At 54.1% G+C, this 57,289-nt stretch carries 57 protein-coding genes and 7 tRNA genes (1 of these 64 cut by a window edge); 46 read left to right on the top strand and 18 right to left on the bottom strand.

All coding sequences use genetic code 11. The features are described 5' to 3' along the window. Position 1 precedes the first annotated feature (1 nt). The 9 genes from nagD (at position 2) to L3068_RS06095 (ending at position 3,586) form a co-directional block, all read left to right on the top strand. A complete protein-coding gene (gene nagD, locus L3068_RS06135) occupies positions 2–754 on the top strand; it encodes a ribonucleotide monophosphatase NagD (protein WP_008501057.1) in 753 nt (250 codons plus the stop codon). A 248-nt stretch (positions 755–1,002) separates the two neighbouring features. Next, positions 1,003–2,667 (top strand): asparagine synthase B, encoded by a 1,665-nt coding sequence (asnB, locus tag L3068_RS06130; RefSeq protein WP_014883010.1) that lies wholly within the window; start codon positions 1,003–1,005, stop codon positions 2,665–2,667. Between the two features lie 224 nt (positions 2,668–2,891). Then, positions 2,892–2,968, top strand: a tRNA-Met gene (locus tag L3068_RS06125). 8 nt (positions 2,969–2,976) lie between these two features. Continuing rightward, positions 2,977–3,061 (top strand) — tRNA-Leu (locus L3068_RS06120). Between the two features lie 23 nt (positions 3,062–3,084). Further along, a tRNA-Gln gene (locus tag L3068_RS06115) sits at positions 3,085–3,159 on the top strand. Positions 3,160–3,191: 32 nt separating this feature from the next. Next, a tRNA-Gln gene (locus tag L3068_RS06110) sits at positions 3,192–3,266 on the top strand. Between the two features lie 17 nt (positions 3,267–3,283). After that, positions 3,284–3,360: transfer RNA gene (locus tag L3068_RS06105), tRNA-Met, on the top strand. A 40-nt stretch (positions 3,361–3,400) separates the two neighbouring features. Continuing rightward, a tRNA-Gln gene (locus L3068_RS06100) sits at positions 3,401–3,475 on the top strand. Between the two features lie 36 nt (positions 3,476–3,511). Further along, positions 3,512–3,586 (top strand) — tRNA-Gln (locus L3068_RS06095). A 116-nt stretch (positions 3,587–3,702) separates the two neighbouring features. On the opposite strand, the gene ubiF is transcribed toward L3068_RS06095, so the two are convergent. Next, positions 3,703–4,878 carry a 3-demethoxyubiquinol 3-hydroxylase gene (gene ubiF / locus L3068_RS06090; RefSeq protein WP_117580657.1) on the bottom strand — a complete coding sequence of 392 codons (1,176 nt, stop codon included), beginning with the start codon at positions 4,876–4,878 and terminating at the stop codon, positions 3,703–3,705. Between the two features lie 135 nt (positions 4,879–5,013). On the opposite strand from ubiF, the gene miaB reads away from it, so the two are divergent. The 10 genes from miaB to rihA all read left to right on the top strand — a co-directional run bounded on the left by miaB (position 5,014) and on the right by rihA (position 15,289). Further along, positions 5,014–6,438: a tRNA (N6-isopentenyl adenosine(37)-C2)-methylthiotransferase MiaB gene (gene miaB, locus L3068_RS06085; protein WP_014883008.1), complete on the top strand. Its 1,425-nt coding sequence runs from the start codon at positions 5,014–5,016 to the stop codon at positions 6,436–6,438. Positions 6,439–6,601: 163 nt separating this feature from the next. Beyond that, positions 6,602–7,648, top strand: coding sequence for a PhoH family protein (locus L3068_RS06080; RefSeq protein ID WP_014883007.1), 1,047 nt, complete (start codon positions 6,602–6,604; stop codon positions 7,646–7,648). Beyond that, positions 7,645–8,112: an rRNA maturation RNase YbeY gene (gene ybeY, locus L3068_RS06075; protein ID WP_008501052.1), complete on the top strand. Its 468-nt coding sequence runs from the start codon at positions 7,645–7,647 to the stop codon at positions 8,110–8,112. The genes L3068_RS06080 and ybeY overlap by 4 nt, the downstream gene beginning before the upstream one ends. Before the next feature lie 89 nt (positions 8,113–8,201). Further along, complete coding sequence (gene corC / locus L3068_RS06070) at positions 8,202–9,080, top strand: CNNM family magnesium/cobalt transport protein CorC (RefSeq protein WP_014883006.1); 879 nt, start codon at positions 8,202–8,204, stop codon at positions 9,078–9,080. 5 nt (positions 9,081–9,085) lie between these two features. Then, on the top strand, positions 9,086–10,624 hold the full coding sequence (gene lnt / locus L3068_RS06065) for an apolipoprotein N-acyltransferase (RefSeq protein ID WP_058689807.1): 1,539 nt from the start codon (positions 9,086–9,088) through the stop codon (positions 10,622–10,624). Positions 10,625–11,025: 401 nt separating this feature from the next. After that, positions 11,026–11,931: an amino acid ABC transporter substrate-binding protein gene (locus tag L3068_RS06060; protein WP_014883004.1), complete on the top strand. Its 906-nt coding sequence runs from the start codon at positions 11,026–11,028 to the stop codon at positions 11,929–11,931. Between the two features lie 156 nt (positions 11,932–12,087). Then, the gene (gene gltJ, locus L3068_RS06055) at positions 12,088–12,828 is read left to right on the top strand and encodes a glutamate/aspartate ABC transporter permease GltJ (protein WP_014883003.1); all 741 of its coding nucleotides are present in this window, start codon (positions 12,088–12,090) and stop codon (positions 12,826–12,828) included. Next, positions 12,828–13,502: a glutamate/aspartate ABC transporter permease GltK gene (gltK, locus tag L3068_RS06050; protein WP_032637193.1), complete on the top strand. Its 675-nt coding sequence runs from the start codon at positions 12,828–12,830 to the stop codon at positions 13,500–13,502. Before gltJ ends, gltK begins: the two co-directional genes overlap by 1 nt. Next, the gene (locus tag L3068_RS06045) at positions 13,502–14,227 is read left to right on the top strand and encodes an amino acid ABC transporter ATP-binding protein (protein WP_014883001.1); all 726 of its coding nucleotides are present in this window, start codon (positions 13,502–13,504) and stop codon (positions 14,225–14,227) included. Before gltK ends, L3068_RS06045 begins: the two co-directional genes overlap by 1 nt. A 120-nt stretch (positions 14,228–14,347) precedes the next feature. After that, entirely contained in the window at positions 14,348–15,289 is a 942-nt protein-coding gene (gene rihA / locus L3068_RS06040; RefSeq protein WP_117580659.1) for a pyrimidine-specific ribonucleoside hydrolase RihA, read from the top strand. 79 nt (positions 15,290–15,368) lie between these two features. Here rihA and L3068_RS06035 read toward each other — a convergent pair whose 3' ends face one another. Further along, positions 15,369–15,851, bottom strand: a complete 483-nt coding sequence (locus tag L3068_RS06035) for a zinc ribbon-containing protein (protein WP_014882999.1) — start codon at positions 15,849–15,851, stop codon at positions 15,369–15,371. 214 nt (positions 15,852–16,065) lie between these two features. Between L3068_RS06035 and leuS the strand changes: the two genes are divergently transcribed. From leuS to lipA, 14 genes are all read left to right on the top strand, one after another. Then, entirely contained in the window at positions 16,066–18,648 is a 2,583-nt protein-coding gene (gene leuS / locus L3068_RS06030; protein ID WP_023338167.1) for a leucine--tRNA ligase, read from the top strand. A 14-nt stretch (positions 18,649–18,662) separates the two neighbouring features. Next, complete coding sequence (gene lptE, locus L3068_RS06025) at positions 18,663–19,232, top strand: LPS assembly lipoprotein LptE (RefSeq protein WP_014882997.1); 570 nt, start codon at positions 18,663–18,665, stop codon at positions 19,230–19,232. Beyond that, entirely contained in the window at positions 19,232–20,263 is a 1,032-nt protein-coding gene (gene holA, locus L3068_RS06020) for a DNA polymerase III subunit delta (RefSeq protein ID WP_023332393.1), read from the top strand. Before lptE ends, holA begins: the two co-directional genes overlap by 1 nt. Then, complete coding sequence (nadD, locus tag L3068_RS06015) at positions 20,256–20,921, top strand: nicotinate-nucleotide adenylyltransferase (protein ID WP_032645220.1); 666 nt, start codon at positions 20,256–20,258, stop codon at positions 20,919–20,921. The genes holA and nadD overlap by 8 nt, the downstream gene beginning before the upstream one ends. Positions 20,922–21,189: 268 nt before the next feature. Beyond that, positions 21,190–21,507, top strand: a complete 318-nt coding sequence (gene rsfS, locus L3068_RS06010; protein ID WP_003858696.1) for a ribosome silencing factor — start codon at positions 21,190–21,192, stop codon at positions 21,505–21,507. Positions 21,508–21,510: 3 nt separating this feature from the next. Then, positions 21,511–21,978, top strand: a complete 468-nt coding sequence (gene rlmH, locus L3068_RS06005) for a 23S rRNA (pseudouridine(1915)-N(3))-methyltransferase RlmH (protein ID WP_003858701.1) — start codon at positions 21,511–21,513, stop codon at positions 21,976–21,978. A gap of 28 nt (positions 21,979–22,006) precedes the next feature. Further along, positions 22,007–23,908, top strand: a complete 1,902-nt coding sequence (gene mrdA / locus L3068_RS06000; protein WP_014882994.1) for a peptidoglycan DD-transpeptidase MrdA — start codon at positions 22,007–22,009, stop codon at positions 23,906–23,908. Between the two features lie 2 nt (positions 23,909–23,910). Then, complete coding sequence (gene mrdB / locus L3068_RS05995; RefSeq protein WP_014882993.1) at positions 23,911–25,023, top strand: peptidoglycan glycosyltransferase MrdB; 1,113 nt, start codon at positions 23,911–23,913, stop codon at positions 25,021–25,023. A 16-nt stretch (positions 25,024–25,039) separates the two neighbouring features. After that, positions 25,040–26,146, top strand: coding sequence for an endolytic peptidoglycan transglycosylase RlpA (gene rlpA / locus L3068_RS05990; protein ID WP_047344399.1), 1,107 nt, complete (start codon positions 25,040–25,042; stop codon positions 26,144–26,146). 139 nt (positions 26,147–26,285) lie between these two features. Then, the gene (gene dacA / locus L3068_RS05985) at positions 26,286–27,497 is read left to right on the top strand and encodes a D-alanyl-D-alanine carboxypeptidase DacA (protein ID WP_014882991.1); all 1,212 of its coding nucleotides are present in this window, start codon (positions 26,286–26,288) and stop codon (positions 27,495–27,497) included. A gap of 105 nt (positions 27,498–27,602) precedes the next feature. Beyond that, positions 27,603–27,866 carry a DUF493 family protein YbeD gene (gene ybeD, locus L3068_RS05980; RefSeq protein ID WP_003858718.1) on the top strand — a complete coding sequence of 88 codons (264 nt, stop codon included), beginning with the start codon at positions 27,603–27,605 and terminating at the stop codon, positions 27,864–27,866. 95 nt (positions 27,867–27,961) lie between these two features. Then, entirely contained in the window at positions 27,962–28,603 is a 642-nt protein-coding gene (lipB, locus tag L3068_RS05975; protein WP_014882990.1) for a lipoyl(octanoyl) transferase LipB, read from the top strand. Positions 28,604–28,894: 291 nt separating this feature from the next. Then, entirely contained in the window at positions 28,895–29,848 is a 954-nt protein-coding gene (locus L3068_RS05970) for a YbeF family transcriptional regulator (RefSeq protein WP_014882989.1), read from the top strand. Between the two features lie 207 nt (positions 29,849–30,055). Next, the gene (lipA, locus tag L3068_RS05965) at positions 30,056–31,021 is read left to right on the top strand and encodes a lipoyl synthase (protein WP_008501032.1); all 966 of its coding nucleotides are present in this window, start codon (positions 30,056–30,058) and stop codon (positions 31,019–31,021) included. Between the two features lie 81 nt (positions 31,022–31,102). On the opposite strand, the gene tatE is transcribed toward lipA, so the two are convergent. Beyond that, positions 31,103–31,303 (bottom strand): twin-arginine translocase subunit TatE, encoded by a 201-nt coding sequence (tatE, locus tag L3068_RS05960; RefSeq protein WP_014882988.1) that lies wholly within the window; start codon positions 31,301–31,303, stop codon positions 31,103–31,105. Positions 31,304–31,428: 125 nt separating this feature from the next. Continuing rightward, positions 31,429–32,217 (bottom strand): deaminated glutathione amidase, encoded by a 789-nt coding sequence (locus tag L3068_RS05955; RefSeq protein WP_014882987.1) that lies wholly within the window; start codon positions 32,215–32,217, stop codon positions 31,429–31,431. A gap of 67 nt (positions 32,218–32,284) precedes the next feature. Here L3068_RS05955 and crcB point away from each other — a divergent pair, with 67 nt between their 5' ends. Beyond that, positions 32,285–32,668, top strand: a complete 384-nt coding sequence (gene crcB / locus L3068_RS05950) for a fluoride efflux transporter CrcB (protein WP_014882986.1) — start codon at positions 32,285–32,287, stop codon at positions 32,666–32,668. Between the two features lie 219 nt (positions 32,669–32,887). Here the strand turns inward: crcB and cspE are convergent, their stop codons facing one another. Continuing rightward, the gene (cspE, locus tag L3068_RS05945; protein ID WP_002439184.1) at positions 32,888–33,097 is read right to left on the bottom strand and encodes a transcription antiterminator/RNA stability regulator CspE; all 210 of its coding nucleotides are present in this window, start codon (positions 33,095–33,097) and stop codon (positions 32,888–32,890) included. 190 nt (positions 33,098–33,287) lie between these two features. Next, positions 33,288–33,863: a lipid IV(A) palmitoyltransferase PagP gene (gene pagP / locus L3068_RS05940; protein ID WP_014882985.1), complete on the bottom strand. Its 576-nt coding sequence runs from the start codon at positions 33,861–33,863 to the stop codon at positions 33,288–33,290. Between the two features lie 432 nt (positions 33,864–34,295). On the opposite strand from pagP, the gene dcuC reads away from it, so the two are divergent. Together dcuC and rna are read left to right on the top strand one after the other, a co-directional pair. Next, the gene (gene dcuC, locus L3068_RS05935; protein ID WP_014882984.1) at positions 34,296–35,663 is read left to right on the top strand and encodes an anaerobic C4-dicarboxylate transporter DcuC; all 1,368 of its coding nucleotides are present in this window, start codon (positions 34,296–34,298) and stop codon (positions 35,661–35,663) included. A 94-nt stretch (positions 35,664–35,757) separates the two neighbouring features. After that, positions 35,758–36,567: a ribonuclease I gene (gene rna, locus L3068_RS05930; protein WP_032637201.1), complete on the top strand. Its 810-nt coding sequence runs from the start codon at positions 35,758–35,760 to the stop codon at positions 36,565–36,567. Here rna and L3068_RS05925 read toward each other — a convergent pair. Then, positions 36,561–37,178 (bottom strand): flavin reductase family protein, encoded by a 618-nt coding sequence (locus L3068_RS05925; RefSeq protein ID WP_023336911.1) that lies wholly within the window; start codon positions 37,176–37,178, stop codon positions 36,561–36,563. The two genes, rna and L3068_RS05925, sit on opposite strands and share 7 nt — an antisense overlap. A 269-nt stretch (positions 37,179–37,447) precedes the next feature. Between L3068_RS05925 and rnk the strand changes: the two genes are divergently transcribed. From rnk to uspG, 3 genes are all read left to right on the top strand, one after another. Beyond that, a complete protein-coding gene (gene rnk / locus L3068_RS05920) occupies positions 37,448–37,858 on the top strand; it encodes a nucleoside diphosphate kinase regulator (RefSeq protein WP_014882981.1) in 411 nt (136 codons plus the stop codon). Between the two features lie 139 nt (positions 37,859–37,997). Beyond that, a complete protein-coding gene (gene yldA, locus L3068_RS25310; protein ID WP_350028918.1) occupies positions 37,998–38,087 on the top strand; it encodes a small membrane protein YldA in 90 nt (29 codons plus the stop codon). 149 nt (positions 38,088–38,236) lie between these two features. Continuing rightward, positions 38,237–38,665 (top strand): universal stress protein UspG, encoded by a 429-nt coding sequence (uspG, locus tag L3068_RS05915; protein ID WP_014882980.1) that lies wholly within the window; start codon positions 38,237–38,239, stop codon positions 38,663–38,665. A gap of 39 nt (positions 38,666–38,704) precedes the next feature. Here the strand turns inward: uspG and L3068_RS05910 are convergent, their stop codons facing one another. The 6 genes from L3068_RS05910 to ahpC all read right to left on the bottom strand — a co-directional run bounded on the left by L3068_RS05910 (position 38,705) and on the right by ahpC (position 45,375). Next, complete coding sequence (locus L3068_RS05910) at positions 38,705–39,472, bottom strand: dimethyl sulfoxide reductase anchor subunit family protein (protein ID WP_023332383.1); 768 nt, start codon at positions 39,470–39,472, stop codon at positions 38,705–38,707. Continuing rightward, on the bottom strand, positions 39,472–40,029 hold the full coding sequence (locus L3068_RS05905; RefSeq protein ID WP_014882978.1) for a 4Fe-4S dicluster domain-containing protein: 558 nt from the start codon (positions 40,027–40,029) through the stop codon (positions 39,472–39,474). Before L3068_RS05905 ends, L3068_RS05910 begins: the two co-directional genes overlap by 1 nt. Beyond that, positions 40,026–42,302, bottom strand: a complete 2,277-nt coding sequence (locus L3068_RS05900; protein ID WP_100124972.1) for a molybdopterin-dependent oxidoreductase — start codon at positions 42,300–42,302, stop codon at positions 40,026–40,028. The genes L3068_RS05905 and L3068_RS05900 overlap by 4 nt, the downstream gene beginning before the upstream one ends. Continuing rightward, positions 42,299–42,874 carry a TorD/DmsD family molecular chaperone gene (locus L3068_RS05895; protein ID WP_032637205.1) on the bottom strand — a complete coding sequence of 192 codons (576 nt, stop codon included), beginning with the start codon at positions 42,872–42,874 and terminating at the stop codon, positions 42,299–42,301. The genes L3068_RS05900 and L3068_RS05895 overlap by 4 nt, the downstream gene beginning before the upstream one ends. Before the next feature lie 186 nt (positions 42,875–43,060). Further along, positions 43,061–44,626, bottom strand: a complete 1,566-nt coding sequence (ahpF, locus tag L3068_RS05890) for an alkyl hydroperoxide reductase subunit F (protein ID WP_047027579.1) — start codon at positions 44,624–44,626, stop codon at positions 43,061–43,063. 185 nt (positions 44,627–44,811) lie between these two features. Then, positions 44,812–45,375 (bottom strand): alkyl hydroperoxide reductase subunit C, encoded by a 564-nt coding sequence (gene ahpC, locus L3068_RS05885; RefSeq protein ID WP_014882974.1) that lies wholly within the window; start codon positions 45,373–45,375, stop codon positions 44,812–44,814. 616 nt (positions 45,376–45,991) lie between these two features. Here ahpC and citR point away from each other — a divergent pair. From citR to L3068_RS05870, 3 genes are all read left to right on the top strand, one after another. Continuing rightward, positions 45,992–46,894 (top strand): DNA-binding transcriptional repressor CitR, encoded by a 903-nt coding sequence (gene citR, locus L3068_RS05880; protein ID WP_063308508.1) that lies wholly within the window; start codon positions 45,992–45,994, stop codon positions 46,892–46,894. A gap of 167 nt (positions 46,895–47,061) precedes the next feature. Continuing rightward, positions 47,062–48,285, top strand: coding sequence for a phosphoadenosine phosphosulfate reductase (locus tag L3068_RS05875; protein WP_047344408.1), 1,224 nt, complete (start codon positions 47,062–47,064; stop codon positions 48,283–48,285). Next, on the top strand, positions 48,270–48,896 hold the full coding sequence (locus tag L3068_RS05870) for an IbrB-like domain-containing protein (protein ID WP_014882971.1): 627 nt from the start codon (positions 48,270–48,272) through the stop codon (positions 48,894–48,896). Before L3068_RS05875 ends, L3068_RS05870 begins: the two co-directional genes overlap by 16 nt. Here the strand turns inward: L3068_RS05870 and L3068_RS05865 are convergent, their stop codons facing one another. After that, positions 48,897–50,057: a pyridoxal phosphate-dependent aminotransferase gene (locus L3068_RS05865; RefSeq protein ID WP_014882970.1), complete on the bottom strand. Its 1,161-nt coding sequence runs from the start codon at positions 50,055–50,057 to the stop codon at positions 48,897–48,899. 121 nt (positions 50,058–50,178) lie between these two features. Here L3068_RS05865 and L3068_RS05860 point away from each other — a divergent pair, with 121 nt between their 5' ends. The 3 genes from L3068_RS05860 to L3068_RS05850 are packed head-to-tail and all read left to right on the top strand — an operon-like array spanning position 50,179 to position 52,018. After that, on the top strand, positions 50,179–50,793 hold the full coding sequence (locus tag L3068_RS05860; protein ID WP_014882969.1) for a methylthioribulose 1-phosphate dehydratase: 615 nt from the start codon (positions 50,179–50,181) through the stop codon (positions 50,791–50,793). Further along, on the top strand, positions 50,790–51,479 hold the full coding sequence (gene mtnC, locus L3068_RS05855; protein WP_014882968.1) for an acireductone synthase: 690 nt from the start codon (positions 50,790–50,792) through the stop codon (positions 51,477–51,479). Before L3068_RS05860 ends, mtnC begins: the two co-directional genes overlap by 4 nt. Continuing rightward, a complete protein-coding gene (locus tag L3068_RS05850; RefSeq protein WP_236904781.1) occupies positions 51,476–52,018 on the top strand; it encodes a 1,2-dihydroxy-3-keto-5-methylthiopentene dioxygenase in 543 nt (180 codons plus the stop codon). The genes mtnC and L3068_RS05850 overlap by 4 nt, the downstream gene beginning before the upstream one ends. Positions 52,019–52,070: 52 nt before the next feature. Here the strand turns inward: L3068_RS05850 and L3068_RS05845 are convergent, their stop codons facing one another. Together L3068_RS05845 and mtnA are read right to left on the bottom strand one after the other, a co-directional pair. Then, the gene (locus tag L3068_RS05845; protein WP_014882966.1) at positions 52,071–52,541 is read right to left on the bottom strand and encodes an SRPBCC family protein; all 471 of its coding nucleotides are present in this window, start codon (positions 52,539–52,541) and stop codon (positions 52,071–52,073) included. Positions 52,542–52,583: 42 nt separating this feature from the next. Further along, on the bottom strand, positions 52,584–53,600 hold the full coding sequence (gene mtnA / locus L3068_RS05840; protein ID WP_117580663.1) for an S-methyl-5-thioribose-1-phosphate isomerase: 1,017 nt from the start codon (positions 53,598–53,600) through the stop codon (positions 52,584–52,586). A 104-nt stretch (positions 53,601–53,704) separates the two neighbouring features. On the opposite strand from mtnA, the gene mtnK reads away from it, so the two are divergent. Next, a complete protein-coding gene (mtnK, locus tag L3068_RS05835; protein ID WP_032637211.1) occupies positions 53,705–54,904 on the top strand; it encodes an S-methyl-5-thioribose kinase in 1,200 nt (399 codons plus the stop codon). 61 nt (positions 54,905–54,965) lie between these two features. Here mtnK and L3068_RS05830 read toward each other — a convergent pair whose 3' ends face one another. Next, positions 54,966–56,207 carry an LVIVD repeat-containing protein gene (locus L3068_RS05830; protein ID WP_117580667.1) on the bottom strand — a complete coding sequence of 414 codons (1,242 nt, stop codon included), beginning with the start codon at positions 56,205–56,207 and terminating at the stop codon, positions 54,966–54,968. A gap of 83 nt (positions 56,208–56,290) precedes the next feature. After that, on the bottom strand, positions 56,291–57,289 hold the 3' portion of the coding sequence (locus L3068_RS05825) for a sugar ABC transporter substrate-binding protein (RefSeq protein ID WP_117580669.1). 66 nt of this gene lie beyond the right edge of the window; 999 of the gene's 1,065 nt are visible here — the last part of the coding sequence; its start codon lies off the right edge, out of view; the stop codon is at positions 56,291–56,293.

The raw sequence follows: 57,289 nt of genomic DNA, 5'->3' as shown, positions 1-57,289 counted from the left end.
CATGACCATTAAGAATGTAATTTGTGATATCGACGGCGTGCTGATGCACGACAACGTTGCCGTACCAGGTGCTGCGGAGTTTCTTCACCGCATCATCGACAAAGGAATGCCTCTGGTTCTTCTCACGAACTACCCTTCTCAGACCGGTCAGGATCTGGCAAACCGCTTTGCGACGGCGGGCGTCGACGTCCCGGACAGTGTGTTTTATACCTCGGCGATGGCAACGGCGGATTTTCTGAAACGTCAGGAAGGCAAAAAAGCGTACGTGGTCGGCGAAGGCGCGCTGATCCACGAGCTGTATAAAGCGGGCTTTACGATTACCGATGTCAATCCGGACTTCGTGATTGTGGGTGAAACGCGCTCCTATAACTGGGAGATGATGCATAAAGCCTCGTTCTTCGTTGCCAACGGCGCGCGCTTCATTGCCACCAACCCGGATACCCACGGTCGAGGTTTTTATCCGGCCTGTGGCGCGCTGTGTGCCGGTATTGAAAAAATCTCCGGGCGCAAGCCATTCTATGTCGGCAAACCAAGCCCGTGGATCATCCGCGCCGCGCTCAATAAAATGCAGGCCCACTCAGAAGAAACGGTTATTGTCGGCGATAACCTGCGTACGGATATTCTGGCCGGCTTCCAGGCGGGTCTGGAAACCATTCTGGTGCTGTCCGGCGTCTCGCAGCTTGATGACATTGATTCGATGCCGTTCCGACCAAGCTGGATTTACCCCTCCGTCGATGAAATTGACATTATCTGATACCAAACCACGCTCAGGGCGTGGTTTTTCATTTTTAGCCCTTACAAATAAAACCATATCTAACAAAAAGCGCCTTTTATTGCATAATCATCAATAAAAGTGTTCATGGCGTACTCTTTTTTCACTATTCCGCAATCACCATTGCACTATTTCCGTTTTCGCCCGTAAATCTCTTGCGCCCCTTCTCCCTTTGCGGCATTTTCATAAGCAAGCAACATTACAAAGCAACAGGGTTAACGGAGAAGGTTATGTGTTCAATTTTTGGCGTACTGGATATTAAAACTGACGCAGGCGAACTGCGTAAAAAAGCACTCGAACTGTCCCGCCTGATGCGCCATCGCGGCCCGGACTGGTCAGGCGTTTACGCCAGTGATAAAGCGATTCTGGCTCACGAACGTCTGTCTATCGTAGACGTCAACGCCGGTGCACAGCCGCTGTATAACGAGAAAAAAACGCACGCGCTGGCTGTTAACGGTGAAATCTATAACCATCAGGCGCTGCGCGCCGAGTACGGCGATCGCTACGCCTTCCAGACCGGGTCTGACTGTGAAGTGATTCTGGCGCTCTATCAGGAGAAAGGTCCGGAATTCCTGGACGACCTGCAGGGTATGTTTGCCTTCGCCCTGTACGATAGCGAAAAAGACGCGTATCTGATTGGCCGCGACCATATCGGTATTATCCCGCTGTACATGGGCCACGATGAACACGGCAACTTCTATGTTGCCTCTGAAATGAAAGCTCTGGTACCGGTCTGCCGCACCATTAAAGAGTTCCCGGCAGGCAGCTATCTGTGGAGTAAAGACGGTGAGATCCGTCCGTACTACCAGCGCGACTGGTTCGATTATGACGCGGTTAAAGACAACGTGACGGATAAAGCCGAGCTGCGTCAGGCGCTGGAAGATTCCGTGAAAAGCCACCTGATGTCAGATGTACCTTACGGCGTGCTGCTCTCCGGCGGTCTGGACTCCTCCGTGATCTCCGCGATCACCAAGAAATTCGCCGCTCGCCGCGTGGAAGATCAGGAGCGCTCCGAAGCCTGGTGGCCGCAGCTGCACTCCTTTGCCGTGGGTCTTGAAGGGGCACCTGACCTGAAAGCTGCGCAGGAAGTGGCAAACCATCTGGGCACCGTGCACCATGAAATTCACTTCACCGTGCAGGAAGGCCTGGATGCAATCCGCGATGTGATCTATCACATTGAAACTTATGATGTTACTACCATTCGTGCCTCAACACCGATGTACCTGATGTCGCGTAAGATTAAAGCGATGGGCATCAAGATGGTCCTGTCCGGTGAAGGTTCTGACGAAGTGTTTGGCGGCTACCTGTACTTCCATAAAGCGCCAAACGCCAAAGAGCTGCATGAAGAGACCGTGCGTAAATTGCAGGCACTGCATATGTTTGACTGTGCACGTGCCAACAAAGCAATGTCGGCATGGGGAGTGGAAGCGCGTGTCCCGTTCCTGGATAAGAAATTCCTCGACGTGGCGATGCGTATCAACCCGCAGGACAAAATGTGCGGCAACGGTAAAATGGAAAAACATATCCTGCGCGAATGTTTTGAATCATACCTGCCCGCGAGCGTGGCGTGGCGTCAGAAAGAGCAGTTCTCTGATGGTGTAGGTTACAGCTGGATCGACACCCTGAAAGAGGTGGCAGCAAAACAGATTTCCGACCAGCAACTGGAAACGGCAAGCTTCCGCTTCCCGTACAACACGCCGGGCTCGAAGGAAGCGTACCTGTACCGCGAAATCTTTGAAGAGCTGTTCCCGGTGCCGAGTGCGGCAGAGTGTGTTCCGGGTGGCCCATCCGTCGCCTGCTCGTCTGCCAAAGCGATTGAATGGGATGAATCTTTCAAAGCGATGAACGATCCATCAGGCCGCGCGGTAGGCGTTCACCAGTCTGCCTACAAATAATCGCGACGATTCTAATCAGGCCCCTCTGGGGCCTTTTTTTTGCCTTGCATTTCACTCTCGAAAAACGATTAATAACCAATAATTGCCGAATATTCGGTCACGCTGTTCGCAACCTAACCAAACAGTCACATTCCGGCTATTTTCGTTGAAAAAGGTGTTGACGCTGCAAGGGTCTATACGCATAATGCGCCCCGCAACGCCGATAAGGTAACGCGAAAAAAGATGGCTACGTAGCTCAGTTGGTTAGAGCACATCACTCATAATGATGGGGTCACAGGTTCGAATCCCGTCGTAGCCACCATCTTTTTTGCGGGAGTGGCGAAATTGGTAGACGCACCAGATTTAGGTTCTGGCGCCGCAAGGTGTGCGAGTTCAAGTCTCGCCTCCCGCACCATTCCCAGGTAAGCGTTGCACGGATGGGGTATCGCCAAGCGGTAAGGCACCGGTTTTTGATACCGGCATTCCCTGGTTCGAATCCAGGTACCCCAGCCATATTTCTTCGATTTTGCGGTTCTCCGCGGTATTGGGGTATCGCCAAGCGGTAAGGCACCGGTTTTTGATACCGGCATTCCCTGGTTCGAATCCAGGTACCCCAGCCATCGAAGATTGCAGTACTGGCTACGTAGCTCAGTTGGTTAGAGCACATCACTCATAATGATGGGGTCACAGGTTCGAATCCCGTCGTAGCCACCAAATTAAGATTGTCGATTTTTCGGTAATCAAGACAAATTGTTGGGGTATCGCCAAGCGGTAAGGCACCGGATTCTGATTCCGGCATTCCGAGGTTCGAATCCTCGTACCCCAGCCAATTTAAAAAGTCGTTAAGCAGTTTGTTTAACGCAATTGGGGTGTCGCCAAGCGGTAAGGCTCTGGTTTCTGATACCAGCATTCCGGGGTTCGAATCCCTGCACCCCAGCCACTTAAAAACAAATAAGCCCGCTCTGCGGGCTTTTTTGTTTTTGTTGTTTGTGCGGCCTGATGCCCCCTCACCCTACCCCTCTCCCCAAAGGGGCGAGGGAATAGTCGAAGCAGCGATTAAAGTCCGAGAGCGTATTTCAGGGCCTGACGTTTCAACCCGCCGGCACGTTCCGCCGCCATGAGGCCAATGTTACGCAGAATACGTACTGGCGCTAAGTCATTGCTGAACCCGGCATAGAACAGATCCATTCCCGACTGCATAATAAAATTATCCGCCATACGTCGCGTCTGGTAACGCTTCAGTACCTGATGGCTGGACCACGCTTCCGCATGCCCGCGCGCATGACTTAAAACGTCCAGTAACGCGTCAACGTCACGATACCCAAGATTTACCCCCTGCCCGGCCAGCGGGTGTATGGTGTGTGCCGCATCCCCCACCAGCGCCAGCCCGTCACGGGCATACTGCAAAGCGTGACGTCGCGTGAGCGGGAATGCGCCAGCGGCGACTGGTGTGATATGCCCCAGACGGCTCGGGAAGTGCTGCAGGATCTCGCGCTGCAGTTGTTCCATTGAAAGCCCTTGTAGCTGGCGAATGCGCGCCGGTTTGTCGTACCACACCAGTGACGCCCAATGATCAAATAGCGGTAAAAAGGCATGCGGGCCATTCGGCGTAAAGTGCTGCCAGGTGCTCTCACCCGGCAAATTCTCACACTGGACGGTAATCAGCATACAAGACTGCTCATACTGCCAGGCATGTACCCCAATACCTGCCATCTGTCTGACCTGAGAATTGGCACCATCCGCCCCGACGACCAGCTTCACAGCCAGCTCATCACCGCTGTCGAGCGTCAGCAAATAGCCGCTTTCGTGAGTATGAAGTGCCTTAAGTGACGCAGGAATACGCAGCGTCACCTTCGGGTGTGCCTCCAGGGCCTGCCAGAGCGCCAGCTGGAGCACATTGTTTTCCACCATGTAGCCCAGGCGCGGCAGCTTCAGCTCCGCAGCATCAAACGCAACGTGGGCATTTTCCCACTCCCAGGTTTCAAGACGGCTGTAGGGATGCGCACGCATCGCCTGCACCGTTTCCCAGACGCCCAGACCGCGCAGCAGATCGACTGACGCCGCGCTGATAGCAGAAATGCGCACATCCGGCTTGCTGGCGGGATCGAATGCCGGCGGTGCAGCCTGTTCAATTACCGTTACCTCAAATCCCTGCTGCGCCAGCCCCAGCGCCAGTGCGCCGCCGACCATACCGCCGCCGACAACGGCAACTTCGGTGTGTTGGAGTGTCATGGTCATTTTTCCTTATTGGAGAATCCCTTAAGTTTACCGGATTTTTGCGGTCCTGAGACACATAACCTTCATACTGGTCACAACCCCACCAAAGCATTACAATACGCGGCTTGCAATCCTGAGCTGAGCAAGTCGATGACTAAAAAACTCCATATAAAAACCTGGGGCTGTCAGATGAACGAATACGATTCATCCAAGATGGCCGATCTGCTGGACACCACCCACGGATACCAGCTGACTGAAAATCCGAAAGAAGCCGACGTGTTGCTGCTGAACACCTGTTCAATTCGTGAAAAAGCGCAGGAAAAAGTCTTCCACGTGTTAGGCCGCTGGAAACTTCTCAAACGAAAAAATCCGGACCTGATCATCGGCGTGGGCGGTTGCGTCGCATCACAGGAAGGTAAGCTCATCCGCCAGAGAGCCCCCTATGTGGATATCGTCTTTGGCCCGCAGACCCTGCACCGCCTGCCGGAGATGATCAACCAGGTTCGCGGTAATCGTAGCCCGGTCGTTGACGTCAGCTTCCCGGAGATCGAGAAATTTGACCGTCTGCCAGAACCGCGCGCAGATGGCCCGACCGCTTTCGTTTCCATCATGGAAGGCTGCAACAAATACTGCACTTACTGTGTGGTGCCTTATACCCGTGGCGAAGAAGTCAGCCGCCCGGCAGACGATATTCTGTTTGAAATCGCGCAGCTTGCCGCGCAGGGCGTTCGCGAAGTGAACCTGCTGGGCCAGAACGTTAACGCCTGGCGTGGGGAGAACTACGACGGCACCACCGGCACCTTTGCTGAACTGCTGCGCCTGGTGGCCGCGATTGACGGTATCGACCGTATTCGCTTTACCACCAGCCATCCGATGGAATTCACCGATGACATCATTGATGTCTATCGCGATACGCCAGAGCTGGTGAGCTTCCTGCATCTGCCGATTCAGTGCGGCTCTGACCGCGTTCTGAACCTGATGGGCCGTCCGCATACGGTTCTGGAGTACAAATCCACCATCCGTAAGCTGCGTGAAGCGCGTCCGGATATCCAGATAAGCTCCGACTTTATTGTCGGCTTCCCTGGTGAAACCGCGGATGACTTCGAGCGCACCATGAAGCTCATTGGTGAAGTGAATTTTGACGTCAGCTACAGCTTTATCTTCTCCGCGCGTCCTGGAACCCCTGCGGCCGATATGGTTGACGATGTGCCGGAAGAAGAGAAAAAGCAGCGTCTGTATATTCTGCAGGAGCGCATCAACCAGCAGGCCAACGCCTGGAGCCGCCGTATGCTCGGCACCGTCCAGCGCATACTGGTAGAAGGCACCTCGCGCAAGAGCATTATGGAACTCTCCGGTCGTACAGAAAACAACCGCGTGGTGAATTTTGAAGGTACCCCGGACATGATCGGTAAATTTGTGGACGTTGAGATTGTCGAAGTGCTCACCAACTCACTGCGTGCGAAAGTGGTCCGCACTGAAGACGAAATGGGCCTGCGTATTGCCGAGTCACCGGAATCCGTCATTTCGCGTACCCGCAAAGAAAACGATTCTGGCGTGGGGATTTACCAGCCTTAATCCTTCGGGCCTGCCGCTTCGGCAGGCCTTGTATTTCCTCTCATCGTCCCCAATATCATCTGCAATGCTTGCGCCTTTATTCTATGGCGTGAATAATTTCGGTAATGACCGTTTTATTACGCCGGGTGGCAGCGGGTCAGCTAACCAATCAAAGAGGAACAGTTTGAACATAGATACGCGTGAAATCAGCCTAACGCCCGCAGACAACGCTCGCCTGCTGAGCCTGTGCGGACCGTTTGATGACAACATCAAACAACTGGAGCGACGTCTGGGTATCGAAATCAATCGTCGCGATAATCACTTCAAACTTACCGGACGCCCTATCTGCGTCAATGCGGCTGCAGATATCCTGCGCAGCCTGTATGTCGATACCGCCCCGATGCGCGGCGAAATTCAGGATATCGAACCGGAACAAATTCACCTCGCCATTAAAGAGGCGCGCGTGCTTGAGCAGAGCGCGGAAAGTGTGCCGGACTACGGTAAGGCCATCAACATCAAGACCAAGCGTGGCGTCATTAAGCCGCGTACGCCAAACCAGGCGCAGTACATCGCCAATATTCTCGACCACGACATCACCTTCGGCGTGGGGCCGGCGGGTACGGGTAAAACCTATCTGGCCGTTGCCGCGGCGGTGGATGCGCTGGAACGTCAGGAAATCCGCCGTATCCTGCTGACCCGTCCGGCGGTGGAAGCGGGTGAAAAACTGGGCTTCCTGCCGGGCGACCTGAGTCAGAAGGTCGACCCGTATCTGCGTCCTTTATACGATGCGCTGTTCGAGATGCTCGGCTTTGAGAAGGTCGAAAAGCTGATTGAGCGTAACGTGATTGAAGTGGCCCCACTCGCCTACATGCGTGGTCGCACGTTAAACGACGCGTTCATCATTCTTGATGAAAGCCAGAACACCACCATCGAACAGATGAAGATGTTCCTGACGCGTATTGGCTTTAACTCGAAAGCGGTCATCACCGGTGACGTTACCCAGATCGACCTGCCGCGCAGCACCAAATCGGGCCTGCGCCACGCCATTGAAGTGCTGGCCGAAGTCGATGAAATCAGCTTTAACTTCTTCCACAGTGAAGACGTGGTACGCCATCCGGTGGTTGCGCGCATCGTTAACGCCTATGAAGCCTGGGAAGAGGCGGATCAAAAACGCAGGGCCGAACTGGCCGCAGAACGTAAGCGCGACGCGCAGGAGCAAGAACAGAAATGAGTCAGGTGATCCTCGATTTACAGCTGGCCTGTGAAGACAATTCCGGTATGCCAGATGAGGCACAGTTTCAGAAATGGCTGGATGCCGTTATCCCCCAGTTTCAGGAAGAATCAGAAGTGACGATTCGCCTGGTGGATGAGGCAGAAAGCCATGAGCTTAACCTGACTTACCGTGGGAAAGATAAGCCAACCAACGTGCTCTCTTTCCCGTTCGAAGCCCCGCCGGGTATCGAGATGCCGCTGCTAGGGGATCTGATCATCTGCCGTCAGGTGGTTGAACAGGAAGCCAAAGAGCAGCAAAAGCCGCTGGAAGCCCACTGGGCGCATATGGTGGTGCATGGCAGCCTGCATCTGCTTGGCTACGATCATATTGAAGATGACGAAGCGGAAGAGATGGAGTCCCTCGAGACAGAGATAATGCTTGCTCTGGGCTATGAGGATCCGTACATTGCCGAGAAAGAATAGTCAGTTAACTTACTGACGACTATGCCGCCGCGCAGGGAATTCGCGTGGCGGTAAATGTTGAACTAACAAGAGAACCCTTAACAAACGCCATGAGCGACGACAATTCACACAGTAGCGACACGACAAACACTAAAAAGGGATTTTTCTCCCTCATTCTGAACCAGCTTTTCCACGGCGAACCCAAGAACCGTGATGAACTGCTGGAGCTGATTCGTGATTCCGGGCAAAACGACCTTATCGACGAAGATACGCGCGAAATGCTCGAAGGGGTGATGGACATTGCTGACCAGCGTGTTCGCGATATCATGATCCCCCGCTCGCAGATGATCACCCTGAAACGTAACCAGACCCTGGACGAGTGCCTCGATGTGATCATCGAATCCGCCCACTCGCGTTTCCCGGTCATCAGCGAAGATAAAGATCACATCGAAGGGATTTTGATGGCGAAAGATCTGCTGCCGTTTATGCGCAGCGATGCCGAAGCCTTCAGCATGGAAAAAGTGTTACGCCAGGCCGTGGTTGTGCCGGAAAGTAAACGTGTGGACCGGATGCTGAAAGAGTTTCGCTCTCAGCGTTACCACATGGCGATTGTTATTGATGAATTTGGCGGCGTTTCCGGACTGGTCACGATCGAGGATATTCTTGAGCTGATCGTGGGAGAAATCGAAGATGAGTATGACGAAGAGGAAGATATCGACTTCCGTCAGCTCAGCCGCCATACCTGGACCGTGCGCGCGCTGGCCTCGATTGAGGACTTCAACGACGCTTTCGGCACTCACTTCAGTGATGAAGAGGTCGATACCATTGGCGGGCTGGTGATGCAGGCCTTTGGCCACCTTCCGGCGCGCGGTGAAACCGTTGACATCGACGGTTACCAGTTCAAAGTGGCAATGGCCGACAGCCGCCGTATTATACAGGTTCATGTCAGAACGCCGGACGACTCACCGGTGCCAAAACTGGAAGATTAATGTAAATGGCATTTGCCCCATTACTTGAACGCCAGCGCGTCCGTTTGCTGCTGGCGCTGTTACTCGGAGCCAGCGGTACGCTGGCTTTTTCTCCTTACGATATCTGGCCTGCGGCTATTCTCTCCCTGATGGGGCTTCAGGGTCTGACCCTGAACCGGCGTCCGGTACAGGCTGCCGCCATCGGTTACTTCTGGGGACTGGGGCTCTTTGGCTCCGGCATTAACTGGGTCTACGTCAGCATCGCCCAGTTTGGCGGTATGCCGGGCCCGGTTAACGTCTTCCTGGTCGTCCTGCTCGCGGCATATCTCTCACTGTATACTGGTCTGTTCGCAGGGATCCTTTCCCGCCTGTGGCCTAAAACCACCTGGCTGCGCGTCGCCATTGCCGCGCCGGTGGTCTGGCAAATCACCGAATTCCTGCGCGGTTGGATACTGACCGGCTTCCCGTGGCTGCAGTTCGGCTACAGCCAGATTGATGGCCCGCTGAAAGGCCTGGCCCCGGTCATGGGCGTTGAGGCAATCAACTTCCTGCTAATGGTGGTCAGCGGCCTGCTGATCCTGGCGCTGGTCACGCGTTGCTGGAAACCGCTGGCCGTGGCGCTGGTGCTGTTTGCCCTGCCCTTCCCGCTGCGGTATATCCAGTGGTTCACGCCTGAGCCTGAGCGCACCATGCAGGTTTCTATGGTGCAGGGAAATATCCCGCAATCTATGAAGTGGGATGAAAAAGAGCTGCTGAACACGCTGAAGATCTACGCCAACGCCACCGAAGAGGTGATGGGTAAATCGCAGCTGATCATCTGGCCGGAATCCGCCATTCCCGATCTGGAGATCAATCAGCAGCCGTTCCTGAACATGATGAACGACTTGCTGCTGGCTCGCGGCAGCACGCTGATTACCGGGATTGTCGATGCGCGTCTGAATCAGCAGAACCGTTATGACACCTACAACACCATCATTACGCTCGGCAAAGACAGCGAATACAGCTACAACTCCACGGATCGGTACAACAAGAACCACCTGGTGCCGTTTGGTGAATTTGTTCCGCTGGAGTCAATTCTGCGCCCGCTGGCGCCGTTCTTTGATCTGCCGATGTCCTCCTTCAGCCGTGGCCCGTACGTACAGCCCCAGCTGCATGCGCACGGCCTTGCCCTGACGGCGGCCATCTGCTACGAAATCATTCTCGGCGAGCAGGTTCGCGATAACTTCCGCCCGGATACCGACTACCTGCTGACCATCTCCAACGATGCGTGGTTCGGTAAATCTATCGGCCCGTGGCAGCATTTCCAGATGGCGCGTATGCGTTCTCTGGAGCTGGCTCGCCCATTGCTGCGCAGCACCAACAACGGCATCACCGCCGTGATTGGTCCACAGGGTGAAATCCAGGCCATGATCCCGCAGTTTACCCGTGAGGTGTTGACCACAAAAGTCACACCAACCACCGGCCTGACGCCGTATGCCCGCACCGGCAACTGGCCGCTGTGGATCCTGACCGCGCTGTTCGGTTTCGGTGCCGTGCTGATGAGCCTGCGTCAGCGTCGTCGCTAATCTTACCTTCTGTTGCCGGGTGGCGCTAACGCTTACCCGGCCTACATTTTGACTCCCGTAGCTCGGGTAAGGCGTAGCCGCCACCCGACAAATTCCTTCCAGTGCCAAATCTGGCACGCCTGTTGCTTTGTATATTCACGCAAACGCAGTTTGGCTTAACGTGCAACCTTGTCGCACCAGCGTAGATCATCGGTAGCACCGAAACGGTGCAACGGGAGATATTTGCCTCTGAATGGTGCGGCGCGCTTCGCAAAAATAAACAATAACGCAGCAAAATCTTTACATTAAGCCAGACTAAATGTTAACAAGCTTGCATAACACTGCACTCGCATCGCGCGAGATATAACAACATCACAATGGGTATCAATGCGTCACTGGCGCTGATAAGAAAGGAGTTGGGTATGCAATTACGTAAACTGGCCACAGCAATGCTGGTTATGGGAATGTCTGCCGGCGTGGTTCACGCTGAAGATGCTCCGGCAGCAGGCAGTACTCTCGACAAGATTGCCAAAAACGGCGTCATCGTGGTCGGCCACCGTGAATCTTCCGTCCCGTTCTCTTACTACGACAACACGCAAAAAGTCGTGGGCTATTCACAGGATTACTCCAACGCCATCGTTGAAGCTGTGAAGAAAAAGCTGAACAAACCTGACCTGCAGGTGAAGCTGATCCCAATCACTTCACAGAACCGTATTCCACTGCTGCAAAACGGCACCTTTGATTTTGAGTGTGGCTCTACCACCAATAACCTCGAGCGTCAGAAACAGGCCGCTTTCTCTGACACCATCTTCGTCGTGGGCACCCGTCTGCTGACGAAGAAAGGCGGTGATATCAAAGATTTTGCTGACCTGAAAGGCAAAGCGGTCGTCGTAACGTCCGGTACCACCTCAGAAGTGCTGCTGCACAAGCTGAACGACGAGAAGAAAATGGATATGCGCATCATCAGCGCGAAAGACCATGGCGACTCCTTCCGCACCCTGGAAAGTGGCCGTGCCGTCGCGTTTATGATGGATGACGCCCTGCTGGCGGGTGAGCGTGCGAAAGCGAAGAAACCAGACAACTGGGATATCGTCGGCACCGCGCAGTCAAAAGAAGCTTACGGCTGCATGCTGCGTAAAGACGATCCGCAGTTCAAGAAGCTGATCGATGACACTATCGCCCAGGTACAGACTTCCGGCGAAGCGGAAAAATGGTTCGACAAATGGTTCAAGAACCCGATTCCACCAAAAAATCTCAACATGAACTTTGAACTGTCTGATGACATGAAAGCGCTGTTCAAATCTCCAAATGACAAGGCTCTTAACTAATTAGAACAACAGGGGCGGGATCTCCTGCCCTCTCGATTGTCGGGAAGCATGGACAGACTATACGTTGAGTGGTCGTTCCCCACTCAGCGCGAAAAATGAGCTTCTCACCAATCTTCGAGGGTAGCGCTGCTACCCTTTTTTTTTCTGGAGTTTATTATGTCAATAGACTGGAACTGGGGCATATTCCTGCAACAAGCCCCGTTCGGCAACACCACCTATCTTGGCTGGCTGTGGAGCGGCTTCCAGGTCACCGTGGCACTATCGATAACAGCGTGGATTATCGCGTTTCTTGTCGGTTCGCTGTTCGGTATTCTGCGCACCGTCCCTAACCGTTTTCTTTCAACACTGGGCACGCTCTATGTGGAACTGTTCCGTAACGTTCCGCTCATCGTGCAATTCTTTACCTGGTATCTGGTTATCCCGGAACTGCTGCCGGAAAATATTGGCATGTGGTTCAAGTCGGAGCTGGATCCAAATGTGCAGTTCTTTGTCTCCTCCATGATGTGTCTGGGGCTGTTTACCGCTGCGCGCGTTTGTGAGCAGGTGCGTGCCGCCATTCAGTCATTACCCCGCGGACAAAAAAATGCGGGTCTGGCGATGGGTCTGACCCTGCCGCAAACCTACCGCTACGTGCTGCTGCCTAATGCCTACCGCGTTATCGTGCCACCGATGACCTCGGAGATGATGAACCTGGTGAAAAACTCGGCCATCGCCTCCACTATCGGCCTGGTCGATATGGCGGCCCAGGCGGGCAAGCTGCTGGATTACTCCGCTCACGCGTGGGAATCCTTCACCGCGATCACGCTCGCGTATGTTCTGATTAACGCTTTCATCATGCTGGTGATGAACCTGGTTGAACGCAAAGTACGCCTGCCGGGCAATCTGGGGGGCAAATAATGTACGAATTTGACTGGAGTTCTATCGTTCCTTCCTTACCTTACCTGCTGGATGGCCTGGTGATTACCTTAAAAATCACCGTTATTGCCATCATCATTGGTATCGTCTGGGGCACCCTGCTGGCGGTGATGCGCCTGTCGAGCTTTAAGCCACTCGCCTGGTTTGCGACCGCCTACGTTAACGTTTTCCGCTCCATCCCGCTGGTGATGGTGCTGCTGTGGTTTTACCTGATTGTTCCGGGCTTCTTACAGAACGTGCTGGGACTGTCGCCGAAAACCGATATCCGCCTGATCTCGGCGATGGTGGCGTTCTCAATGTTTGAGGCCGCTTACTACTCAGAGATTATCCGCGCGGGCATTCAGAGCATCTCCCGCGGGCAATCCAGCGCCGCGCTGGCGCTGGGGATGACGCACTGGCAGTCCATGCAGCTGATTATTCTGCCGCAGGCGTTTCGCGCCATGGTTCCGCTCCTGTTGACCCAGGGCATTGTGCTGTTCCAGGATACCTCGCTGGTGTATGTCCTGAGTCTGGCAGACTTCTTCCGTACCGCGTCAACCATCGGTGAACGTGATGGTACGCAGGTCGAGATGGTGCTCTTCGCGGGCGCGGTCTATTTTGTGATTAGTTTAAGCGCGTCGCTGTTGGTCAGCTGGCTGAAGAAAAGGACGGTATAATGATTTCCCTGAAAAATGTTTCTAAATGGTATGGGCACTTTCAGGTGCTGACCGACTGCTCCACGGAAGTGAAAAAAGGCGACGTGGTGGTGGTGTGCGGCCCGTCCGGTTCCGGTAAGTCCACGCTGATCAAAACCGTTAATGGTCTGGAACCTGTGCAGCAGGGCGAAATTGTTGTTAACGGCACCAAAGTGAACGACAAAAAAACCAACCTTGCCCAGCTTCGCTCTCACGTTGGCATGGTGTTCCAGCACTTTGAGCTGTTCCCTCACCTCTCTATCATCGAGAACCTGACGCTGGCGCAGGTGAAAGTGCTTAAGCGCGATAAAAAAGCATCGCGTGAGAAAGGCCTTAAGCTTCTGGAGCGCGTTGGGCTTTCTGCACATGCCGATAAGTTCCCGGCGCAGCTTTCGGGTGGTCAGCAGCAGCGTGTCGCGATCGCACGCGCGCTGTGTATGGATCCGGTGGCAATGCTGTTTGATGAACCGACGTCGGCGCTCGATCCAGAGATGATCAACGAAGTGCTCGACGTTATGGTCGAGCTGGCGCACGAAGGGATGACCATGATGGTGGTGACGCACGAAATGGGCTTCGCCCGTAAAGTGGCCAACCGCGTCATCTTTATGGACGAAGGGAAGATCGTGGAAGACTCGCCGAAAGAAGAGTTCTTCGCGAACCCGAAATCCGAACGTGCAAAAGATTTCCTCGCCAAAATCCTGCATTAATCTTCTCAGTGCGCAATCTGCGGATTGCGCACTGCCTCACGCTTTCGCGCTCTTGTTCTCGTCGGCGTCACATTGCAGCGTTAACCTTGTCACAAAATAACGCTACGTATGGAGAACGCTATGGCACAGCCTATTATTCTCGATTGCGATCCGGGTCATGATGACGCCATTGCTCTCGTCCTCGCTCTTGCCTCCCCTGAACTGGACGTAAAAGCGGTTACCGCATCCGCCGGAAATCAGACGCCGGATAAAACCTTGCGCAACGTGCTGCGCATGCTGACCCTGCTCAAACGCACCGATATTCCTGTCGCCGGCGGCGCCGTGAAACCGCTGATGCGCGAGCTGATCATTGCGGATAACGTTCATGGCGAAAGTGGACTGGACGGCCCTGAACTGCCGGAACCGGGCTTCGCGCCACAAGGCTGCACCGCCGTTGAGTTGATGGCGAAGGTGCTGCGCGAAAGTGCAGAGCCCGTGACGCTGGTGGCTACAGGTCCGCAGACGAACGTGGCCTTGCTGCTTAACAGCCATCCAGAACTGCACGGTAAAATCGCCCGGATCGTCATCATGGGCGGCGCAATGGGGCTCGGAAACTGGACGCCAGCCGCGGAGTTCAATATCTATGTTGACCCTGAAGCCGCAGAGATCGTTTTCCAGTCCGGTCTGCCGATTGTGATGGCGGGGCTGGATGTGACGCATCGGGCCCAAATTATGGCAGACGATATTGAACGCTTCCGCTCTGTGGGTAATCCGGTGGCAACGACTGTGGCAGAACTGCTCGACTTCTTTATGGAGTACCACAAAGCCGAGAAATGGGGCTTCCATGGCGCACCGCTGCATGACCCGTGCACGATTGCCTGGCTGTTGAAACCTGAGATGTTTACCACGGTTGACCGCTGGGTTGGTGTGGAAACGCAGGGGAAATATACCCAGGGAATGACGGTGGTGGATTACTACTCGCTGACGGGGAACGAGCCGAATACTGCGGTGATGGTGGATATCGACCGGGAAGCGTTTGTAGATTTGCTGGCGGAGAGACTGGCTTACTATAGTGCGGCCTGATGCCCTCACCCCAACCCTCTCCCACGGGGAGAGGGAGCAAACACTAAAAACGGCAACAGGGTTGCCGTTTTGCTTTTACCTAGGGCTCAAACGGCCGGCGCTGGAACTGGTCGTGACCGCATTTCGGGCACAAGGGCAGCACCTCCGGCGTATACACCGCGATGTGGTGATGACATTTCTCACACACCAGATTTCCCAACCCTACCACTTCGCCGCTGTGGTACACACCGTGATGGTTCAAATCCTGAAACACCTCGCGCCACTCAAGCTGCGTTTTATCGGTGATATCCGCCAGCTCCTGCCACAGGCTCTCTTTGATCACCCGCATAAACACGCTGTCCGAGACCTCTTCCTGGCTCTCCTGATAGCTGCGCGCAAACTCTTCCAGGTCACGACGTACCGCACGCGTCACCTCTTCCACTTCGGTTCGCGTTAACTCACCCGTTTGCGTCACGCGGGCACGCGCCTGTTCGACCAGCGCATCAATATCACGCTCGCCGTTACGCAGCCGCTCCGTCAGTGTCGCCACCAGCTCGCGGTAAAATTGAGCAACCTTGTTCATCATTTTGCCTCCCGGGTAAGTAACTAACTCTAATAATAGACCTTATTTCACCGCCGCTTTGTCAGGTGAAGCACAGACCCGGTAAATTCCTGCAAAGTGCTTTTGTGCGAAAGGCTGTTTTGACGCGGACGTTTGGGCTATGCTATGCGGATCTGAATTACCACATCCATTGGCTACATTTGTAGCTGTATTAAAAACAGGACCACTGGCTGCCATGCAAGAGCAATACCGCCCGGAAGAGATAGAATCAAAAGTCCAGCAACACTGGGACGAGAAGCGCACCTTTGAAGTAACCGAAGACGAGAGCAAAGAGAAGTATTACTGCCTGTCGATGCTTCCCTATCCTTCTGGTCGACTACACATGGGCCACGTGCGTAACTACACCATTGGTGATGTGATCGCCCGTTACCAGCGTATGCTGGGCAAAAACGTGCTGCAGCCTATCGGCTGGGATGCGTTCGGCCTGCCGGCAGAAGGTGCAGCAGTAAAAAACAATACGGCACCGGCACCATGGACGTACGACAACATCGCGTACATGAAAAACCAGCTCAAAATGCTGGGCTTCGGCTATGACTGGAGCCGCGAGCTGGCGACCTGCACCCCGGAATATTACCGCTGGGAGCAGAAATTCTTCACTGAGCTGTACAAAAAAGGCCTGGTGTACAAGAAGACGTCTGCGGTTAACTGGTGCCCAAATGACCAGACCGTTCTGGCGAACGAGCAGGTTATCGACGGCTGCTGCTGGCGCTGTGACACCAAAGTTGAGCGTAAAGAGATCCCGCAGTGGTTTATCAAAATCACCGCTTACGCTGACGAACTGCTGAACGATCTGGATAAACTGGATCACTGGCCTGACACCGTTAAGACCATGCAGCGCAACTGGATCGGCCGTTCTGAAGGTGTGGAAATTACCTTCAACGTTGAGAACTACGACCAAACGCTGACCGTCTACACTACCCGTCCGGACACCTTTATGGGGGCGACCTATCTGGCCGTGGCCGCAGGTCACCCGCTGGCGCAGAAAGCGGCAGAGAACAATCCGGAACTGGCAACTTTCATCGACGAATGCCGCAACACCAAAGTGGCTGAAGCCGACATGGCGACGATGGAGAAAAAAGGCGTTGATACCGGCTTTAAAGCGATTCACCCGCTGACGGGTGAAGCTATTCCTGTCTGGGCGGCGAACTTTGTGCTGATGGAATACGGCACCGGTGCGGTGATGGCCGTTCCGGGACACGATCAGCGCGACTACGAGTTTGCCACCAAATATGGCCTGACCATTAAGCCGGTAATCCTGGCCGCAGACGGTTCTGAACCCGACCTGTCTGAGCAGGCATTGACCGAAAAAGGCACCCTGTTCAACTCCGGCGAATTTAGCGGACTGAGCTTCGAAGAGGGCTTCAATGCCATCGCTGACAAGCTGGCCTCGCTGGGCGTAGGTGAGCGTAAAGTCAACTTCCGTCTGCGCGACTGGGGCGTTTCCCGTCAGCGTTACTGGGGCGCGCCAATTCCAATGGTGACCCTTGAAGACGGCACCGTGATGCCGACGCCAGAAGATCAACTGCCGGTGATCCTGCCGGAAGATGTGGTCATGGACGGCATCACCAGCCCGATCAAAGCCGATCCTGAGTGGGCGAAAACCACCGTTAACGGCCAGCCTGCGCTGCGTGAAACCGACACCTTTGACACCTTTATGGAGTCTTCCTGGTATTACGCACGCTACACCTGTCCGCAGTATCAGGAAGGCATGCTGGATTCTGACGCGGCCAACTACTGGCTGCCGGTAGACATCTACATCGGTGGCATCGAACACGCCATCATGCACCTGCTCTACTTCCGCTTCTTCCATAAGCTGATGCGCGATGCTGGCATGGTGAATTCTGACGAACCAGCCAAACAGCTGCTGTGTCAGGGCATGGTGCTGGCTGATGCCTTCTACTACGTTGGCGCGAACGGCGAGCGTAACTGGGTGTCTCCGGTGGACGCGATCGTAGAGCGCGACGAGAAAGGCCGTATCGTGAAGGCGACAGACGCTGAAGGTCATGAGCTGGTTTATACCGGCATGAGCAAGATGTCCAAGTCGAAAAACAACGGTATCGACCCGCAGGTGATGGTTGAGCGTTACGGTGCAGATACCGTGCGTCTGTTCATGATGTTTGCCTCTCCGGCTGACATGACGCTGGAGTGGCAGGAATCCGGTGTTGAAGGCGCGAACCGCTTCCTGAAACGCGTCTGGAAACTGGTTTACGAACATACCGCACAGGGTGATGCTCCGGCGCTGAACGCTGCTGCCCTGACGGAAGATCAGCAGGCGCTGCGTCGTGATGTTCATAAAACAATTGCAAAAGTCACCGATGATATTGGTCGTCGTCAGACCTTCAATACCGCAATTGCGGCTATTATGGAACTGATGAACAAGCTGGCGAAAGCCCCGCAGGATGGCGAGCAGGATCGTGCCTTAATGCGTGAAGCGCTGCTGGCCGTCGTTCGCATGCTGAACCCGTTCACGCCACACGTCAGCTTTACTCTGTGGCAGGAACTGAAAGGCGAAGGCGATATCGACAACGCGCCGTGGCCGGTTGCGGACGAAGCAGCAATGGTGGAAAACACCACGCTGGTGGTAGTCCAGGTCAACGGCAAAGTGCGCGGTAAAATTACCGTGGCGGTCGACGCAACCGAAGAACAGGTTCGCGAGCGTGCAGGCCAGGAACCTCTGGTCGCGAAATATCTTGAGGGCGTTACCGTACGTAAAGTGATCTACGTACCCGGTAAACTGCTCAATCTGGTCGTTGGCTAAGCGCGGGAGGAAACGTGCGACAACTGGCAACAATACTCTTATCACTGGCGGTGCTTGTCACCGCTGGCTGTGGCTGGCACCTGCGCAATACCACGGCAGTGCCTGCTGAGATGAAAACGATGATTTTCGACTCATCAGATCCGAATGGCCCATTCAGCCGGGCAGTTCGTAACCAGCTGCGCCTGAACGGTGTTGAACTCATTGAGAAAGACACGCTGCGCCAGGATGTACCGTCTCTCCGCGTTCTGGGGACGACCCTGAGCAAAGATACAGCGTCTATCTTCCAGGATGGCCGTACCGCAGAGTATCAGATGGTAATGACTGTTAACGCAGCCGTGCTGATCCCGGGTAAAGACATCTATCCGATCAGCACAAAAGTGTACCGTTCGTTCTTTGATAACCCGCAAACGGCGCTGGCGAAAGATGCCGAACAGCAGATTATCATCAACGAAATGTACGACAAGGCAGCGGAACAGCTGATCCGTAAACTGCCAGGTATTGCCGCGTCGACAAAAGAAGGCTCTGACATTATTGAAAAACCGGATGCCAGTACGCCCCCGGTTTCTACCTCTATGGGTAACTGATGATCAGGCTGTATCCTGAACAACTCCGCGCGCAGCTCAATGAAGGGCTGCGCGCGGCGTATCTGCTGCTTGGAAACGATCCCTTACTGCTGCAGGAAAGCCTGGATGCCGTGCGACATACTGCAGGTGCTCAGGGCTTTGATGAACACCATACCGTCCAGGTGGATAACAATACCGACTGGGACGCCCTCTTCTCACTCTGTCAGGCGATGAGCCTTTTCGCGTCGCGTCAGACAATTCAGATCCTGCTGCCGGAAAACGGCCCTAACGCGGCCATCAATGAGCAGCTTGCCACTCTGGTGAGCCTGCTACACAGCGATCTGCTGTTAATTGTCCGCGGCAATAAGCTCACCAAAGCGCAGGAAAATGCCGCGTGGTTCACTCAACTGGCGACCCACGCGGTGCTGGTTACCTGTCAGACACCTGAGCAGGCGCATCTGCCAAAATGGGTGGCCGCAAGAGCAAAGCAGAACAACCTTCAGCTGGATGATGCGGCAAATCAACTGCTCTGCTACTGCTATGAGGGTAACCTCCTGGCGCTGGCACAGGCGCTGGACAGACTCTCTCTGCTCTGGCCGGATGGCAAACTGACACTCCCCCGCGTCGAGCAGGCCGTTAATGACGCCGCGCACTTCACGCCGTTCCACTGGGTGGATGCATTGCTGGCCGCGAAAAGTAAACGCGCCCTGCATATCCTTCAGCAGCTGCGCCTGGAAGGCAGCGAGCCCGTTATTCTGCTGCGTACGCTGCAGCGTGAACTGTTGCTGCTGATTACGCTCAAGCGACAGTCTGCCCATACGCCGCTGCGCGCGCTGTTTGATAAACACCGGGTATGGCAAAATCGCCGCGCAATGACCACCGAGGCCGTCAACCGCCTGAGCCATGAACAGCTTCGTCAGGCCGTGCAGCTTCTGATGCGCGCTGAGCTCACCTTAAAACAAGATTACGGCCAGTCGGTCTGGGCGGAGCTGGAAAGCCTTTCCCTGCTGCTCTGCCACAAGGCGCTGGCTGACGTATTTATTGATGGATAGTATGCATTCTTTACAGGCCCTGTATGGCGGCACCTTTGACCCGGTACACTACGGGCATCTTAAGCCGGTGGAAATTCTGGCGAATTTGATCGGCCTGCAGCGCGTCACCATTATGCCCAATAACGTTCCGCCGCACCGCCCTCAGCCTGAGGCAACCAGCGAGCAGCGAAAAGAGATGCTAACGCTTGCCATTGCGGATAAACCGCTTTTCAGGCTTGATGAGCGGGAATTGCGTCGCGACACCCCCTCGTGGACGTCGCAAACGCTGCAGGAGTGGCGAGCTGAGCAAGGGCCTGACCAGCCGCTGGCGTTTATCATTGGTCAGGATTCTCTGCTCAACTTTCCTGGGTGGCACAAGTATGAAACCATTCTGGAGAACAGCCACCTGCTCGTTTGCCGCCGCCCAGGCTATCCGCTGACCATGCGTGAAGAGCAGTATCAGCAGTGGCTTGAAGACCATCTTACCGATAACGTAGAGGATCTTCACAACCAGCCCGCCGGGAAGATTTATCTGGCGGAAACCCCGTGGTTCGATATCTCCGCCACCCTTATTCGTGAGCGTTTACAACACGGTTTAACGTGTGACGATCTGCTGCCTGCCCCGGTGCTGGCGTATATTCATACGCACGGGTTGTATCAGAAAAGCGCAGATGTTTAGTCAGGCGTCATAAAAAGCGGCTTATTGATTCTCCTGCCTTGACAGGTTAAGCCATACTGTTATCCTCCGCTGCCAGACTTTCCCGCCAGTCATTGCTTTACAGAAATTGTTTTACAAAAATGGCGATGCAATCTCTGGCGGAGGGTGGGATGATACCCGCCTTCAAAATCCCGGCCGGTGACATTTGTCCCGACAAGGGCGCCAGTTCAGGTATACTGTCTGGCTACAAATTCATAGTTGCACCATCTTATTCACCCAGGGGGAAAACTTGCAGGGTAAAGCACTCCAGGATTTTGTTATCGACAAAATTGATGACCTGAAAGGTCAGGACATCATCGCTATCGACGTTAAGGGTAAATCCAGTATCACCGACTGCATGATTATCTGCACCGGGACGTCTACGCGTCATGTTGTTTCGATTGCCGACCATGTGGTTCAGGAATCGCGTGCAGCAGGACTGTTACCGCTTGGCGTTGAAGGTGAAGCGACCGCTGACTGGGTGGTGGTTGACCTCGGCGATGTGATTGTCCATGTCATGCAGGAAGAGAGCCGTCGCCTGTATGAGCTGGAAAAACTCTGGGGTTAATGCGTGAAGTTGCAGCTGGTCGCCGTCGGCACCAAAATGCCGGACTGGGTACAAACCGGTTTTACTGAATATCTGCGTCGTTTTCCAAAAGACATGCCGTTCGAACTGGTGGAGATACCTGCCGGGAAGCGCGGTAAGAACGCGGATATTAAACGTATTCTCGATAAAGAGGGCGAACTGATGCTGGCTGCCGCTGGCAAGAACCGCATCGTCACCCTCGATATTCCGGGTAAACCCTGGGATACGCCGCAGCTGGCGCACGAACTGGAGCGCTGGAAGCAGGATGGCCGTGACGTTAGTCTGCTGATTGGCGGACCTGAAGGGTTGTCCCCTGCCTGCAAAGCGGCAGCAGAACAAAGTTGGTCTCTCTCCGCGCTGACGCTGCCCCACCCGCTCGTTCGGGTCCTGGTGGCAGAAAGTCTGTATCGCGCGTGGAGCATTACTACCAACCACCCCTATCACCGCGAGTAATGACTGACCAGGGTAGATTAAGCAGCGGATGAAACTACAGAATTCTTTTCGCGACTATACGGCTGAGTCCGCGCTGTTTGTGCGCAGGGCACTGGTCGCCTTTACGGGGATTTTGCTGCTTACCGGCGTGCTGATCGCCAACCTTTATAATCTGCAAATCGTCCGCTTTACCGATTACCAGACGCGTTCAAACGAAAACCGCATCAAGCTGGTGCCTATCGCGCCCAGCCGCGGCATTATCTACGACCGTAACGGCACCCCTCTGGCGCTAAACCGCACCATCTATCAAATCGAGATGATGCCAGAAAAGGTCGATAATGTTCAGGACACGCTGGAGGCGCTAAGAAGCGTTGTCGATCTCAACGATGACGATATCGCAGCCTTCAAAAAAGAGCGCGCCCGTTCCCACCGCTTTACCTCCATTCCGGTGAAAACCAATCTGACGGAAGTTCAGGTGGCCCGTTTTGCGGTGAACCAGTACCGCTTCCCCGGCGTGGAAGTGAAGGGTTACAAACGTCGCTACTATCCTTACGGCTCCGCGCTGACGCACGTTATTGGCTACGTTTCCAAGATTAACGACAAAGACGTTGACCGCCTTGATAAAGACGGCAAGCTGGCGAACTATGCCGCGACGCACGATATCGGCAAGCTCGGGATCGAACGCTACTACGAAGATGTCCTGCATGGACAGACCGGCTATGAAGAGGTTGAGGTTAACAATCGTGGCCGCGTCATTCGACAGCTGAAAGAAGTTCCGCCTCAGGCGGGGCATGACGTCTATCTGACGCTCGACCTCAAACTGCAGCAGTATATTGAAACCCTGCTGGCGGGCAGTCGCGCCGCCGTCGTGGTCACCGATCCGCGTACCGGGGGAATTCTGGCTATGGTGTCCATGCCTAGCTATGATCCGAACCTTTTTGTTGACGGCATCTCCAGTAAAGACTATTCCGGCCTGCTGAATGATCCCAATACGCCGCTGGTAAACCGCGCCACGCAAGGCGTTTACCCGCCGGCATCTACGGTGAAACCGTATGTGGCGGTCTCGGCGCTGAGTGCGGGTGTCATCAACCGTAATACCAGCCTGTTTGACCCGGGCTGGTGGCAGCTACCCGGGTCTGAAAAACGCTATCGCGACTGGAAAAAATGGGGCCACGGCCATCTGAACGTGACCAAATCTCTGGAAGAGTCAGCGGATACCTTCTTCTATCAGGTCGCCTATGACATGGGGATTGACCGCCTGTCAGAATGGATGAGCAAGTTCGGCTACGGGCACTACACCGGCGTCGACCTTTCAGAGGAGCGATCCGGCAACATGCCGACGCGCGAGTGGAAGCTGAAGCGCTTTAAGAAGCCGTGGTATCAGGGTGATACCATTCCGGTGGGTATCGGCCAGGGCTACTGGACCGCAACGCCGATTCAGATGAACAAAGCGATGATGATCCTCATTAACGATGGCGTGGTCAAAGTCCCGCATCTGCTGCAAAGCACCGTTGAAGACGGCAAAAAGGTGCCGTGGGTACAGCCCCATGAAGCGCCCGTGGGTGACATTCATTCCGGCTTCTGGGAAATCGCGAAAGACGGTATGTACGGCGTAGCAAACCGTCCGAACGGTACCGCGCACAAATATTTCGCCGGAACGCCGTATAAAGTGGCTGCAAAATCCGGTACGGCGCAGGTCTTTGGCCTGAAAGCCAACGAAACCTACAACGCACACCGCATTGCTGAACGTCTGCGTGACCATAAGCTCATGACGGCATTTGCCCCTTACGATAACCCGCAGGTGGCGGTGGCGATGATTCTGGAAAACGGCGGCGCTGGCCCGGCGGTAGGGACCATCATGCGCCAAATCCTCGACCACATTATGCTGGGTGATAACAACACCGAACTGCCGGCTGAAAACCCGGCCGCCGCTGCGGCGGAGGACCAATAATCATGACGGATAATCCAAACAAAAAATCGTTGTGGGATAAAATCCACATCGACCCAGCCATGCTGCTGATCCTGTTGGCTCTGCTGGTTTACAGCGCCCTGGTTATCTGGAGCGCCAGTGGTCAGGACATCGGTATGATGGAACGCAAAATCGGCCAGATCGCGATGGGTCTGGTCATCATGGTGGTGATGGCGCAGATCCCACCGCGCGTCTATGAAGGCTGGGCGCCCTATCTCTATATCTTCTGTATTATTTTGCTGGTGGCAGTAGACGCGTTCGGCGCCATCTCAAAAGGGGCGCAGCGCTGGCTGGATCTGGGCGTTGTTCGTTTCCAGCCCTCGGAGATTGCCAAAATTGCCGTCCCCCTGATGGTGGCGCGCTTTATCAACCGTGATGTCTGTCCGCCGTCGCTGAAAAACACCGCGATCGCGCTGGTGCTGATCTTCCTGCCGACGCTGCTGGTTGCTGCGCAGCCTGACCTCGGCACCTCGATCCTTATCGCGCTCTCCGGTCTGTTTGTCCTTTTCCTGTCGGGCTTAAGCTGGCGTCTGATTGGTATCGCTGTGGTGCTGATTGCGGCGTTTATCCCTATCCTCTGGTTCTTCCTGATGCATGATTACCAGCGCCAGCGCGTTATGATGCTTCTCGACCCGGAAACTGACCCGCTCGGTGCGGGCTATCATATTATTCAGTCCAAGATTGCGATTGGCTCCGGCGGCCTGCGCGGTAAAGGCTGGTTGCACGGTACCCAGTCGCAGCTGGAATTTTTACCGGAACGTCACACCGACTTTATCTTTGCGGTACTGGCTGAAGAGCTGGGGCTGGTTGGTATCCTGATTTTGCTCGCGCTCTACGTGCTGCTGATCATGCGAGGATTGTGGATTGCCGCCCGGGCGCAAACCACCTTCGGCCGCGTCATGGCAGGCGGATTGATGCTGATTTTATTCGTTTATGTCTTCGTAAATATTGGTATGGTGAGTGGTATTCTGCCGGTAGTAGGCGTACCGCTGCCGCTGGTCAGTTACGGAGGCTCGGCACTGATCGTGTTGATGGCCGGGTTTGGGATCGTGATGTCGATCCATACCCACAGAAAAATGTTGTCAAAAAGCGTTTAAAAATAAGGGGATCGGAATGCGTAAGCAGTGGCTGGGGATCTGCATCGCGGCAAGTTTACTTGCGGCCTGCACAAGTGATGATGGTCAGCAACAGGCAACCGTCGCGCCGCCGCAGCCTGCGGTGTGTAATGGTCCGATCGTTGAAATCAGTGGGGCCGATCCCGTTTATGAACCGCTGAATGCCAGCGCGAATCAGGATTACGAGCGCGACGGCAAAAGCTACAAAATCGTGCAGGACCCTTCCCGCTTCAGCCAGGCGGGCTTTGCTGCCATTTATGATGCAGAACCGGGCAGTAACCTCACGGCATCCGGTGAAACATTTGACCCCATGCAGCTCACTGCCGCGCACCCAACGCTGCCGATTCCAAGCTACGCGCGTATCACTAACCTGGCTAATGGTCGCATGATCGTCGTGCGTATTAATGACCGTGGTCCGTATGGTAATGACCGGGTGATTTCTCTGTCCCGCGCGTCTGCCGATCGCCTGAACACGTCGAACAACACCAAAGTTCGCATTGACCCGATTATCGTGGCGCAGGATGGCTCGATGTCCGGGCCGGGTACCGCCTGTACGACGGTGGCGAAGCAGACCTATGCCCTGCCAGACCGCCCAAATCTTGACGGCGGAATGGGTAGCGTCTCTTCTCCGGCTGAGCCTTCTCAGCCGGCGGGAGAAATACGTCCAATCAGCAATGATACGCTGCAAAGCGATGATTCCACTGGCGCACCGGTAAAAAGTAGCGGCTTTTTAGGCGCACCGACGACCTTAGCGACGGGCGTGCTGGAAGGCAGTGAGCCGACGCCAGCCCCGGTTGCGGCTCCGGTGACGCAGCCAGCGCCGGTAACAGCGCCAGCGACCACGAAAAGCGCGGCAGCCGCTGCGCCAGCAGCAGCCAGCGGCGGCTTTGTCGTTCAGGTGGGGGCAGTGAGCGATCAGGCCCGAGCCCAGCAGTATCAACAGCGTCTGAGCCAGCAGTTTGGCGTACCTGGACGCGTTGAGCAGAACGGCGCGGTCTGGCGTATTCAGATGGGACCTTTTGCCAGTAAATCGCAGGCAGCGTCTCTGCAACAGCGTTTGCAGAGCGAAGCACAACTGCAGTCCTTCGTCACTGTTGCAAAATAATTAATCGGCGGTATCCGAAATGTCAGTTTGTGTAAAACGCATTCACAAACTCATGCTTAAAGTCGGATGCCTGCCTGAATAGCATTTGCTATAGTAAGGCACTTTTTTTAATTCCATCACGGATGTCGTAGTTCTGACCATGAAGACCACTTTTTCTGCTCGTTTTGTGCAGCGCATGGCGCTGACCACGGCCCTTTGCGCAGCAGCACTCTCTGCTGCTCATGCCGATGACCTGAATATCAAGACCATGATCCCTGGCGTTCCGCAAATCGACGCGGAATCCTACATCCTGATCGATTACAACTCTGGCAAAGTTTTGGCAGAACAGAACGCCGATGCCCGCCGTGACCCGGCCAGCCTGACCAAAATGATGACCAGCTATGTTATCGGCCAGGCCATGAAAGCCGGTAAATTCAAAGAAACGGATCTGGTCACCATTGGTAACGATGCGTGGGCAACCGGGAACCCTGTGTTCAAAGGTTCTTCTCTGATGTTCCTGAAGCCCGGTATGCAGGTTCCAGTTTCCCAGTTAATCCGGGGTATTAACCTGCAGTCAGGTAACGATGCCTGCGTAGCAATGGCTGATTTCGCCGCCGGTAGCCAGGATGCCTTCGTCGGTCTGATGAACAGCTACGTCACCGCGCTGGGTCTGAAAAACAGCCATTTCCAGACCGTACACGGCCTGGATGCAGACGGTCAGTACAGCTCCGCACGTGATATGGCACTGATTGGTCAAGCCCTGATCCGCGACGTACCGAACGAATACTCCATCTATAAAGAGAAAGAGTTTACCTTCAACGGTATTCGTCAGACCAACCGTAACGGCCTGCTGTGGGATAACAGCCTGAACGTTGACGGTATCAAAACAGGTCATACCGATAAAGCCGGTTACAACCTGGTGGCCTCTGCCACTGAAGGTCAGATGCGTCTGATCTCTGCCGTGATGGGCGGTCGTACCTTTAAAGGTCGTGAAACCGAAAGCAAGAAACTGCTGACCTGGGGCTTCCGTTTCTTCGAAACCGTGAATCCGCTGAAAGCAGGCAAAGAGTTCGCGTCTGAGCCAGTGTGGTTCGGCGACAACGACCGTGCTTCCCTCGGCGTTGATAAAGATCTGTACCTGACCATTCCTCGCGGTCGTATGAAGGATCTGAAGGCCAGCTACGTCCTGAACAGCACCGAACTGCATGCCCCGCTGCAGAAAAATCAGGTCGTGGGTACCATCAACTTCCAGCTGGATGGCAAGACTATCGATCAGCGTCCGCTGGTTGTTCTGCAGGAAATTCCTGAAGGCAATTTCTTCGGCAAAATCATTGATTACATTAAATTGATGTTCCATCACTGGTTTGGCTAAAAATCGAACACTTGAAAGTGTGATTTTGATCCCCATATACTAAGTATCCTGATAACTCCCACCTGACGTGGGAGTTATTCTTTTTGACGTTACGCCGGAGCTGACATGAAAACCAAACTTAACGAACTGCTTGAATTCCCTACCCCATTTACCTACAAAGTAATGGGTCTGGCGAAACCTGAGCTGGTTGATCAGGTGGTTGAAGTGGTACAGCGCCATGCGCCCGGTGATTACTCTCCGTCAGTAAAACCAAGCAGCAAGGGCAACTACCACTCGGTTTCTATTACTATCACCGCGACCCATATCGAACAGGTTGAGACGCTCTACGAAGAACTCGGCAATATCGAAATTGTGCGTATGGTGCTGTAGTCCCTTTGCGGTTACCCGGCTTACCGGGTAACCCCTCTCCCCCGCTGTGATATACTCCCCCTCATCATTGGTTCCTCGTCTTCGGAGACGCTGTTTTGTATCAGGATAAAATTCTGGTCCGTCATCTCGGGCTGCAACCTTATGAGCCTGTCTCCCAGGCTATGCATGACTTCACCGATTCACGCGATGACACGACCCCTGATGAAATTTGGCTGGTTGAACACCTGCCGGTATTTACCCAGGGTCAGGCCGGTAAAGCGGAACATTTATTAATGACGGGCGATATCCCGGTGATCCAGAGCGATCGGGGTGGACAAGTGACTTATCACGGCCCGGGCCAGCAGGTGATGTACGTCCTGCTTAATCTGAAGCGCAGAAAGCTTGGCGTGCGTGAGCTGGTGACGTTGCTGGAACAAACCGTCGTCAACACGCTGGCGGAATATGGTATTGACGCGCATCCGCGGGCCGATGCTCCAGGCGTCTACGTTGGCGAAATGAAGATCTGCTCGCTGGGGCTACGTATTCGTAAAGGCTGTTCCTTCCATGGTCTGGCGTTGAATATTAATATGGATCTGACGCCTTTCCAGCGCATAAATCCCTGCGGCTACGCCGGTATGGAAATGACGCAGATGCGCCAGTGGGTAGATACCGCCACGCCAGATAATATACGCCCTGTTCTTCTGAAGAATGTGTTAGCGCTACTTAACAATCCACCGCATGAATATATCCCTGCTTAATATATCATACAGGGGAGCCCGTTAATTTGACGGGCAACTATTTATTTACCGCTTTTACGCTTTACAATAATCCGCAGATTCTATATTTTCGAAGCGCCCGAATATTGCCGTTACATATTATTTAGCCTCCGGACAGCACGGCATACACAGGCTAAGTAACGTGAGTGATAATCACACAACTGTTTGTTTTTGATAAACAAGTGAAACAAAACCAACACTTTACGAATCTCTACAAGCATAATAAATAAATTCAACTATCATTCATGTTGTGAATGTATACGGAGTGAAAGCGTGGAGTCTACTAATTTACCAGCCAAACGACTGAATGAACCCGGTGGCGAAGACAAGCCACAAATTTTTCGGACTTTACGTAATATTGATCTCAATTTACTGACTATTTTTGAGGCAGTATATGTCCATAAGGGTATCGTTAACGCTGCGAAAATTCTTAATCTCACGCCATCGGCAATAAGTCAGTCGATTCAAAAGCTACGCGCTATATTTCCTGACCCGTTATTTATCCGTAAAGGCCAGGGCGTCACGCCGACGGCCTATGCGACCCACCTCCACGAATACATCAGCCAGGGGCTGGAGTCGATTCTGGGTGCGCTGGATTTAACCGGGAGCTATGACAAACAAAGAACGATCACCATCGGCTGCTCTCCTTCAGTGGGCGTGCTGGTCATGCCCGCCATCTACCAGGCCGTGAAAGAGCATGCTCCCCAGCTTCTGCTGCGCAATGTGCCACTCAACGAACCTGACGTTCAGCTTGCCCAGTTCCAGACGGATCTGGTTATTGAGAGCGGCAGCTTCAGCGCCAGAGCGCTGGGGCAAAACGTGCTTTATGCCGATAATCTGGTTTTGGTTTGCCGCCAGCAGCATCCCGCGCTCAGCGAGCCGTTAACCATTGAGAACCTGCGCAATTACGACCACTCGTCTTTCATGACCGAAGGGCAGTCCAACCATGGTCTGCGCCAGCGCATTGATGAAATTTTCCCGGAACGTCAGATCAGTTTCAGCAGTTACAATATGTTTACCACCGCCTCCCTGATTGGCAGCAGCGATATGCTGTGCATCATGCCTTCACGCCTGTATCACCTGCTGCGGAAATGCTGGTCGCTGGAGAGTATTCCGCTCAGCCAGCTCAATGCGGAATCTATCGAGATTTCACTGCATTACAACAAACTCAGTTTGCGCGATCCGGTACTGGAAAACGTCATCCGCATTATCCGTCAGGCCTTCTGACAGCGAGTGTCAGCACAAGCCCCTGCCACAAGCAGGGCGAAAGGCACAAAACAACAACTATTTTACAAATTGGCGACGTGGCAGGCTGCTTTCATGGCCGTTTCAATGATATACTGCCTGTCGTTCGTTCAAAAATAGTTGATAAATACAACATTCCCTTGAATTGAAACGCTTTCCTTCGATATTCGCAACTGGAACACGCACGCTATGAGTAAACCCATTGTGATGGAACGCGGTGTTAAATACCGCGATGCCGATAAAATGGCCCTTATCCCGGTTAAAAACGTGGCTACCGAGCGCGAGGCGCTGTTAAGAAAACCGGAATGGATGAAAATCAAACTTCCGGCTGACTCTTCGCGTATCCAGGGGATCAAAGCGGCGATGCGCAAGAATGGCCTTCACTCCGTCTGTGAAGAAGCGTCTTGCCCTAACCTTGCTGAATGTTTCAATCACGGCACCGCGACGTTTATGATTCTGGGTGCCATCTGTACCCGCCGCTGCCCATTCTGTGACGTTGCTCATGGCCGCCCAGTCGCGCCCGATGCTAACGAGCCGCAAAAACTGGCGCAAACCATCGCTGACATGGCGCTGCGTTATGTGGTCATCACATCCGTTGACCGTGACGATCTGCGCGATGGTGGAGCTCAGCACTTCGCTGACTGCATTACTGCTATTCGCGAGAAAAGCCCGAACATTAAAATCGAGACGCTGGTTCCTGACTTCCGCGGCCGTATGGACCGTGCGCTGGACATCCTGACCGCGACGCCGCCAGATGTGTTTAACCACAACCTGGAGAACGTGCCGCGTCTTTATCGTCAGGTACGACCGGGTGCGGATTACAACTGGTCTCTGAAGCTGCTGGAGCGCTTTAAAGAAGCCCATCCGCATATCCCTACCAAGTCAGGTCTGATGGTCGGTCTGGGTGAAACTAATGACGAAATCATCGAAGTGATGCGCGATCTGCGCCGCCACGGTGTGACCATGCTGACGCTGGGCCAGTATCTGCAGCCAAGCCGTCACCATCTGCCGGTACAGCGCTACGTTAGCCCGGATGAGTTTGATGAGATGAAAGCCGAAGCGCTGGCGATGGGCTTTACCCACGCAGCATGCGGTCCGTTTGTTCGCTCTTCTTACCATGCTGATATGCAGGCAAAAGGCGAAGAAGTCAAATAGTGCTGTAATATCCATTTACAGTAATGCAAAAAAACCGGCCTGATGAGCCGGTTTTTTTTCGCAAGCCCTCAGGCATTGCTATTACTCTTTGTGAGAAAGCTTCTCTGCCGGGATGTCCTCAGCGCTTTTCTTCGCGGCTGCATCATCGTCGTTCATCGCTTTCTTAAAGCCTTTGATGGCAGCCCCCAGGTCACCACCCAGCGTGCGTAACTTCTTGGTACCAAACAGCAGGACGACCAGTGCAGCAACCACCAGCAGTTTGGTAATACTAATCTCACCCATAGATACCTTCTTTACATAAAACAGGCTGCATTCAGCGCCAAAACCTGACTGTATTAACGGTCATTTGGCGCGTGCACACAATAGCAATCTGTAACAAGGTGAATCAAGCATTGTTGAAAAAAACATCACATTAATTGCGGTGGCGCAAAGCGTCGGTTACGAAGAACAGGTAATTGCTGACGCGCAAGCGCAATTCTTTCTAAAAATATCTCCGTCATCAGCAGCACCGGCGCTTCCGCTGCTGCGGCAACCGTGACTCCCAGTGGATCAACCACCCTGCTCTGCCCGATATTTTTATTGCCACACTCCCCGGAAGCAACGACATAGCAGGTCGTGTCCAGCGCGCGCGCCGCAAGCAGCGTTGCCCAATGCTGCTCTTTCAGCGGTCCCTTAACCCATGCAGCAGGCAATACCAGCACGTCTGCCCCTTGCAGAGCCAGATGCAATGCCAGCTCAGGAAAACGCAGGTCGTAGCAGGTCATTAACCCAACCTTAAACCCGTCAATATCAATTAACGGCGCAACGCGGTCTCCAGGGTCAACACGCCGTGACTCCTGAATGCTGAACGCATCATAAAGATGAAGCTTGGCATAGCGCGCGATAATCACGCCATCACGGATAGCCACCAGCGTATTTACGGCGCGCCCCGGCGCTGAAGGAACGTGCACTGTTAAGATGGTCGTCATCGCGTTACCCACGCTCTCGGTGAGCAACGGCTGTAAAAAGTCGCCATCAAGCGGCTGCGCGGACTTCACGGACAGATCCGGGTCATTATCATCCCTTGCCAGCAGCGCTTCCGGGAGAACCAACAGCGACGCGCCCTTCTGCCGGGCCTGTGTCATCAGGTTCACGCATTGTAGTGCATTAACCTGCCAGTCAGGCGTGACTGCAAACTGCCCTACCGCCACATACATATTTGTCCCCTCATCATAAACAGCGTTAAACTCGCTACTCTTACACATCAAATAGCAGGTATTTAGCGTGTTACAACTCCTTTTGGCTGTTTTTATTGGTGGAGGCACAGGGAGCGTTGCGAGATGGTTCCTGAGTATGCGGTTTAACCCCCTGCACCAGGCGATTCCCATGGGGACACTGGCTGCCAACCTGATTGGTGCATTTATCATTGGTATGGGGCTGGCCTGGTTTAACCGGATGACGCACATCGATCCCATGTGGAAGGTCCTGATTACCACCGGGTTCTGTGGCGGTTTAACGACTTTCTCAACCTTTTCTGCGGAAACGGTTTTTCTCTTTCAGGAAGGCCGTATCGGCTGGGCGCTGGTGAATATCGCGATCAACATGCTTGGATCCTTCGCGATGACGGGGATCGCATTTTGGCTATTTTCCTCAGTAAGCACGCATTAACCGCCGGGGCGTTAATGTTGGCTTAATTTTTCTCTGTCACTCTGGAGGCCATACTGAACGAGGGTGACAGAATGAAACAGAATCTGATGAGCGCAGGAATGGTGTTGTTGAGCGTACTGATCGTTGCCAGCTTCCTGAAAATGTACCTGCTTGGCTGATTCATAACGAAAAAAACCCGCTCAATGAGCGGGTTTTGAAATTCTTGCTGACGCGTCTGAATTACAGAGCGATTACGTTAGCAGCAGAAGGGCCTTTGGCACCGTTAGTGATTTCGAACTCTACGCGCTGACCTTCAGCCAGAGTTTTGAAACCATTAGACTGGATTGCAGAGAAGTGTACGAACACATCTTTGCTGCCATCTTCAGGAGTAATGAAACCGAATCCTTTGGACTCATTAAACCACTTAACGTTACCTTTAATCTTAGACATCAAAATTACCTTTACATTAAAAAACGACACAAATGCTGTGTCGGTTACCAGTACAACAATTGTGGGACCTTTTGTCCAGCGGATCTTTGACAAAAAGTGACTAAAGTCGCGTTAATTTTCACTGGCAGATTTTTATCGCTTAGGAATCAATGCCTGCGCGTTTTTTCACCAGCTGGTAACCTTTTTTCAGTCAAAACTGAAAACGCATCCAGGCGAAGTAAACGTTACCGTTGTTGTACGTCCCGGGGATGTAGGTCATCTGGAACGTTGCCGGGCCATAGCCAATCGAGGCCAAAGGCAGCAGCACGGGGATCGGAATGTAGTTCCAGTTATCACGCGCCGTCACTCCTGCGGTATAGCCTAACCCGACGTGGAAATTCTCGTCCGCCAGCGGGCGCCACGTTTTCTCCCAGCCGTAACCCCCAATCGGTTCCCATTTATTAAACGAGTCTTTAAAGGCCATCAGATAGATGCCGTGCCAGTTTCCTTTCTCATCCCAGCGTGACTGACCAAAACCAGCCCCCCACGGGCGCTCGTTGTATTTATCTGTTTTCTCTTTGTCATAAGCAAAGCGCGCATGCCACGTTATTGCCGGTACATAGAGATCATAATGTTCAGGTGCTGACCAGGTCTGCGAAACATTATCCGTAAAAGTAGAGAACCAGCCTTTATTCGTCGCGTTGTCTTCTGCCTGTGCAACAGATGAAAACGTTAACTGACCAAAAATAAACAATAAAAGAGAGAAAAAAGTATTACGTAAGCTCACAATGCAATTACCATTCTTAATATTCGAAGCAAAGTTTACCACACAATAGTTGAACCATGTCTTAACGGCATCAGCACTACTCCTAAATATCAGGCCTCTTTTCGGGAATATTCTTAAGGCAGCGTTCAGGCTGGCCCAAATAAACCTACAATATGTATGACTATAACATTTTCATCCATCCCGATTAACAGGCCGAAAAACACATAATTTTAACATTTTGTTATCATTAAAGAGACATGCTACGCTGTTTCTGGCGGTCAACTTCCTGATGACATAAATGCCTGGGCCATGGCAAAAACGCTGTGATACTGTTCTTTAGTCGTCTATTTATTGATTTTAATCAGCAAGGACAGGCCATTAATTCGGCACATTTTCATCCTTCTTATTTTATTAATTTTTTTCTACCTCAGGGCACAGGATACAGGGGAAACCATGCTTACGTTTATCGAACTCCTTATTGGGGTCGTCGTCATTGTCGGTGTAGCCCGCTACATCATTAAAGGGTACTCAGCCACGGGCGTTTTATTTGTTGGCGGCTTAACTCTCCTGATTGTCAGCGCATTAATGGGGCATCAGGTATTACCTGCCAGCGCAGCCAGCACGGGTTATACTGCCACGGATATTGTTGAATATATTAAAATACTGCTCATGAGCCGTGGCGGCGATCTCGGTATGATGATCATGATGCTGTGCGGTTTTGCCGCCTACATGACCCATATCGGCGCTAATGACATGGTGGTTAAGCTTGCCTCGAAACCCCTGCAGTATATTAACTCCCCGTATCTGTTAATGGTTGCCGCCTATTTCCTCGCCTGTCTGATGTCGCTGGCCGTTTCATCGGCCACCGGTCTTGGCGTACTGTTAATGGCCACGCTGTTCCCGGTGATGGTGAACGTGGGCATCAGCCGCGGTGCAGCGGCAGCCATTTGCGCATCACCGGCCGCCATTATTCTTTCCCCAACCTCTGGCGACGTTGTGCTGGCCGCCAAAGCAGCCGAGATGTCGCTGATCGACTTCGCCTTTAAGACCACGCTGCCGATCTCGATTGTCGCCATTGTGGGAATGGGGGTCGCGCATTTCTTCTGGCAGCGCTATCTCGATAAAAAAGAGAACATCAGCCATGAGATGATGGATGTCAGCGAAATCACCACCACCGCTCCAGCGTTCTACGCCATTCTGCCGTTCACACCGATTATCGGCGTGCTGATTTTTGACGGCAAATGGGGTCCACAGCTGCACATTATTACTATTCTGGTCATCTGTATGCTGCTGGCTGCCGTGCTGGAATTCGTGCGCGGTTTCAACACGCAAAAAGTCTTCTCCGGCCTGGAAGTAGCGTATCGTGGAATGGCGGATGCCTTCGCGGGCGTGGTGATGCTGTTGGTTGCGGCAGGCGTGTTTGCCCAGGGTCTGAGCACTATTGGCTTTATCCAGAGCCTGATCTCCATCGCCACGTCGTTTGGCTCAGCCAGTATTATCCTGATGCTGGTGCTGGTCGTTCTGACCATGCTGGCGGCGATGACCACCGGTTCTGGTAACGCGCCGTTTTACGCTTTCGTTGAGATGATCCCTAAGCTGGCTCACTCCTCTGGCATCAACCCGGCTTACCTGTCTATTCCGATGCTTCAGGCCTCAAACCTGGGTCGCACCATCTCTCCTGTTTCAGGCGTGGTCGTTGCGGTTGCCGGTATGGCAAAAATCTCTCCGTTTGAGGTCGTCAAACGCACGTCAGTCCCGGTGCTGGTTGGCCTGATCATCGTCATTATTGCCACCGAAGTGCTGGTTCCCGGCGCTGCCTAAGTAAAATTCCTGATTTCCAAAAAGCGCCTGCTGGCGCTTTTTGTGCTTTAATAACTCCCAAAAATTAATCGAGCACAACCAATCAGGAAATCACATGTTCAGGAAGGATATCGTTATCTCGTCTGGCGCAGTTGCGCTTGCACTCAGTGTCTTCTCCGCACAGGCAGAACCGCTCAACGCTACGCAATATGGCGATTTCGATCGCTATGTACTGGCGCTGTCCTGGCAAACCGGGTTTTGTCAAAGCATGGTTGAGCGTAACCGCAATGAACCGGATGAATGTCGTCTGCAAAAAGAGAGCGAAAATAAAGCCGATTTTCTGACCGTCCACGGGTTATGGCCTGGTCTGCCGAAATCGATAGCGGCACGAGGCGTGGATGAACGTCGATGGATGCGATTTGGTTGTGCCACGCGTCCCATCCCGAATATGCCAGAAGCAAAGGCCAGCCGCAAATGTGCTGCTGCCGAAACCGGGCTGTCGCTTTCCGGTGCGGCAAAACTTAATGAGGTGATGCCAGGCGCGGGCGGAAACTCCTGCCTGGAACGGTACGAATACGCCAAGCATGGCGTCTGTTTTGGTTTTGATCCCGATGCCTATTTCGGCACCATGGTGAGAATGAATCAGGAAATGAAAAACAGTGCCGTCGGTCAATTCCTCGCGGCTAACTACGGTAAAGCCGTCAGTCGTCGTGATTTTGACAACGCCATTGCCAAAAGCTGGGGCAAAGAAAACATCAAAGCCTTTAAGCTGACCTGCAATGGCAACCCGGCGTATCTCACTGAGATGCAGATTTCGCTGAAAGCAGACACCATTAACCAACCGCTTTCCGCAACGTCCTTTGCCCCGCAGCCACATCCTGGTAACTGCGGAAAACAATTTGTCATTGATAAAGCCGGTTACTGACCCACCACCGGGCGCACCATATCGAACCGGTGTTCATCACTGATCCCATAGTACGCCGTCGGCCCACCCGCTCGCAGGATGGGCTGCGCTTTCGCCGTCTGGTATATCCCCTCTTCCAGTAGCGTTTCCGCTATATGGATCCCCACCACTTCACCCAGCACCAGCCAGGTATCAACCGGGGTGCCATCGGCTCCGGTAAGCTGAATGCACTGAGAAAGGCGGCACTCAAAATTGACCGGGCTTTCCGCCACACGAGGAGCACTCACCAGTTGGCTTGCGGCGGGGGTTAATCCTGCAAAGGTAAATTCATCCCGATCGTGAGGAAGCGTAGCCGAGGTTTGATTCATGGCATGTGCGAGATCGCGCGTCGCCAGATTCCAGACAAACTCCTTTGTCTCGTGAATATTTCGCACGCTGTCTTTCCAGCCGTTGCTGGAAAAGCCGATGATCGGCGGGCGATAGTTAAAACAGTTAAAGAAGCTATACGGCGCGAGATTCAACTGACCGGCCCGATCGCAAGAGGAGATCCAGCCAATCGGACGGGGACCAATAATGGCGTTCAGCGGGTCATGCGGCAGGCCGTGCCCCTGAGACGGTTGATAGAAATACATAGTGCTCTCTCGTTGATGGGGCAGACACGCATAATGCTTCGCGCAACACCCGGGTTCAGGATACTCAGCGTAACGCAATCCGCCTGGAATTAAGACTGAAAAAATTTCAGCGAAAATTCATAAGGGACATCAATGTGACCTTCATCACTTCAAACTTGAGCGTTCAGCCAGTATCATCGGGTAAGTTAAACCCTCGCTGCCAGACGGCGAGGGTTTTCTTTTGGATTGGTTTCTGCGTTAGACGCAGCATTAACGACATGGAGTAAAAAATGTCCAGACCCACCATTATCATCAATGAACTCGACGCAGAACGTATCGACCGATTGCTGGAAAAAGCCGAATTCGCCTCACTTCCGGTGGCCGATGCCCTGAATGAGGAACTCGACCGCGCGCAGATGTGCACACCTGAGTCAATGCCGCATGACGTGGTCACCATGAACAGCCGGGTAAAATTCCGCAACCTGACCACCGGTGAAGAGCTGACCCGTACGCTGGTTTATCCGGCTCAGATGACTGACAGCAGCGCGCAGCTTTCGGTTCTTGCCCCTGTCGGCGCCGCACTGCTGGGACTGCGCACAGGAGATACCATCCACTGGGATTTACCGGGCGGGGCCTCCACTCATCTGGAAGTGCTGGAGCTGCTCTACCAGCCAGAAGCTGCGGGCGATTACCTGCGTTAATCCTTTCTGAACAAGCGCCCACCCGCTTTGCACAGAGGATGCACCCGCATCCTCTTTCCGCAAATTCACCTGATTTTCCTATATCACCCTTATTCCCCTTAATACACGCTTAATCTGTTTTGGTGCCGTGGGGACGGTCATGGGTGAGATAGTGGTTATCACATTCATTTTTTTACTTTTTGTGGCCATCATCGTCTCGGCTGTGCTTTACCTTGAACGCCACTGGTGAACGCTCACGTCACCGCTCTGCCCCGCACGCTGCGCAATGATTTTTTTCGCGGCATCACGATCGTCATCAAAATTGACGGAGTGATTACAGAATCCATAACTATTTTGTGGTTGAATGATTTCAGCGTTTATAAACAAGGAGAAACGGGTATGTATCAGAGAATCATTATGCCGGTTGATGTTTTTGAAATGGAACTGAGTGACAAAGCAGTGCGTCACGCGGAATTTCTCGCACAGCAGGACGGTATTATTCACCTTTTACATGTCTTGCCGGGCTCCGCCAGCCTGAGTCTGCACCGCTTTGCCGCCGATGTGCGTCGCTTCGAAGAGCACTTACAGCACGAAGCCGAGACGCGCCTGCAAACCATGGTCGGGCATTTCAGCATCGACCCGTCGCGCATCAAAACCCACGTCCGGTTCGGTAGCGTACGCGATGCCGTCAATGAACTGGCCGCGGAGCTGAATGCAGACGTGGTGGTGATCGGTTCACGCAATCCTTCCATCACCACTCACCTGCTAGGTTCAAACGCCTCCAGCGTGATCCGCCATACCCACATTCCGGTGATGGTGGTCCGTTAACTGCCCATAAAAAACCCCGCTTGCGCGGGGTTTTGTTTATCAGTACAGATGACCAATATTGACGATGGTACTGACGGTATCACCGAAGAAGGTCAGGCGGCTGAGCACCACGCCCACCAGCAGGATAACAAATACGGCTTTCTGCATCGGATGGCGCCTTAGCGACAACGTGAACCCCACGACGCAGCACAGCAGGCTGCCCAGATAGAGCGGCGAGCTTAACCAGGCGTGAGCGGTCATTTTCATGATGGTGCCGCCGCTGAGCCAGAGTACCGGAGCGGCAATCAGCAGCGCCATCAGGGCGATAATGCCCTGACGCAGTGCGACAGCTGACGCTTTCATCCCGAGCAGCGGCGTGGCTGCACAACCCAGCACCCAGACGGTGGCAAAGAACAGCATCATGGTGATGCCGTTGGCAATGGCCTGCATCGCCGGCGCGGCGTAGGTCATCCCCTGCACCACCACCAGCAGTATCCCGAACAGGGACGCCAGCAGCGCTGCGCCTTTATTGCCTTTCGTAAGGAAAGCCAGGCCAATTGTGCCGCCATAAAGCGTCGCGCCGAGAATCTCACGGCTCAGCCAGGCATGTTTCAGGTTGATTAACGCATTATAAGCGTGTTCCGGGTGCGCCAGATGTAATACCGCGGCGATGGAGGCAACCCCCAGGATCAGCCCCGTGATCAGCCAGTGAAGACGGTTGCCCTGCACTTCGCCACGCAGCGTGCGCCAGCTCAACAGCAGCGTCATCCCAACGGACATCTGGCTCAGCACGGTAAAAATCACCAACGGCAGTTCGTACTTTTCCATTATTTGTCCCCCGGCTGTTTCGGCTGGCGTGCCAGAATGAAGCGCGTACCCGGATTAAGCTGCGGCATTTTTGGGAAGCCCGGCGGATACTGCACGGCATTATTTGGCAGCGGATCGGCATCCAGATCGATCAGGGTCAGCGCCCCAACCGGACAGGCGTTAACGCAGGCAGGATTCAAGCCGATATCCAGACGCTCATAGCACATGCTGCACTTCTCGGCCTTCTGCGTTTCCTCATTGAAGCGCGGAGCGCCATACGGACAATTGCGGATACAGTTTTTACAGCCGATGCAGCGCTCAGGGTTATGCACCACCACGCCATCATCACGTTTGGTGTAGGCTTCCACCGGGCACGCCGCCAGACAAGCGGGGTTTTCACAGTGGTTACAGGCCAGCGAAAAGAACGCACGCTCCTCATGCGGGTAAATTTCTTTATCCAGCGGGTAGACATAGCGCCAGAAACGTTCGGGTTCGAGCTGGTTGAAGCTCTTACAGGCCATGGCGCATCCGCGGCAGCCAATACATTTATCACTGTTCACTAAAAATGCGCGTCTCATGCGTCCGCTCCTTCATTGGCAATGAGGACAATATCGACAAACTGATCGTGAATAGCCGCGCCCGGTGCACCGGTGGCCATTTTACCCATATCGGCCGGGGTATCTTTCACCACGTTCTGCACGTTATAGCTGAGCTTGTTGAACCAGGATTCGTACATGACCAGGAAATCTTCCGGTACGTTGGTGGTCACTTTGGCACGCAGTTGAACCTCGCCGATCTCGTTGAATACCCGCACTGTCGCCAGGTCACGGATCCCCTTTTTCTTCGCGGCAACCGGGTGGATATAGACAAAGGGCTCCGGCCAGAAGACCTGCATCCAGTCAAGGTTAACGAACTGCGAATGCAGGCCGTACTGCAGGTGCGGCGTAAAGAGCTGGAACGGCAGTTTACCTTCTGCGGCTGGCAGATATTCCGGCAGTGCTTTATGGCCGTTCTCTTCGCAGCGCGCGGATAAAAACTCATACTTGCCTGACGGCGTTTTGAACTTCCGATCGTGCCAGGCTGCGCTGCTCGGCATTTTGGCCTTCACCGGCCCCTTCAGCAGATCGTCCCAGGAGCTGATGCCAAACTGCTTCGCCAGCCCGTCGTTGAATTCCAGATCCAGCCATTTTTTCTGGTCAACATCCTGTGGGAAGGTGCAAGAGCCCGGTTCCATTTTGTTGATGGTACGGGAGAGCAACACGGCAATATCCAGGTCGCTCTTGCATTCGTACATCGGCTTGATGGCTGGTTCGTTTACCGTCAGCCAGTAGTGCCAGTAAGACGAAGAGGCGCTCCAGTGCTCGAAGGTGGTGGTGACAGGCAGAACGATATCCGCGTGCTGAACCGTCTCGTTAAAGAACTGATCCACGCACACCACCATTTCCAGCTTGTCGAACGCTTTTTTCATCTTGTTGCGGTCGAAGTCCTGGGCAAACGGGTTCTTACAGGCCACCCACAGCATGCGGATAGGGGGATCGTTGGCGTCCAGAATGCTTTGCGCAGTCTGGTTCAGGTTGAGCGCGCGGTCAGAGTACTTGCGCTTTTCGCCGCTATCGCTGACAAACTCGCCCACCGGGCCTGATAGCCCTTCCATCCCTACAGAACCCACCGGGGGTGTCTGCGTCATTGCATGGTAGTTATAGCCCCAGGTCTGCAGATGGCCGTAGCGAGCGCCACCGCCTTCTACGCCGATATTGCCGGTCATGGCGACAAAGGCATCAATCGCACGCACGTTCGCACCGCCGTTCACGTGGCGCTGCATACCGTAACCAATCCAGACGGTGGAAGGCTTAACCGCCGTGAACTCCTCGGCAAGCTGGCGAATCACATCCGGCGCCAGACCACAAATTTCCGATGCCCACTCTACCGTGATGTTGTTGAGCAAGTACTGCTCAAACTCCGGATACCCGTGCGCGAAATGATTGACGAACTCCTGGTCCACGCGGCCGGTGTCCACCAGATGGCGCGCCATACCCAGCGCCAGCGCACCGTCTGAACCTGAACGCACGCGCAGATAGAGGTCGGCTTTCGCGGCAGTTTGCGAGAACAGCGGATCGATAACCACCACTTTCGCCCCTTTCTCGCGGGCCTGATAGATGTACTTCATGGTGTGCATGGAGCACCAGGCCGGGTTCGCCCCCCAGAGGATAATGTATTTGGCTTTAACCAGATCTTCCGGGTCGTTACACCACATGTCGCCCATGTCGTAGTGCTGTGCGTCAATGCCCGCAGGCCAGCACGGCGTACCGGCAAAACGCGTGGTGTAGCCGAGCGAGGACATCATCCCCTCCACGGCATAGCTCATCACCCCCAGGTTGCCGGAATATTTGGTCAGCGCCAGGCCAAGCAGGGAGCCATCTTTCTTTTTGATCTCCAGCATCTTGCTGGCGATCCGCTGCATGGCCTCATCCCAGGAGATGCGTCGCCATTTGCCGCTGCCGCGTCCGTCCTGAATCATCGGGTATTTTATACGGTCCGGCGAGTAGACCCGGCGCGGGTAGGTCAGCCCTTTCACGCACGGCGCACCGTGGGTAAAGGTGGATTCGCTTGCCCCCTCGACGAAGGTAATCACGTCATCTTTCACCCACGTTTTTAAGCTGCAGGTGTCATAGCAGTTACGCGGACAGGCGTTACGGAAGATTTTGTAGGTTTTCGGGTTAAACGGAATGGGCGGTTGTGCCATGGCACATCGGGAGGATAATAATCCGCCGGGTAATGCGGCGACGGTACCTAGCGCAATCAGTCCTTTTAAAAAGGAGCGCCGGTTAAGCTGCCCTTTATCAATAGTCATAATATTACTCTCGTTTTTAATTCATCAAACCAATTAGTCAGTAGCACGGCGAGGCATTTAATTACGGCTGTTTTCGCACAATCCTTTATTTTTGCGATAAATGCCGGGAGCCATAATTCGAGATGCGCGCGGACAAAACGGGTAAGTGCTTCATGATATTGCGGTGAATGTCTGGCATGCACTAATAGCATCACGGCCAATTCAATTTCATAGCTGATATGGTCGTCGGGGACGCTATTTTCCGCGGTGACGGACAGCCCAATGCTCTGCAGGAATTCGCGCACGCTCAGCGTCGTCGCCCCCATCAGCAGAGGCTCGTCGTCCAGATAAACCGAGGCATAAGGTGGCGCCAGCAGCGTCGCCGGGCCGACAAACAGCGCATTAAAGTCATACTCGACGTTTAACGCCTCATCCTGCGGCCAGGACTCACTCTCAGGGAAAAAATAGCGTAACGAGGCGCATCGCGAGGTCATATCCGCCGCGTTGAAGAAATCACGAAACATCAACCCCTTTATTTCAAAGGGTGTTAACGCCTCATATATTGAAGGTGTGAATATATCTTTATCATTCATGTGAAATATAAATATTTATCAATAGAAAACGACGAGATATTATCAGCAGGCTTATTAATTTCTTTGATCGAAGCAGGTAGTTAACGCATGAAGCGTTCAATCACGACAATAATTGAGAATAAAAAAAACCAATAAAAAAGCCACCCCATGATGAGGTGGCTACTGCAGGTATCGTCTTACTTTTTTTTATGCTGTTTTGGTGCGAATCAGATAGTCAAACGAACTCAGGGACGCTTTCGCACCTTCGCCCGTGGCAATGATAATCTGTTTGTACGGCACGGTCGTACAGTCACCTGCGGCGAAGACGCCTTTTACGCTGGTTTCACATTTCGCATCAATGATGATCTCGCCCATACGGTTGCGCTCAATCGCGCCTTCCAGCCAGGTGGTGTTTGGCAGCAGACCAATCTGCACGAAAATCCCCGAAAGCTGAACGCTATGCACGTCGCCGCTGATGCGGTCACGGTATTCCAGGCCGGTCACTTTGCTGCCGTCGCCCTTCACTTCCGTGGTCTGCGCGTTCAGGATGATGTCGACGTTTTTCAGGCTGCGAACTTTATCCTGCAGAACCTGGTCGGCCTTCATCTCTGGCGCGAACTCCAGCAGGGTCACATGTTCCACAATCCCCGCCAGGTCGATAGCCGCTTCCACGCCGGAGTTACCGCCGCCGATCACCGCTACGCGTTTACCTTTAAACAGCGGACCGTCACAGTGCGGGCAGTAGGTCACACCTTTGGTGCGGTACCGATCTTCACCCGGAACGTTCATGTTGCGCCATTTCGCGCCGGTGGCAATGATAATGCTACGCGCTTTCAGCACCGCGCCGGATGCCGTTTCAATCTGGTGTAAACCGCCTTCGACCGCAGCAGGAACCAGCTTGCTGGCGCTCTGGCTGTCGATGACATCCACGTCATAGTCGCTGACGTGCGCTTTAAGTGCGCCAGCCAGTTTCTGGCCTTCGGTTTTCGGCACGGAAATGTAGTTTTCGATGTCCACGGTATCCAGTACCTGACCACCAAAGCGTTCGCCCATCAGACCGGTACGGATCCCTTTACGCGCGGAGTAAACCGCCGCTGCCGCGCCCGCCGGGCCGGAACCGACGATCAGCACATCGTAGGCATCACGTTTGTTCAGCGCTTCTGCTGCGCGTTTTTCTGCGCCAGTATCCACTTTGGCAACAATTTCCGTCAGCGTCATGCGGCCCTGACCAAACTCCTGACCATTCAGATAGACCGCCGGCACGCCCATTACGTTACGCTCGGTGATCTCATTCTGGAACGTACCGCCGTCAATCGCCGTGTGTTTAATGCGCGGGTTCAGCACCGACATCAGGTTCAGCGCCTGCACCACGTCCGGGCAGTTGTGACAGGAGAGTGAGTAATAGGTTTCAAACTCGAAATCACCGTCGATATCGCGGATCTGCTCCAGCAGAGCCTGCGCTTCTTTAGACGGATGCCCACCGGTCCACAGCAGCGCCAGCACCAGTGAGGTAAATTCATGCCCCAGCGGAGAGCCGGCAAAGCGCGGCCCCTGATCAGAACCCGGGTTGGCGATCAGGAAAGAAGGCTTACGGACTGCAAGCGTATTGTCTTCTTTGAAGGTCACTTTCGGTGACAGTTCAGCGATCTCTGCCAGCAGTTCCTTGATCTCTGCCGATTTCGCGCTGTCATCCAGCGTGGCAATCAGCTCAACAGGTTTGGTCAGTTTCTCAAGGTAGGCCTTGAGCTGGGTTTTCATATTCGCGTCGAGCATTGTTCTTCCCTCTCTTAAGACGTCATCATGCAAGCTGCCTTATAGGGGCGGCCTGAATGCAACTTGCATCATGGTGCTAATGAAATGGGCGCGGGCGCGCCCATGGATTGCCGGGTGACACTTCGTTTACCCGGCCTACGATACTGTAGGCCTGTGCAAACGCGGCGCCGCCAGGCTTTGCAGACTTAGATCTTGCCGACCAGGTCTAAAGATGGAGCCAGCGTCGCTTCGCCTTCTTTCCATTTCGCCGGGCACACTTCGCCTGGGTGGGAAGCCACGTACTGAGCGGCTTTCACTTTACGCAGCAGGTCAGACGCATCACGGCCGATACCTTCAGCGGTAACTTCGATAGCCTGGATAATGCCCTGCGGGTCAACAACGAAGGTCGCGCGGTCGGCCAGACCTTCATCTTCACGCATATTGTCGAAGTTACGGGTCAGGGCGCCAGTCGGGTCGCCGATCATCGCGTATTTAATTTTCGCGATGGTTTCAGAGCTGCTGTGCCACGCTTTGTGGGTGAAGTGGGTATCGGTAGAGACAGAGTAAACGTCTACGCCCAGCTTCTGCAGTTCTTCATAGTGGTCAGCCACGTCACCCAGTTCGGTCGGGCAAACGAAGGTAAAGTCAGCCGGATAGAAGAAGAACACGCTCCAGCGACCTTCAGTATCTTTCTCAGTGACTTCAATGAACTCACCGTTTTTGAACGCCTGGTTTTTGAAAGGTTTAATTTTGGTATTAATCAAAGACATCTGTACTTCCTCCGTGTTTTCGTTGAGATGTAAGGTAACTAACTTTGCTCATCGGGGCTAATGCGTTTGCTTTATCAAATCAATCAGCCATACCTAACAACATCAACAAGACAGTAAGGTGAACCTTTTAAAGGAAACGCCAAAAGTAAAAAGGCCGCCTCTACGGGCGGCCCTTTTACCTGAATTCCCCGCAGGTACATTCAGTGCCAGCTTAAGCTGGCGTTGCGTTGCGCTCTACGCCCTTAACATCAAGGTGGTAACAGCCGTTTAATTACACCATCCGTGCCAGGCTTGAGCAATCCACGGGAGAGGCATTCCTGCCTATGGCTGTGATAGGCAGTTTCGAACATAATGACGGGGCGTTATAAATTAATTTTTATTATAAAAATAACTCAATATATAAATGACAATTGTCAATTAAAGTGCCTCTTAGTGAGATAAAATTATCTTAATCATCTTTGAAGTACTATTTTAATAATCTGACGTCGTGATATATTAAGACGCGTTTAATTTAAAATTAAGAGAGTTAACCGAAAGGATTGTAAATGGTTAACTTCAAACTATAGTTATCAGTGATGTGATAACTCATGCAAACACGACATCATCAGGACGACACATGGCAAATCTCTACGATCTTAAAAAATTTGATCTCAACCTGCTAGTCATTTTTGAATGTATCTATCAACATTTGAGTATCAGTAAAGCGGCTGAGACGCTCTATATTACTCCCTCAGCAGTGAGTCAGTCATTGCAGCGTCTGCGCGGACAACTCAACGATCCCTTGTTTATTCGTTCAGGTAAGGGCATCACCCCCACTACGGTTGGCGTCAACCTTCATCATCATCTTGAACAAAACCTCAATCAGCTTGAGCAAACCATCAATATGATGCACAGCAACGGGTTGAAGAAGAGCTTTGTCATTTACGGTCCGCAGTTTATGACGCCTAAAATCATGCTGGATCCGATGAAAATCCTGATCGAGAAGTATAACTATCAGGTTGAGCTGCATGATGTCTTCCTTGCCCCGGACTCAGCAGAAGACCTGCTGGCATACCGAAAAGCGGACCTTGTCTTCTCTTTCGCCCCGCTGAATAGCCGTTCAACGGCCTGCTGCTTGTTCCAGCAGATGTCTTTTACGCTGGTTTGCCGTCAGGATCACCCCCGTCTGGGTTTACAGGCGACGCGTGACGAAATTCTTCAGGAAAAATTTACGGCCTACCTGAGTGATGAGTTGAGCGTGAAGAATTTTCAGGAGCATACTGAGCAACTGCTTCCCGAACGAAATATCCTGTTCCGCAGCGACTCCTTTATCTCACTGCTGTCGATGATAGGCAATTCCGAACTGATTGGATTAGCCCCTACGCCAGCCTTTGAGCAGTATGGCCCGGCATTAAATCTCCGTAAGATTGAGACTGACATTACCTTCCCGACAGTCCCGGTTTATATGATGTACAATCGCTCAGCACTGAATAATGCTTCCTTCTCCAATTTTATTGATGACTTAAACTTACCCCAATAATTATAACTGACTGTTTTCAGCAGTCAGTTACTTTTAATGCATTCACAAGGGAAATGTATTTGGCGTAATTATATGATTAATTTTTACCTATAATTATCTTCTTTCTAAGAGTATCATCCCCATTATTCATGCGCCATCTGATCATTATCACTCAGTAATGGATTGATATGTCACTTTACAAATTTCCATTGAATCAAAACGTAGTCGATGCCACGCAAGAGCGAATAAAATGGACCCTGGAGAATTTATCCAGGGTGTGTGTCTCTTTTTCAGGGGGAAAAGATTCCACCGCCATGTTACATCTGACGGCATTATGCGCCCGTAAAATGAAACGCAAAATAGACGTTCTCTTTATAGACTGGGAAGCGCAATTTACTTACACCATTAATCATGTCGAACATATGCGCGCCTTATACAGCGATGTCATCGATCGTTTCTGGTGGGTAGCGCTTCCCCTGACCACGCAAAATTCCCTGTCGCAATTCCAGCCAGAGTGGCAATGCTGGGAACCCAATACCGAGTGGGTACGGCAACCGCCTGACGATGCCATAACAGATCCCGCCTTTTTCCCCTTTTACCAGGGGGGAATGTCTTTTGAGACCTTTGTGCGCAGTTTCTCGGACTGGTTCTCTCTCAACCGCCCGGCCGCCGTCATGGTCGGGATACGCGCCGATGAGTCATACAACCGTTTTCTGGCTATCGCATCAGCGCGTAAACAACGCTTTGCCGATGATAAACCCTGGACGACCGTCGCCCCGGGTGGGCATGCCTGGTATATCTATCCTCTCTACGACTGGAAAACCGCCGATATCTGGACCTGGTTTGCAAAAACCGGCAATAGCTATAACACACTCTATGACCTTATGTATCAGGCCGGCGTACCACCGCGCTATATGCGCATCTGCGAACCTTTTGGCCCGGAACAGCGTCAGGGCTTATGGCTCTATCATGTTGTAGAGCCCGAACGCTGGGCGACCATGTGTGCACGCGTCAGCGGCGCGCGCAGCGGCGGAATTTACGCCGGGCACGACAACCATTTTTACGGCCACCGCAAAATACTCAAGCCGGACCATCTTTGCTGGCGGGAATATGCCCTGCTGCTTCTCGACAGCATGCCGCAGAATACGGCCGAGCATTACCGCAATAAAATCGCCATATATCTGCACTGGTACCAGAAGAGGGGCATGGAGGATATTCCCGATATCCAGGAGGGCGATATCGGTGCCAAAGACATCCCTTCATGGCGCCGCGTTTGTAAGGTTTTACTTAATAACGACTACTGGTGCAGAGCGCTGTCTTTCAGCCCAAACAAACCCAAACATTATCAGCGCTACAGCGACAGAGTGAAGGCAAAACGCAAGGAGTGGGGCATTTTATGCGACAAAGAATAATCAACGAAATCGAAACGTACCTTCAGTCACTTCCTGAAGAGGACCAAATTAACGCCATTAATGCCTTTCGCCAGGCACTGCATAAATATAGCCCGTTTAACGATCAACCCATCGACTGCGTATTGTGGATCAAACAGGACGCTATCACGGCTAACGATTACAACCCCAATAATGTGGCCCCACCGGAAAAACGGTTGCTCATTAAGTCGCTGGAACTTGATGGATTCACCCAGCCTATTGTTGTAACAGAAAACGAACCACAACATTATGAAATTGTGGATGGTTTTCATCGTCATGAGATTGGCAAAAGTCGGGCTGCGTTAAAGCGCAAGCTGAAGGGTTACCTGCCTGTCACGTGCCTGCGTCAGGAACGACTCGGTAAATATGACCGCATGGCCTCGACCATCCGACACAACCGCGCACGCGGGCGGCATCAAATCAACGCGATGTCTGAAATCGTTCGAGAACTTGCGCAGCTTGGCTGGAGCAATGAAAGAATTAGCGAAGAGCTCGGTATGGATGGTGACGAGGTGCTGCGTCTCAAACAAATCAACGGCCTGCTGGAACTGTTTGCAGACCGTCGTTACTCAGAAGCCTGGACGGTGAAATAATCAGAGCGTGTTCAAACGCTCTGCCGCGGCCAGTAGCGTCGATTCCTGCTTCGCAAAGCAGAGACGAATCAGTTTATGCGGAAAAGGATCGGCGCAGAACACCGACAATGGAATAGCGGCCACGCCGACTTCTTTTGTCAGCCACTGGCAGAAACTGACATCATCCAGATCGGAAATGGCGCTGTAGTCAGCCAGCAGGAAGTACGTCCCTTCGGAAGGCAAAATTTCCAGGCGGCTTTGAGCCAGTGCGGTCACAAACAGATCCCGGCGTGCACGGTAAAAATCCGGCAGGTCGCGATAATGCTGTGGTTCATCGCGTAGCATGTCCGCCAGCGCCAGCTGAGCCGGGGTATTCACCGCAAACGTCAGGTACTGGTGTACCTTACGTAACTCAGCGCTGATGGCGGCAGGTGCCACGCAATACCCCACCTTCCAGCCGGTCATATGATACGTTTTGCCAAATGACGACACGGCCACGGCACGTTCACGAAGCTGCGGATGGGCCAGCACGCTGGCGTGCCCTTCTTTAGTAAAACAGATGTGCTCATACACCTCGTCGCTCAGGACATAAATTTCACGTTCGGCAATGGCCTGCCACAGCGCGGCAAAATCGGCTTTCTGCCACACGCTCGCAGACGGGTTATGGGGCGTATTCAGGATCACCAGCCGCGTTTTATCGCTCAGCAGCGCAGCGAACGCCCGCCAGTCCGGGCGGAAATGCGGCGGCTGCAGCGCCACGCGTTTCACCACGCCGCCAGAGAGTTCAACCGCAGGCGCGTAGCTGTCGTAACTGGGGTCAAAACAGATGACCTCATCGCCCGCGCGCACCAGCGCGGTGATGGCCGCATACAGCGCTTCTGTCGCCCCTGCCGTCACCGTGATGTCGCTATTCGCATCCGGTTTATGGCCATACAATTCCGCCGTTTTATCTGCAATGGCTTCCCGCAGCGCCTGCACGCCCGTCATCGGCGCATACTGATTTGCTCCCTGCGCAACGTGGTACGCCAGTCGTTCCTGCAACCAGGCCGGTCCGTCAAAATCCGGGAATCCCTGAGAGAGATTAATGGCGTTGTGCTGCTGTGCCAGAGCGCTCATCTGCGTAAAGATGGTGGTGCCGAGATTAGGAAGTTTACTCTGAGGAATCAATGCGTTATTACTCATTATGCGGTGCCTGCATGTAATACTTATGTTGCTGCCACTATAACACGATGTTACCATTTGGCAATCAAGACGCTTAGACGTCTATACCATATCAATATTCCTGGTCGAGAGGTAAAAGGCAATGGCAGACAACCTGCAACTCACACAACTTGTCGACGCCTGCCGCTGGATTGGCGCCAAAGGCTGGGCACCCGCCACCGGTGGCAACATGTCTGTGCGACAGGATGAACACCTCTGCTGGTTGAGCGAATCCGGTAAAGACAAAGGCAGCCTGACCACGGCGGATTTTCTGCAGGTCGAGATCGCCACAAACCGTGCGCCGTCAGGCCGCAAGCCGTCGGCAGAGACCGGGCTACACACCCTCATTTATCGCCTGTTCCCCGAGGCCAACGCTGTCCTGCACGTTCACACCGTCAACGCGACGGTGCTGTCACGTCTGGTCAGGGAAACCGAGCTGAACATCAGCGGCTTTGAGATGCAAAAATCGCTTACCGGACAGGCCACCCATCTGGATACCGTCTCCATCCCGGTGTTTGATAATGACCAGGATATCGACGCCCTCGCCTCGCGAATCGCCCATTACGCGCAGGAACGCCCGCTTAATTATGGTTTTCTTCTGCGCGGTCATGGCTTAACCTGCTGGGGACGCGATGTGGCCGAGGCCCGCCGTCATCTGGAGGGACTGGAATTTCTTTTTGAATGCGAAATGCGTTTACGACAACTGGAGAGAGTATGATTCGCGCAATTGTGACGGATATTGAAGGGACCACCAGCGATATCCGTTTTGTCCACGATGTTTTGTTCCCCTACGCGCGTGAGCGGCTGGCGGCGTTCGTCACCGCGCAGCAGTACGCCGAGCCGGTCAAATCCATTCTGGACAATCTGCGCGATGAAATCGGTAACCCGCACGCCAGCGTCAGCGAGCTTATTGACGCCCTCTTTGCCTTTATGGATGAAGACCGTAAATCCACGGCGCTCAAAGCGCTGCAGGGGATCATCTGGCACGATGGCTACGTGAATGGCGACTTTACCGGCCACCTCTACCCGGACGTCCTGCCTGCGCTGGAAAAATGGAAAGCGCAAGGGATTGATCTCTATGTTTATTCCTCGGGATCTGTCGCCGCACAGAAACTGTTATTTGGCTACAGCGACGAAGGTGATATTACTCATCTGTTCAGCGGCTATTTTGATACCCACATCGGCGCCAAGCGCGAGGTGGCGTCTTACCAGAACATTGCGGCCCAAACGGGCATCGCGCCGTCGCAGATCCTGTTCCTGTCAGATATTCATCAGGAGCTGGACGCGGCTGAACAGGCAGGCTTTCGTACCCTGCAGCTGATTCGCGGCGATGATGACGGGGCAAGCCATCACCATCAGGTCCACCAGTTTGACGAGATAAACCCGGAGCAGATCCCTTCATGAGCGCATTAACTGTCTATTCTGATAAAGACGCCAGTCAACCAAAGTGGCACAGCACCGACGCCGCCGAGATCGCCCGGCAGCTCAACGCCAAAGGCGTACGTTTTGAACGCTGGGACGCGGACCGCGATTTAGGTCAGGATCCCGCCCCGGAGGCGGTGATTGAGGCTTACCAGCATGAGATCGACAAACTGGTGGCAGAGAAAGGTTATCAGAGCTGGGACGTCATCAGCCTGCGGGCCGATAACCCACAAAAAGACGCGCTGCGCGCAAAGTTCCTGAGCGAACATACTCACGGCGAAGATGAAGTGCGCTTCTTCGTGGAAGGCACGGGATTGTTCTGCCTGCACATTGGCGATGAGGTTTATCAGGTGCTGTGCGAGAAAAACGACCTGATCTCCGTACCCGCGGGTACGCCGCACTGGTTTGATATGGGTTCAGAGCCGAACTTTACCGCGATCCGTATTTTTGATAACCCGGAAGGCTGGGTTGCGCAGTTTACCGGTGATGCGATCGCGGATGCGTATCCACGTCTGGCATAATCTTTTCTCCCTCTCCCTGTGGAAGAGGGTTGGGGTGAGGGCTTAACGCGCACTACGCGTTAAGCCCTTTCACATACCCCACCAGCTGATCCAGCACAATCCCCCACCCTTCGTGGAAGCCCATCTGTTCATGCTGCTCGCGGATTTCCTTCGTCGGGTGGCGCGCAATTGCCGTATAGCGGGTTTTGCCCTCGCCCACCTCCTCCAGCAGCAAAATCGCCGTCATAAACGGCTTCTCGGCCGGTTTCCAGCCTTCCGTATAACCGTCGGTAAAGACCAGTTTTTTTCCCGGGTCGATTTCAAGAAACACACCCCGGTTATCCATCCGCTGTCCGTCCACCTCAAATACGGTATTGAACCGACCGCCCACGCGCAGGTCGAGGTCGCATTCGGTCACTTTATGGGGAGCAGGAATGAAGAAGTTTTTGATGTGCTCGGGCGTGGTCCAGCAGAGCCACAGCAGGTCGCGCGGTGCATCCACCACGCGCTCCAGTTTTAAGTCAGTATCAGGATCAAGCGTCACGATATCGTCCTCTAAAGGGAACCCCTTAAAGGATAGCCGGACTCAGGCGAATTTCCCGTTTGCCACCTCTTCCGGCGTCACTACGCCCGTATCCAGCACCCAGCCGCTAATCAGCGAGGCTGGCGTAACGTCAAACGCCGGGTTATAGACCAGGGCGTTTTCCGGCGCCCACTGCACCGCCCCAAAACTTCCCGCAACGCCCGTCACCTCACTGGCGGCGCGCTGCTCAATCGGGATCGCATCTCCATTCGGGCACTCCGGGTCGAGGGTTGTTTGCGGGGCAGCCACGTAGAATGGAATGCCGTGGAATTTCGCCAGCACCGCAAGGGAATAGGTACCGATTTTGTTCGCCACGTCGCCGTTAGCGGCAATGCGATCGGCCCCTACCCACACGGCGTCGACCTGTCCTTTGGCCATCAGGCTTGCCGCCATGGAATCGGTAATCAGCCGATACGGCACGCCCAGCTCGCCAAGCTCCCACGCGGTCAACCTGCCGCCCTGCAGCAGCGGACGGGTTTCATCCACCCAGACGTTGCTGACATTTCCCTCCTGATAGGCGCGGGCAATCACGCCCAGCGCCGTGCCCACGCCCGCCGTTGCCAGCCCGCCGGTGTTGCAGTGGGTCAGCAGGCGGCTACCGGGCGTCACCAGCGCGCTGCCCGCGCGGGCGATAGCGTCGCACAACTGCCTGTCTTCAGAAATCAGGCGCAGCGCTTCAGACACCAGCGCCGAAACGAAATCTTCCTGCCAGAGCGCCAGCTTCATACGGTCAAGGTTGTTCATCAGGTTCACCGCCGTCGGGCGGGACGCGCGCAGGGTTTTCAGCGCCACGGCGAGTTCATCACGGCTTTTGCCGCTTTCCGCCAGCAATGCCAGCAGCAGGCTTGCAGAGAGACCAATCAGCGGCGCACCGCGCACGCGCAGAGCATGGATATGCCCGACCAGCGTCTCTACCGTGGAGGCCTCAAGCCAGCGTTTCTCCTGCGGAAGCGCCTGCTGGTCGAGAATAAAGAGCTGATTATCCGCCACCCGCAGGCTGGTCGTCTGTAATGTCTGCATGTCGTTAATTCCCTGTTGCGTTGTTGTAGCACATTGTGTCAGGATGAAATCCAGATGTATAGACGTCTACATGTCTTTATTAGCAAACTCGTGAGGAGCAGGCCATGTCGCAATACCGTACCTTTACCGCTCAGGACGCCGTGGAGTATGCCAGGCAGTTTGGTGGACTCGACGATCCTTCCTCGCTGGTGGAGGCGCAGGAAGTGGGCGACGGCAACCTCAATCTGGTTTTCAAAATTTTCGATGCCCAGGGCACAAGCCGCGTCATCGTCAAACAGGCGCTGCCCTACGTGCGCTGCGTCGGCGAGTCCTGGCCGCTGACGCTGGACCGCGCCCGTCTGGAGGCGCAAACCCTGGTCGAGCATTACCAGCACAGCCCGCAGCACACCGTGAAAATCCACCACTTTGACCCGGAACTGGCGGTGATGGTGATGGAGGATCTCTCCAGCCATCGCATCTGGCGCGGCGAGCTGATTAAAAACAATCACTATCCACAGGCCGCGCGTCAGCTGGGTGAATACCTCGCATACACGCTGTTCCACACCAGCGATTTCTACCTGCATCCGCACGCGAAAAAAGCGCAGGTAGCGAAATTCATCAACCCGGAGATGTGTGAGATCACCGAAGATCTGTTCTTCAACGATCCGTACCAGATCCACGAACGCAACAACTACCCGGTCGAGCTGGAAAATGACGTCGCCGCCCTGCGCGACGATGCCCAGTTGAAAATTGCCGTGGCCTCCCTGAAGCATCGCTTTTTCTCACACGCTGAAGCGCTGCTGCACGGGGATATTCACAGCGGCTCCATTTTTGTGGCGGACGGCAGCCTGAAGGCCATTGACGCCGAGTTCGGCTACGTTGGCCCGATTGGCTTTGACGTCGGCACTGCCATTGGCAACCTGCTGCTCAACTTCTGCGGCCTGCCGGGGCATCTGGGTATTCGCGATGCCGCCGCCGCCCGCGAGCAGCGCCTGATCGACATTCAGGCGCTGTGGAACACCTTCGCGGAGCGCTTCCAGGCATTAGCAAACGAAAAAACGCGAGACGCCGCGCTCAGCGCGCCGGGCTATGCTTCCGCGTTTCTGAAAAAGGTCTGGCATGACGCCATTGGTTTCTGCGGCACCGAACTGATTCGCCGCAGCGTCGGGCTTTCCCACGTCGCGGATATCGACACCATTCAGGATGACGCCATGCGCCACGAATGCCTGCGCCATGCGATTACCCTCGGCAAGGCGTTGATTGTCATTGCCGAGCGCATCGACAGCGCGGAAGAGCTGGTGGCACGCGTGCGGCAGTACAGCTGAGTGCTTCTGGTTTTCTCCCTCTCCCTGTGGGAGAGGGCGGGGTGAGGGCACCAATCCGCACTCACCCCAAATACTCAATCACCGACAACCCACCGTTATAATCCGTGCTGTAGATAATCCCCTGAGCATCCACAAACACGTCGCAGGACTGGATCACCTGCGGGCGATTCGGCCGCGTATCCATCATTCTTTCCGGCGCAGCTGGCACCAGCGCACCGGTCTCCACCGGGCGATACGGGTTGGAAATGTCATACGCGCGTACGCCCGCGTTCTGGTAAGTGGCAAAAATCAGCGTCGAGCTGACAAAACTCCCCGGCCGGTTCTCGTGCAGGTTGTGCGGCCCAAAGTGCGCCCCTTTCGCCACGTAGTCGGTTTCATCCGGCTGCGGGAAAGTCGAGATACTCACCGGGTTCGACGGCTCGCGGATATCAAACAGCCAGATCAGCTTCTCCCCATCCTCCTGGTTATCCAGCACCGCTTCGTCGAGCACCACCAGCAGGGAACGGTCCGGCAGCGGCAGCGCGGTATGCGTCCCGCCACCAAACGGCGGGCTCCAGTTGCGATGGCTAATCAGCTTTGGTTGAGTGCGGTCTTTCACGTCCAGCAGCGTCAGGCCACCGTCGCGCCAGCTCCCATAGGCGGTATCGCCGGCGATAATCGCGTGGTGCAGCGCGTAGCGCTTCCCTTCGGGCCAACTGGGCTTTTCCCCTTCGGCCTGGTTCATCCCCGGCAGCCACCAGCGCCCCGCCACTTCAGGCTTGCGCGGGTCGGCCAGGTCGATGGTCAGAAAGATATAATCGGTAAAGCCGTCAATCAGCGCCGACACGTACGCCCAGCGCCCGCCGACGTACCAGATGCGGTGGATCCCGATGCCGTTCAGCGAAAGAAAGCCGATTTCACGCGGCTTGTCCGGGGTAGAGATATCAAACACCCGCAGCCCGGCGCTCCAGCCTTTGTCCCGCACGTCGCTGACGGTCTCCCCCACCTGACGGGTGTAGTAAACCTTCTCATCGGCAAAGCGGGCATCGGCAAACAGATCCCGGGCGTTGATCACCAGCAACAGATCGTCATGCGCCTGCAAATGCACGTTCCAGGTGCCGGGCGGCGCGGGAACATAACCTGCCGCTTTCGGGTTTTTCGGGTCGCGCACATCGACGATGGAAAAACCCTGCGACACCATATGACCGATATACGCGAAACCGTGATGCACCATCAGCTGCACGCCGTCCGGGCGACCGCCCTGGTCGCTATGGCCAATCAGCCGCATATTGCGGCTGTATTCGGGTTGAGGTAATACAGACATCGTTGCGTCCTTTCGCCGGATGGCGGCTTCGCCTTATCCGGCCTACAAAACCGTAGGCCCGGTAAGCGAAGCGCCACCGGGCATTATTTTGACCGGGCTTCCAGCGTCGCAAACCACGGCGCGATAAAATCGTCCGTCTGGCCCCAGCCCGGAATGATTTTCCCAAGCGACGCCACGTTCACCCCACCCGGCTGGGCGGTCAGCAGCGCCTGCGGAATGGCAGCGGCTTTAAAGTCATAGGTTGCCGGGGTCGCTTCTCCGGCAATCTTATTGGCGATCAAACGCACATTGGTTGCGCCAATCAACTTCGGATCCACCGCCACGCTTACCTTCCACGGGCTGCCCGGCTCACGCATCAGCTGCAGATCCTGGTTAGATATATCGATGCTGTAGAGTTTGATCTCGGTGCGTCCGTTCTCTTTCAGCGCCTTATACGCGCCCTGGCTGAAGGCATCCCAGGTGCCCCAGATAGCGTCGATTTTTCCTTTCGGGTATTTCGCCAGGATAGCGCCCACCTTGTTGGCGGTATCCCCCTGCACGTCAGAGGAGACCGCACCAATTGATTCCAGCTCTTTGATCTCCGGATACTGTTTTTGCAGTTCCTTGTACGCCGCCTGACGACGCTCCATCGGCGGGAAGCCCGCCACCCACAGCTTGACAATATTGGCCTTGCCGTTGAAATCTTTCGCCAGCTGGCCGAAGGAGAGGTTCGTCAGCGAAGCATCATCCTGCTGAGTAACGGTCACGCCCGGGATCTCGCCGTTCACCGCCGTATCAAACACGGCGACTTTAATCCCGGCATCCACCGCCTTCTTCACCAGCGCGGTGGAGTACGGATCGCGCCCCTGAGACAGGATAATCCCGTCGTACTTCTGGCTGATTGCCTGGTTCACGAAGTCCTGGAATTTGGCATCGTCCCCGTTGCTTAAAAAAGTGCTGACCTTAAAGCCGAGTTTCTTCCCTTCCTGAATCGCCCCCGCCACAAACTGCGTGGTGTTGTCGTCGGAGCCGAGGTTGCGGATCACCGCGATGCGGATCGGATCCTCGTGGTTCGCAATGGCAGCCGGCACCGGTGCGGGCGT

It is taken from the genome of Enterobacter cloacae complex sp. ECL414 (assembly GCF_021869685.1).
Lineage (GTDB): Bacteria > Pseudomonadota > Gammaproteobacteria > Enterobacterales > Enterobacteriaceae > Enterobacter > Enterobacter kobei.
This window is presented reverse-complemented; position numbering and strand designations above follow the sequence as displayed.

Bases quoted from the DNA above. Each gene is read 5' to 3' on its own strand.
- L3068_RS05955 (WP_014882987.1), bottom strand. From the start codon at position 32,217: ATGTATGTGGCGGTAGGGCAGTTTGCAGTCACGCCTGACTGGCAGGTT.
- nadD (WP_032645220.1), top strand. From the start codon at position 20,256: ATGGATAGTATGCATTCTTTACAGGCCCTGTATGGCGGCACCTTTGAC.
- mtnA (WP_117580663.1), bottom strand. From the start codon at position 53,600: ATGCAGACATTACAGACGACCAGCCTGCGGGTGGCGGATAATCAGCTC.
- L3068_RS06035 (WP_014882999.1), bottom strand. From the start codon at position 15,851: ATGAACAAGGTTGCTCAATTTTACCGCGAGCTGGTGGCGACACTGACG.
- ybeY (WP_008501052.1), top strand. From the start codon at position 7,645: ATGAGTCAGGTGATCCTCGATTTACAGCTGGCCTGTGAAGACAATTCC.
- dcuC (WP_014882984.1), top strand. From the start codon at position 34,296: ATGCTTACGTTTATCGAACTCCTTATTGGGGTCGTCGTCATTGTCGGT.
- L3068_RS05875 (WP_047344408.1), top strand. From the start codon at position 47,062: ATGTCACTTTACAAATTTCCATTGAATCAAAACGTAGTCGATGCCACG.
- dacA (WP_014882991.1), top strand. From the start codon at position 26,286: ATGAAGACCACTTTTTCTGCTCGTTTTGTGCAGCGCATGGCGCTGACC.
- L3068_RS05850 (WP_236904781.1), top strand. From the start codon at position 51,476: ATGAGCGCATTAACTGTCTATTCTGATAAAGACGCCAGTCAACCAAAG.
- L3068_RS05905 (WP_014882978.1), bottom strand. From the start codon at position 40,029: ATGAGACGCGCATTTTTAGTGAACAGTGATAAATGTATTGGCTGCCGC.
- L3068_RS05830 (WP_117580667.1), bottom strand. From the start codon at position 56,207: ATGTCTGTATTACCTCAACCCGAATACAGCCGCAATATGCGGCTGATT.
- ahpF (WP_047027579.1), bottom strand. From the start codon at position 44,626: ATGCTCGACGCGAATATGAAAACCCAGCTCAAGGCCTACCTTGAGAAA.
- rna (WP_032637201.1), top strand. From the start codon at position 35,758: ATGTTCAGGAAGGATATCGTTATCTCGTCTGGCGCAGTTGCGCTTGCA.
- mrdA (WP_014882994.1), top strand. From the start codon at position 22,007: ATGAAACTACAGAATTCTTTTCGCGACTATACGGCTGAGTCCGCGCTG.
- tatE (WP_014882988.1), bottom strand. From the start codon at position 31,303: ATGGGTGAGATTAGTATTACCAAACTGCTGGTGGTTGCTGCACTGGTC.
- L3068_RS05900 (WP_100124972.1), bottom strand. From the start codon at position 42,302: ATGACTATTGATAAAGGGCAGCTTAACCGGCGCTCCTTTTTAAAAGGA.
- ahpC (WP_014882974.1), bottom strand. From the start codon at position 45,375: ATGTCTTTGATTAATACCAAAATTAAACCTTTCAAAAACCAGGCGTTC.
- L3068_RS05860 (WP_014882969.1), top strand. From the start codon at position 50,179: ATGGCAGACAACCTGCAACTCACACAACTTGTCGACGCCTGCCGCTGG.
- L3068_RS05925 (WP_023336911.1), bottom strand. From the start codon at position 37,178: ATGTATTTCTATCAACCGTCTCAGGGGCACGGCCTGCCGCATGACCCG.
- cspE (WP_002439184.1), bottom strand. From the start codon at position 33,097: ATGTCTAAGATTAAAGGTAACGTTAAGTGGTTTAATGAGTCCAAAGGA.
- rnk (WP_014882981.1), top strand. From the start codon at position 37,448: ATGTCCAGACCCACCATTATCATCAATGAACTCGACGCAGAACGTATC.
- lnt (WP_058689807.1), top strand. From the start codon at position 9,086: ATGGCATTTGCCCCATTACTTGAACGCCAGCGCGTCCGTTTGCTGCTG.
- uspG (WP_014882980.1), top strand. From the start codon at position 38,237: ATGTATCAGAGAATCATTATGCCGGTTGATGTTTTTGAAATGGAACTG.
- leuS (WP_023338167.1), top strand. From the start codon at position 16,066: ATGCAAGAGCAATACCGCCCGGAAGAGATAGAATCAAAAGTCCAGCAA.
- L3068_RS05865 (WP_014882970.1), bottom strand. From the start codon at position 50,057: ATGAGTAATAACGCATTGATTCCTCAGAGTAAACTTCCTAATCTCGGC.
- citR (WP_063308508.1), top strand. From the start codon at position 45,992: ATGGCAAATCTCTACGATCTTAAAAAATTTGATCTCAACCTGCTAGTC.
- L3068_RS05895 (WP_032637205.1), bottom strand. From the start codon at position 42,874: ATGAATGATAAAGATATATTCACACCTTCAATATATGAGGCGTTAACA.
- asnB (WP_014883010.1), top strand. From the start codon at position 1,003: ATGTGTTCAATTTTTGGCGTACTGGATATTAAAACTGACGCAGGCGAA.
- holA (WP_023332393.1), top strand. From the start codon at position 19,232: ATGATCAGGCTGTATCCTGAACAACTCCGCGCGCAGCTCAATGAAGGG.
- corC (WP_014883006.1), top strand. From the start codon at position 8,202: ATGAGCGACGACAATTCACACAGTAGCGACACGACAAACACTAAAAAG.
- rlpA (WP_047344399.1), top strand. From the start codon at position 25,040: ATGCGTAAGCAGTGGCTGGGGATCTGCATCGCGGCAAGTTTACTTGCG.
- L3068_RS06045 (WP_014883001.1), top strand. From the start codon at position 13,502: ATGATTTCCCTGAAAAATGTTTCTAAATGGTATGGGCACTTTCAGGTG.
- yldA (WP_350028918.1), top strand. From the start codon at position 37,998: ATGGGTGAGATAGTGGTTATCACATTCATTTTTTTACTTTTTGTGGCC.
- lipA (WP_008501032.1), top strand. From the start codon at position 30,056: ATGAGTAAACCCATTGTGATGGAACGCGGTGTTAAATACCGCGATGCC.
- ybeD (WP_003858718.1), top strand. From the start codon at position 27,603: ATGAAAACCAAACTTAACGAACTGCTTGAATTCCCTACCCCATTTACC.
- miaB (WP_014883008.1), top strand. From the start codon at position 5,014: ATGACTAAAAAACTCCATATAAAAACCTGGGGCTGTCAGATGAACGAA.
- mtnK (WP_032637211.1), top strand. From the start codon at position 53,705: ATGTCGCAATACCGTACCTTTACCGCTCAGGACGCCGTGGAGTATGCC.
- gltJ (WP_014883003.1), top strand. From the start codon at position 12,088: ATGTCAATAGACTGGAACTGGGGCATATTCCTGCAACAAGCCCCGTTC.
- L3068_RS06060 (WP_014883004.1), top strand. From the start codon at position 11,026: ATGCAATTACGTAAACTGGCCACAGCAATGCTGGTTATGGGAATGTCT.
- mtnC (WP_014882968.1), top strand. From the start codon at position 50,790: ATGATTCGCGCAATTGTGACGGATATTGAAGGGACCACCAGCGATATC.
- gltK (WP_032637193.1), top strand. From the start codon at position 12,828: ATGTACGAATTTGACTGGAGTTCTATCGTTCCTTCCTTACCTTACCTG.
- nagD (WP_008501057.1), top strand. From the start codon at position 2: ATGACCATTAAGAATGTAATTTGTGATATCGACGGCGTGCTGATGCAC.
- L3068_RS05870 (WP_014882971.1), top strand. From the start codon at position 48,270: ATGCGACAAAGAATAATCAACGAAATCGAAACGTACCTTCAGTCACTT.
- L3068_RS05910 (WP_023332383.1), bottom strand. From the start codon at position 39,472: ATGGAAAAGTACGAACTGCCGTTGGTGATTTTTACCGTGCTGAGCCAG.
- ubiF (WP_117580657.1), bottom strand. From the start codon at position 4,878: ATGACACTCCAACACACCGAAGTTGCCGTTGTCGGCGGCGGTATGGTC.
- mrdB (WP_014882993.1), top strand. From the start codon at position 23,911: ATGACGGATAATCCAAACAAAAAATCGTTGTGGGATAAAATCCACATC.
- rihA (WP_117580659.1), top strand. From the start codon at position 14,348: ATGGCACAGCCTATTATTCTCGATTGCGATCCGGGTCATGATGACGCC.